The 57,252-nt window shown below is 57.9% G+C and carries 52 protein-coding genes and 1 riboswitch (2 of these 53 only partly in view); of the genes, 36 read left to right on the top strand and 16 right to left on the bottom strand.

Going from position 1 to position 57,252, the window contains the following annotated elements:
* The 3 genes from PJU76_RS07450 to PJU76_RS07440 form a co-directional block, all read left to right on the top strand.
* On the top strand, positions 1–394 hold the 3' end of the coding sequence (locus PJU76_RS07450; RefSeq protein WP_271779009.1) for a cytochrome c biogenesis protein ResB. Its footprint begins 1,457 nt before the window's first position; 394 of the gene's 1,851 nt are visible here — the last part of the coding sequence; the start codon falls outside the window, past its left edge; the stop codon is at positions 392–394.
* A complete protein-coding gene (ccsB, locus tag PJU76_RS07445; protein ID WP_271779008.1) occupies positions 387–1,574 on the top strand; it encodes a c-type cytochrome biogenesis protein CcsB in 1,188 nt (395 codons plus the stop codon). Before PJU76_RS07450 ends, ccsB begins: the two co-directional genes overlap by 8 nt.
* A gap of 148 nt (positions 1,575–1,722) precedes the next feature.
* Positions 1,723–2,088 carry a hypothetical protein gene (locus tag PJU76_RS07440; RefSeq protein ID WP_271779007.1) on the top strand — a complete coding sequence of 122 codons (366 nt, stop codon included), beginning with the start codon at positions 1,723–1,725 and terminating at the stop codon, positions 2,086–2,088.
* A gap of 76 nt (positions 2,089–2,164) precedes the next feature.
* Here the strand turns inward: PJU76_RS07440 and PJU76_RS07435 are convergent, their stop codons facing one another.
* Complete coding sequence (locus PJU76_RS07435) at positions 2,165–2,833, bottom strand: thioredoxin fold domain-containing protein (RefSeq protein WP_271779006.1); 669 nt, start codon at positions 2,831–2,833, stop codon at positions 2,165–2,167.
* Positions 2,834–4,016: 1,183 nt separating this feature from the next.
* On the opposite strand from PJU76_RS07435, the gene PJU76_RS07430 reads away from it, so the two are divergent.
* The 3 genes from PJU76_RS07430 (at position 4,017) to PJU76_RS07420 (ending at position 7,188) form a co-directional block, all read left to right on the top strand.
* Entirely contained in the window at positions 4,017–4,457 is a 441-nt protein-coding gene (locus PJU76_RS07430) for a hypothetical protein (protein ID WP_271779005.1), read from the top strand.
* A gap of 511 nt (positions 4,458–4,968) precedes the next feature.
* Entirely contained in the window at positions 4,969–5,904 is a 936-nt protein-coding gene (locus PJU76_RS07425) for a cytochrome c oxidase assembly protein (protein WP_271779004.1), read from the top strand.
* 264 nt (positions 5,905–6,168) lie between these two features.
* Positions 6,169–7,188: a hypothetical protein gene (locus PJU76_RS07420; protein ID WP_271779003.1), complete on the top strand. Its 1,020-nt coding sequence runs from the start codon at positions 6,169–6,171 to the stop codon at positions 7,186–7,188.
* Positions 7,189–7,213: 25 nt separating this feature from the next.
* Here the strand turns inward: PJU76_RS07420 and hflD are convergent, their stop codons facing one another.
* The 5 genes from hflD to gluQRS all read right to left on the bottom strand — a co-directional run bounded on the left by hflD (position 7,214) and on the right by gluQRS (position 12,987).
* Complete coding sequence (gene hflD, locus PJU76_RS07415) at positions 7,214–7,882, bottom strand: high frequency lysogenization protein HflD (protein ID WP_271779002.1); 669 nt, start codon at positions 7,880–7,882, stop codon at positions 7,214–7,216.
* A gap of 73 nt (positions 7,883–7,955) precedes the next feature.
* Positions 7,956–10,556, bottom strand: a complete 2,601-nt coding sequence (glnD, locus tag PJU76_RS07410; RefSeq protein ID WP_271779001.1) for a [protein-PII] uridylyltransferase — start codon at positions 10,554–10,556, stop codon at positions 7,956–7,958.
* 2 nt (positions 10,557–10,558) lie between these two features.
* The gene (map, locus tag PJU76_RS07405) at positions 10,559–11,368 is read right to left on the bottom strand and encodes a type I methionyl aminopeptidase (protein ID WP_271779000.1); all 810 of its coding nucleotides are present in this window, start codon (positions 11,366–11,368) and stop codon (positions 10,559–10,561) included.
* Between the two features lie 18 nt (positions 11,369–11,386).
* The gene (gene sfsA, locus PJU76_RS07400; RefSeq protein ID WP_271778999.1) at positions 11,387–12,085 is read right to left on the bottom strand and encodes a DNA/RNA nuclease SfsA; all 699 of its coding nucleotides are present in this window, start codon (positions 12,083–12,085) and stop codon (positions 11,387–11,389) included.
* Between the two features lie 26 nt (positions 12,086–12,111).
* Positions 12,112–12,987 (bottom strand): tRNA glutamyl-Q(34) synthetase GluQRS, encoded by an 876-nt coding sequence (gene gluQRS / locus PJU76_RS07395; protein ID WP_271778998.1) that lies wholly within the window; start codon positions 12,985–12,987, stop codon positions 12,112–12,114.
* A 61-nt stretch (positions 12,988–13,048) separates the two neighbouring features.
* Here gluQRS and thiL point away from each other — a divergent pair, with 61 nt between their 5' ends.
* The 6 genes from thiL to alaS all read left to right on the top strand — a co-directional run bounded on the left by thiL (position 13,049) and on the right by alaS (position 19,796).
* Positions 13,049–14,071 carry a thiamine-phosphate kinase gene (gene thiL / locus PJU76_RS07390; protein ID WP_271778997.1) on the top strand — a complete coding sequence of 341 codons (1,023 nt, stop codon included), beginning with the start codon at positions 13,049–13,051 and terminating at the stop codon, positions 14,069–14,071.
* Positions 14,061–14,546 carry a phosphatidylglycerophosphatase A family protein gene (locus PJU76_RS07385; protein ID WP_271778996.1) on the top strand — a complete coding sequence of 162 codons (486 nt, stop codon included), beginning with the start codon at positions 14,061–14,063 and terminating at the stop codon, positions 14,544–14,546. The genes thiL and PJU76_RS07385 overlap by 11 nt, the downstream gene beginning before the upstream one ends.
* Positions 14,543–15,400, top strand: coding sequence for a CinA family protein (locus PJU76_RS07380; RefSeq protein WP_271778995.1), 858 nt, complete (start codon positions 14,543–14,545; stop codon positions 15,398–15,400). Before PJU76_RS07385 ends, PJU76_RS07380 begins: the two co-directional genes overlap by 4 nt.
* A 203-nt stretch (positions 15,401–15,603) precedes the next feature.
* A complete protein-coding gene (recA, locus tag PJU76_RS07375) occupies positions 15,604–16,641 on the top strand; it encodes a recombinase RecA (RefSeq protein WP_271778994.1) in 1,038 nt (345 codons plus the stop codon).
* The gene (locus PJU76_RS07370) at positions 16,642–17,094 is read left to right on the top strand and encodes a regulatory protein RecX (protein ID WP_271778993.1); all 453 of its coding nucleotides are present in this window, start codon (positions 16,642–16,644) and stop codon (positions 17,092–17,094) included.
* 68 nt (positions 17,095–17,162) lie between these two features.
* Positions 17,163–19,796: an alanine--tRNA ligase gene (gene alaS, locus PJU76_RS07365; protein WP_271778992.1), complete on the top strand. Its 2,634-nt coding sequence runs from the start codon at positions 17,163–17,165 to the stop codon at positions 19,794–19,796.
* Positions 19,797–19,819: 23 nt separating this feature from the next.
* On the opposite strand, the gene PJU76_RS07360 is transcribed toward alaS, so the two are convergent.
* The 3 genes from PJU76_RS07360 to PJU76_RS07350 form a co-directional block, all read right to left on the bottom strand.
* Entirely contained in the window at positions 19,820–20,368 is a 549-nt protein-coding gene (locus tag PJU76_RS07360; protein ID WP_271778991.1) for a hypothetical protein, read from the bottom strand.
* A 28-nt stretch (positions 20,369–20,396) separates the two neighbouring features.
* Complete coding sequence (locus tag PJU76_RS07355; protein WP_271778990.1) at positions 20,397–22,322, bottom strand: lytic transglycosylase domain-containing protein; 1,926 nt, start codon at positions 22,320–22,322, stop codon at positions 20,397–20,399.
* Between the two features lie 290 nt (positions 22,323–22,612).
* Positions 22,613–25,951 (bottom strand): DEAD/DEAH box helicase, encoded by a 3,339-nt coding sequence (locus tag PJU76_RS07350; RefSeq protein ID WP_271778989.1) that lies wholly within the window; start codon positions 25,949–25,951, stop codon positions 22,613–22,615.
* 146 nt (positions 25,952–26,097) lie between these two features.
* Here PJU76_RS07350 and PJU76_RS07345 point away from each other — a divergent pair, with 146 nt between their 5' ends.
* Together PJU76_RS07345 and PJU76_RS07340 are read left to right on the top strand one after the other, a co-directional pair.
* Positions 26,098–27,582, top strand: a complete 1,485-nt coding sequence (locus PJU76_RS07345; protein WP_271778988.1) for a phosphomannomutase — start codon at positions 26,098–26,100, stop codon at positions 27,580–27,582.
* Positions 27,566–27,874: a hypothetical protein gene (locus tag PJU76_RS07340; RefSeq protein ID WP_215860456.1), complete on the top strand. Its 309-nt coding sequence runs from the start codon at positions 27,566–27,568 to the stop codon at positions 27,872–27,874. The genes PJU76_RS07345 and PJU76_RS07340 overlap by 17 nt, the downstream gene beginning before the upstream one ends.
* A 12-nt stretch (positions 27,875–27,886) precedes the next feature.
* Here the strand turns inward: PJU76_RS07340 and PJU76_RS07335 are convergent, their stop codons facing one another.
* A complete protein-coding gene (locus tag PJU76_RS07335; RefSeq protein WP_408629732.1) occupies positions 27,887–29,557 on the bottom strand; it encodes an ABC-F family ATPase in 1,671 nt (556 codons plus the stop codon).
* A gap of 72 nt (positions 29,558–29,629) precedes the next feature.
* Positions 29,630–29,723, top strand: a riboswitch (TPP riboswitch).
* Positions 29,724–29,794: 71 nt separating this feature from the next.
* Here PJU76_RS07335 and thiC point away from each other — a divergent pair.
* The 4 genes from thiC (at position 29,795) to PJU76_RS07315 (ending at position 34,306) form a co-directional block, all read left to right on the top strand.
* A complete protein-coding gene (thiC, locus tag PJU76_RS07330; protein WP_271778987.1) occupies positions 29,795–31,678 on the top strand; it encodes a phosphomethylpyrimidine synthase ThiC in 1,884 nt (627 codons plus the stop codon).
* A 126-nt stretch (positions 31,679–31,804) separates the two neighbouring features.
* Positions 31,805–33,163, top strand: a complete 1,359-nt coding sequence (locus PJU76_RS07325; RefSeq protein WP_271778986.1) for a sigma-54 interaction domain-containing protein — start codon at positions 31,805–31,807, stop codon at positions 33,161–33,163.
* Positions 33,147–33,833 carry an alpha/beta hydrolase gene (locus PJU76_RS07320; protein ID WP_271778985.1) on the top strand — a complete coding sequence of 229 codons (687 nt, stop codon included), beginning with the start codon at positions 33,147–33,149 and terminating at the stop codon, positions 33,831–33,833. The genes PJU76_RS07325 and PJU76_RS07320 overlap by 17 nt, the downstream gene beginning before the upstream one ends.
* On the top strand, positions 33,824–34,306 hold the full coding sequence (locus tag PJU76_RS07315) for a CopD family protein (RefSeq protein ID WP_271778984.1): 483 nt from the start codon (positions 33,824–33,826) through the stop codon (positions 34,304–34,306). Before PJU76_RS07320 ends, PJU76_RS07315 begins: the two co-directional genes overlap by 10 nt.
* A gap of 20 nt (positions 34,307–34,326) precedes the next feature.
* On the opposite strand, the gene PJU76_RS07310 is transcribed toward PJU76_RS07315, so the two are convergent.
* Entirely contained in the window at positions 34,327–35,745 is a 1,419-nt protein-coding gene (locus PJU76_RS07310; protein ID WP_271778983.1) for a dihydrolipoyl dehydrogenase family protein, read from the bottom strand.
* A gap of 405 nt (positions 35,746–36,150) precedes the next feature.
* Between PJU76_RS07310 and PJU76_RS07305 the strand changes: the two genes are divergently transcribed.
* Genes PJU76_RS07305 through PJU76_RS07290 form a run of 4 tightly spaced genes read left to right on the top strand, consistent with a single transcriptional unit; the run spans position 36,151 to position 40,710 of the window.
* Positions 36,151–37,686 (top strand): glucan biosynthesis protein, encoded by a 1,536-nt coding sequence (locus PJU76_RS07305; RefSeq protein WP_408629757.1) that lies wholly within the window; start codon positions 36,151–36,153, stop codon positions 37,684–37,686.
* A 5-nt stretch (positions 37,687–37,691) separates the two neighbouring features.
* The gene (locus PJU76_RS07300) at positions 37,692–38,198 is read left to right on the top strand and encodes a hypothetical protein (protein WP_271778981.1); all 507 of its coding nucleotides are present in this window, start codon (positions 37,692–37,694) and stop codon (positions 38,196–38,198) included.
* Positions 38,195–40,276, top strand: a complete 2,082-nt coding sequence (gene mdoH / locus PJU76_RS07295) for a glucans biosynthesis glucosyltransferase MdoH (protein ID WP_271778980.1) — start codon at positions 38,195–38,197, stop codon at positions 40,274–40,276. The genes PJU76_RS07300 and mdoH overlap by 4 nt, the downstream gene beginning before the upstream one ends.
* A 17-nt stretch (positions 40,277–40,293) precedes the next feature.
* Positions 40,294–40,710, top strand: coding sequence for a tetratricopeptide repeat protein (locus PJU76_RS07290; protein ID WP_215860478.1), 417 nt, complete (start codon positions 40,294–40,296; stop codon positions 40,708–40,710).
* Positions 40,711–40,722: 12 nt separating this feature from the next.
* Here PJU76_RS07290 and PJU76_RS07285 read toward each other — a convergent pair whose 3' ends face one another.
* Complete coding sequence (locus PJU76_RS07285) at positions 40,723–41,769, bottom strand: complex I NDUFA9 subunit family protein (protein ID WP_271778979.1); 1,047 nt, start codon at positions 41,767–41,769, stop codon at positions 40,723–40,725.
* A gap of 126 nt (positions 41,770–41,895) precedes the next feature.
* On the opposite strand from PJU76_RS07285, the gene PJU76_RS07280 reads away from it, so the two are divergent.
* Together PJU76_RS07280 and PJU76_RS07275 are read left to right on the top strand one after the other, a co-directional pair.
* Positions 41,896–42,309: a DUF423 domain-containing protein gene (locus PJU76_RS07280; RefSeq protein WP_271778978.1), complete on the top strand. Its 414-nt coding sequence runs from the start codon at positions 41,896–41,898 to the stop codon at positions 42,307–42,309.
* An 11-nt stretch (positions 42,310–42,320) separates the two neighbouring features.
* Positions 42,321–42,716, top strand: coding sequence for a hypothetical protein (locus PJU76_RS07275; RefSeq protein ID WP_271778977.1), 396 nt, complete (start codon positions 42,321–42,323; stop codon positions 42,714–42,716).
* On the opposite strand, the gene sohB is transcribed toward PJU76_RS07275, so the two are convergent.
* The gene (gene sohB / locus PJU76_RS07270) at positions 42,713–43,714 is read right to left on the bottom strand and encodes a protease SohB (RefSeq protein ID WP_271778976.1); all 1,002 of its coding nucleotides are present in this window, start codon (positions 43,712–43,714) and stop codon (positions 42,713–42,715) included. The genes PJU76_RS07275 and sohB overlap by 4 nt on opposite strands.
* 104 nt (positions 43,715–43,818) lie before the next feature.
* Between sohB and PJU76_RS07265 the strand changes: the two genes are divergently transcribed.
* From PJU76_RS07265 to PJU76_RS07220, 10 genes are all read left to right on the top strand, one after another.
* A complete protein-coding gene (locus tag PJU76_RS07265) occupies positions 43,819–44,061 on the top strand; it encodes a MoaD/ThiS family protein (protein ID WP_271778975.1) in 243 nt (80 codons plus the stop codon).
* Between the two features lie 2 nt (positions 44,062–44,063).
* Positions 44,064–44,558 carry a molybdenum cofactor biosynthesis protein MoaE gene (locus PJU76_RS07260; RefSeq protein WP_271778974.1) on the top strand — a complete coding sequence of 165 codons (495 nt, stop codon included), beginning with the start codon at positions 44,064–44,066 and terminating at the stop codon, positions 44,556–44,558.
* Positions 44,559–44,565: 7 nt separating this feature from the next.
* A complete protein-coding gene (locus PJU76_RS07255; protein WP_271778973.1) occupies positions 44,566–45,051 on the top strand; it encodes a YajQ family cyclic di-GMP-binding protein in 486 nt (161 codons plus the stop codon).
* Between the two features lie 86 nt (positions 45,052–45,137).
* Positions 45,138–46,265 (top strand): glycine cleavage system aminomethyltransferase GcvT, encoded by a 1,128-nt coding sequence (gene gcvT / locus PJU76_RS07250; protein ID WP_271778972.1) that lies wholly within the window; start codon positions 45,138–45,140, stop codon positions 46,263–46,265.
* Positions 46,262–46,645, top strand: coding sequence for a glycine cleavage system protein GcvH (gene gcvH / locus PJU76_RS07245; RefSeq protein ID WP_215860471.1), 384 nt, complete (start codon positions 46,262–46,264; stop codon positions 46,643–46,645). The genes gcvT and gcvH overlap by 4 nt, the downstream gene beginning before the upstream one ends.
* A gap of 4 nt (positions 46,646–46,649) precedes the next feature.
* Complete coding sequence (gcvPA, locus tag PJU76_RS07240; RefSeq protein WP_271778971.1) at positions 46,650–48,002, top strand: aminomethyl-transferring glycine dehydrogenase subunit GcvPA; 1,353 nt, start codon at positions 46,650–46,652, stop codon at positions 48,000–48,002.
* Positions 47,999–49,429 carry an aminomethyl-transferring glycine dehydrogenase subunit GcvPB gene (gcvPB, locus tag PJU76_RS07235; protein ID WP_271778970.1) on the top strand — a complete coding sequence of 477 codons (1,431 nt, stop codon included), beginning with the start codon at positions 47,999–48,001 and terminating at the stop codon, positions 49,427–49,429. Before gcvPA ends, gcvPB begins: the two co-directional genes overlap by 4 nt.
* Positions 49,426–50,334, top strand: a complete 909-nt coding sequence (locus tag PJU76_RS07230; RefSeq protein ID WP_271778969.1) for an AAA family ATPase — start codon at positions 49,426–49,428, stop codon at positions 50,332–50,334. Before gcvPB ends, PJU76_RS07230 begins: the two co-directional genes overlap by 4 nt.
* On the top strand, positions 50,331–51,332 hold the full coding sequence (locus PJU76_RS07225) for a hypothetical protein (RefSeq protein WP_271778968.1): 1,002 nt from the start codon (positions 50,331–50,333) through the stop codon (positions 51,330–51,332). Before PJU76_RS07230 ends, PJU76_RS07225 begins: the two co-directional genes overlap by 4 nt.
* Positions 51,333–51,336: 4 nt before the next feature.
* Positions 51,337–53,349: a transglutaminase family protein gene (locus PJU76_RS07220; RefSeq protein ID WP_271778967.1), complete on the top strand. Its 2,013-nt coding sequence runs from the start codon at positions 51,337–51,339 to the stop codon at positions 53,347–53,349.
* A gap of 20 nt (positions 53,350–53,369) precedes the next feature.
* Here PJU76_RS07220 and PJU76_RS07215 read toward each other — a convergent pair whose 3' ends face one another.
* On the bottom strand, positions 53,370–55,058 hold the full coding sequence (locus tag PJU76_RS07215) for an ABC transporter ATP-binding protein (protein WP_271778966.1): 1,689 nt from the start codon (positions 55,056–55,058) through the stop codon (positions 53,370–53,372).
* Positions 55,055–55,378 carry a ferredoxin FdxA gene (gene fdxA, locus PJU76_RS07210; RefSeq protein WP_064219539.1) on the bottom strand — a complete coding sequence of 108 codons (324 nt, stop codon included), beginning with the start codon at positions 55,376–55,378 and terminating at the stop codon, positions 55,055–55,057. Before fdxA ends, PJU76_RS07215 begins: the two co-directional genes overlap by 4 nt.
* Before the next feature lie 215 nt (positions 55,379–55,593).
* Between fdxA and PJU76_RS07205 the strand changes: the two genes are divergently transcribed.
* The gene (locus PJU76_RS07205) at positions 55,594–56,196 is read left to right on the top strand and encodes a peroxiredoxin (protein ID WP_215849528.1); all 603 of its coding nucleotides are present in this window, start codon (positions 55,594–55,596) and stop codon (positions 56,194–56,196) included.
* A 93-nt stretch (positions 56,197–56,289) separates the two neighbouring features.
* Here PJU76_RS07205 and PJU76_RS07200 read toward each other — a convergent pair whose 3' ends face one another.
* On the bottom strand, positions 56,290–57,015 hold the full coding sequence (locus PJU76_RS07200; RefSeq protein WP_271778965.1) for a hypothetical protein: 726 nt from the start codon (positions 57,013–57,015) through the stop codon (positions 56,290–56,292).
* A 103-nt stretch (positions 57,016–57,118) separates the two neighbouring features.
* On the opposite strand from PJU76_RS07200, the gene PJU76_RS07195 reads away from it, so the two are divergent.
* Positions 57,119–57,252, top strand: partial view of a PHP domain-containing protein gene (locus tag PJU76_RS07195; RefSeq protein ID WP_271778964.1) — the 5' portion only. Its footprint extends 727 nt past the window's final position; only the first 134 of its 861 coding nucleotides appear in the window; it begins with the start codon at positions 57,119–57,121; its stop codon lies off the right edge, out of view.

The following is a 57,252-nucleotide window of genomic DNA, read 5'->3' as shown; positions in this document are numbered from 1 at the left end:
CCCTTCCATGACGGCAGATGCCGAGGCCGCCTATTTTCAATCGGCCATCAGCGCCATATTACAACTGAAGGCGTACCCGGTACCCTTCATTGTCACCCTGACCGGATTTGATCACCGCTGGGCGGCTGGGCTGGAAGTAACGAAATGGCCGGCCACCATCGTGATCTACTGGGGCTGCGCCGTACTGGTTCTTGGTATATTTATACTATTCTATTTACCGCAGCGCCGCCTTTCGGTGGTGTTGCGCACACTGACAGAGGGTACAGAAGTGATCATCGGCGGCACCAGCAGCCGAAACCCGTATGAGTTCACCAAAGAGTTTGATGGATTGGTGACCCGTCTCAGAAGCGTCCTGAGGAATCAGGATGACCAGAAGGAGAACAATGATGGCTAGTTCACGAGCAGATGAGTTGGTAGCGCTCACAAAGATTGAAGCAGAAGGTCGCTGGATTAACCGCCTTAGCAGGCTCGACTTGTTATGGTTCGCCGGACTCACGGTTACCGTCGGTGTACTGGTGGACGTTTTTAACAGTCAGTTTTGGTTTTGGCAGTATGTGGTCCTGGCCACCTGGTATGTCACGCTTGTTGCCGTTGGCATCCATTGGCGCGCTTTTCAAGTGGCCTTCCTGACCGTGCTGAGTGCCGCGTTGTTGGGTGTCTGGCTATATAGCATTGGGCAAACGCCCGCCAACGACGTCATCTTGCGCTACGTGCTGCAGGGTTACGCCGGCGTCATGTGGATGGTCGGGTTTTTTTTGGCGGCCACGGCGGCCTACCTGATAAATTTCTTTACCCTCTCGGAAAAGGTGGGGCGTCTGGCAACGGGGCTGACCTGGGTTGGCGTGCTCATGGGTTTCATCGCCCTTGGTGTGCGCTGGCGCGAAACCTACATCGGGCATCCCGACTGGGGGCACGTTCCGGTGACCAATCTTTGGGAGGTGATGGTGGTATTTTGTGCGGCCACTTCCCTCTTCTACCTCTACTATGAATCCCGCTTCAAGTCCAAAGCGCTAGGCGCTTTTGTGATGCCGTTGGTGGCTGTGGCCGCAGTGTTTCTGCTCTGGCTCACGTTTGTCCAGCATATGAATCGCATAGCCCCTATCATTCCGGCATTGCAGAGCTTCTGGATGAAACTGCATGTGCCCATGATGTTTGTGTCTTATGCGAACTTTACCATCGCCAGTCTGGTGGGTCTCGCCTACATTCTCGCTGACCGCTCGCGTAGAAGCGGCGGTGGCGGGATTCTCGCGCGAGCGCTTCCCAGCGGAGAGATTATGGACAACATGATGTCCAAGGCGATAGCCCTTGGCTTTTTATTGTTCACGATTGCCACCATCCTCGGTGCAGTGTGGGCGGCCAAGGCCTGGGGCGGTTTTTGGTCATGGGATCCCAAGGAAACCTGGGCGCTGATCGTGTGGCTGAATTATGCGGGATATCTTCATGCGCGCACCAGCAAGGGATGGCGTGGCAAGCAGATGGCGTGGTGGTCATTTATGAGTCTATGGGTAGTCACCTTCTGCTTTCTTGGCGTCAACCTCTTCCTTTCCGGATTGCATTCCTATGGCAAACTGTAACTAAACTAATATACCTTTGGTACTCTCAACTTCGTGCAGGACGACGAAGACACCAGAGGCCGAAAGTATTTCTGTGAAGGTGTGGCATGCGCTGTTTAAATGCCACACGAATTAGCAGAATATTATTCTCGGTATTAAAGGGTTTCAAATGAAGCAGCTGGTCATATTTGTTACTACGTTAGATATGGAGAATGTGGCCGCCATCGCGGATGTTTTCGATGGCGCCAGGGCTGCCTCTGGTGATTATCATGTTGAAATAATATTGACTGGAGAATCTGGTATTATTGCAACAGTACAGGCGGCGGAAAATGGTCTAGACGTAAAATTAATGTGCTCAATATATGAATCCATGAGATCTGCAAAATCGTCCGGTGTAAAAATTAACATTTGTGAGAGGTCTATCGAGTGGTGCAATTTAAATGATAACGGGCTTATTCCTGAGATCGATGGCATAGTAAGCAGCCAGTATATTATGGAGCGATCCACGCCCGATACCTACGTTGTCTATCTGTGAAAAATGGTATAATTAATATGGTGCTGTAATGTTCTATAAAACGGCTACTCGTTATGACAGGCAATATAACGCTAAGTTATTGTTGCAATTTCGGCAACAGGGCCAAAAGTTGCTTTTGGCTTACAAACCCAGTTATTAGACCCAACTTCCCTTTTTTGGGCAGATAGATGATGTCCGGCAGCTCATTGACGTTGATTTCTTGTAAGAATTTATTGTTTTCTTCTATTTTTTTGATTGTCGCGATGGTTTTCTGAGTTGCCGCTCCGATTGCGTCTGTCGCTTGTGGCAAATTGGCAGGTTTGCCGCTAGTCATGCTGTTGCCAATTTCCTGTTCGGCATGTTGCAATGCTGCTATGGGGTTGCCTTCCTGCAATATGGCAGCGGCTTCCGGCATGCTGCTAGGTTTTATTATGGCAACGGGAACATAACGAACCGTTAATTTGCCTTCACGAATAAGATCTGCTTCAGTAACATATATCAGGTGACAATATGGACAATTTGTATCGGTGAAATCGTATATTATTGGTCCATGGTGCCCTTCCTGAATAAATGTCAGGCGTTTCCCCATCCGGTTCCAAAGCTTGCTCGCGGTCATTTTATTGGGAGTGGTGGTGTCCTCTGCGGCCGTCGTGCTGTTTGGTGGAGTGGATGCGGGAGGTGCTTTTTTTGCGCACGCACTAATAAGTAGAACGGCAATGAATACCAAAAAAAACCGAACTATTAAAACTGTTGAAATGTTTGCCATTTGCCTACCTGTATGTTTTTCATCAATATGCTATCCCCAGCTTAATCATGAGTGCTCGATGAAGGCCTATGGGTGTGGATTATTTTCCTATTGTATCAGGTTACGGGGTATACTTTCGCGGTCTTGTGCTTGCAAAAAGAAGCTGCGCCTATGCAGCTGAAGCTTGAGGATGCAGCGCGTACCGCAGTATGAGTTTCTTTCTTGGCGCAGGCGGAAGAAAAAAAGATGACGCCGACCATGACGGAAATACGTACAAATGTGGAATATTTCAATGACGCTAACAGCATAAATATGATTCCTTGTTCAATGCGTGGTTTTCATGCTAACGCCATGAGGCCGGCGTATCCCAGCTAATCCAGCATCGAGTATTTGGTGAAAAGCTAACAGTTCTAAAAATGTGCATGATGCAGCTGGCCTAAAGCGAGTCCATAATGCTCGACGGAGCCCTCGTGCCCCATGCCGAAGCCATTATACGCTTCTTTTTACAGAATACTGCCTCAGATTATAGCGCCGGGCAAGTGGGTGGCCATCCCGAGTTTTGGGGGCAGCGGCCAAAAGTCCTTTCCCGGAATCAGCCAGGTAGCCCGCCACCGCGCACTGCACTGCACCAGGCCCCAAAATTAATCGCAGCACTCTAGCTGAGCAGTTTACTTGAAATATAACAAGATCTCACTTATACATACGCCATGTGACCAGATTGCGTGGCGATAGATAGGCGTCGCAGTGCTGGGGTGTCCATCAGCGACGGGATGTGGGGGGCAGGCTGTTTTGTGTAAGTTACAGCCATACTGCTGGAAAGCGCCGTTGGTATGGCTTGTCAAGTCCGGGATGAGGATGTTTCATGCCGCTCCGGAGTTGCTATTTGTCCTTTGCGGGACAAGGCAGACGGAAGCCATTATCCTCAACCAAGGCGAAGATGCCGTCTTGAAATGATATTCTGGAAATTTTTACCGGTCCTGGTACAAAGCTTGCTGTTGAGGAAATAAAAAACATAGAGATGCGTACGAGCATGACCAAAACAGGTGGTCTGTGGAATTGGCGAGGGGTCTTGTCTCTTTCGAATCAGGCATTACGTATGGAGGGGCTATGTTTCAACTGATTGTTGTTATAATATAATTTGAACGGTTGCACTCCATGTGATTCGGTTTTTTCCGATACAGTATCGACTACAAAGGAAAGCAAAATGGTAAAAATAGCTAAACTATCTATGGCATTTGTTGTTGTATACATGCTCTCCGGGTGTGCACTGTCTGGAGGTAGAGAACAAGCAAGCGCTTACCAAGGAATAGCATCTCGGCAAGATATCCAAAAAATTTCTGTCATACCACCAAAACAATCATCGAGAGTTGTAAAGCGTCCTAGTAAAATACCCAATCAGCAATATCGAGTAGCTAATACGCCAAAAAACGAAGCACCGAATTTAGATGAAAACCTGTCTGCTGAAACAGTGCGGTTCCGTGAACATATAAAAATTGGCGAGCAGTCCCAATGTGGCATGATTGTGAATATAAGAGGGGCAATCGCCAAGGTGCAGATGACTGATGGAGAAAAGTGGATGAAGATATCTGATTTGTATCCCGCCAATTCTGGGCGCGCATGTCAATTTGGTGCCGACGGTAGATAATCTTGGGGTTGCTCATGTATGCGCGAAGAGGCTATGGAGGCACATAGAGCCTATTCAGTTTGAATGTTCCCGGAATGCGGTTCCAACAATGGATGGTGCTGGTGGTGGCACGGAGGGCCACAGTCCAATTCCCGCCTTGGCACCGCGTGGGTTTCCCATTTTGGCGTAGGGTTGCGGCATGTGAGCGAGGGCAGCTTTGGGCAAATGAGCACGGTCCGCAAGGAGGAGAGATTGACATTTGTAAATATAGTATTATAAGTATCAGGGAGCGAATTTGTGTGTTGCACATTAGCGTATGGGGATGTGCTGATTTTCTAAGGTGTGGAAGCCGTGGCTCAATTACAGCGCATAGGGCTAGCGTTTCATTCCACGCGCTGGCTATTCAATTGCCTGAGAATCTCGTCTGAGATGCGGCAGTGTCGTTACCAAATTAATCCTACCATGCACAGTATCAGCCGAGACATACGAATGGTGGATGCATAATTATTAATTATATAGTGGAGGTGTCAACATGAAGAGATTGTCTGTGAATATGCTTGCATGGATCAAAGGCCTTATGGCACATCAGGCAATCGCTACGACGGCAATATTGGCGGTGTTGTCAATGTACGCTGTTGGATTTTATATGGCCGGAGAAAAACATGATTATGCTACCACATGGTTTTTGTATATAAATCCTATTATATTATTGGCTGCAATAGTAGTTATGGGGCAATATCTCTATCAATATGATAGCCATTTTGCCAACGGACGACCGCATATCGCGTGGCCTCAGTGGAAAATGTGGTCATTTGTCGCCGGGCTTTTTCTGACAATCATTCTATGGAATTCGCCACTAAACTTTTTGGTTCATCGGTCGATGACAATCTATACTATAAAATTAATGGGCGAATTCGAGCTGGCAGCACCTCTTTTGGTACTTGGTATGCCCGTCAATGTGACCATTAATAACAAGCGCTATTTATATGGATTTCTTCGATTCGCTCACAACCCGGCGGTAAGTAGCCTAGCCTTACTGTCACTATTGGTTTTGTGGAGCATGTCCAGCCAAATGTATCTTGGATTAAAATACAGTGTCATATTCACGTTGTTACCAGGGGCGTACCTTGCTCTGGGGACCATTCTGTGGATGCAGTCTCTTAAGGTTTTCCCGTCATTGCCAAATCTTCGAAATCACTTGCAAAAAGCGGGTTACGTATTTGTAACCGAGTTGGTTATGATGGGGATGGGTGGCATGTGGTTCTGGAGTTCCACAAACACCAATCCTATGGGATCCTCACATATACTTTGGGGGATAACCCCGCTATCAGATGAACGTTTTGCCGGGATAGCAATGATGGCGCTATCATTGCCGACAATGTGTCTCGTAAGTTGGCACTTTTGGCGATGGATAGAGGATATTTTATATGACCCGGAAACACTGCTTTTTGTTGATGGCGAAGACTAATGTGTTTTATACAAAGTCAATTCTACAAGAATTAAAGCGGTGCAGGGGACGCTCCCCACTTGATGTGTATTGCTGATCGTAATGCTATGATTGTAAATAATTATATGCATATTCTGCGGTTCTCTACTGTTAAAGTATAACCAGGGTGGAGCCCGCCATGCAGGCAGAAAAAATTCGCCGAAGTGGAGGAGGGGGGAATGGGTGCATATTTGCGCAGGCATTCATCTCATGCATTGCGGTATGCCGACAACAGGAGAAAATCGAGTGTCACGTACTAATACCAGCAATACCATCTCACCGAAAGCCAGCGCACTAACACGTTTAGCCGCTCGCTGCTTTATTGACGGTGATCACGCCCTGCTATCGGCACTGGGCGATGCGATAGATGCGCTTCTGGTAGATGAGGATGACGAAACCCTCCAGGCGGCATCCGATGAACTGGTCGAACAGGATCTTGAGGCAGCGGCGGATTTCTGGGAATTTGCCAAAGAGCGCGCGGAGATGTTCCTGACGGAGACCGGTGAAGTGACCACCCTCTTTGCTATTCCCATTCTGGAGCCGGACAAAATTGCCAGATTTTCTGCTGATCTGACTGCCACCGCGCTGGTCCGCTACGGCCTTGTCTGCGAGCGCGCGACCGTCACTTTTTATCCTGTTCCCGTCGATGGCGGATGTTTACTGAATATGGATCCGGTGGATATTTTTCGCTTGCACCGCCAGATGGGCATGGACCACCACCTGGTAGCGGAAATGCTGGGCAACCCGCAGACGCCACAAAATATACCGTCCTATATCTGTTTTATAGGTACCATCACCTATCCTGCACAACTTCCAGGACCTTGCCTGGCCTGGCAATTGGATGTGGGAGAGTATTTGGATCGGTACGGGAAATGGTCCGAACATGTCGATCAGGAAGCGTTATGGCTGGAGACCCGATGCAATGCGCTAGGTATCCCGGGCCGCTTTGTCTTTGCCGTCCGTGAAGGCGCACAGGAGTACCAAGAGCTGATGCTGGTGGAATTTATCCAGAATGCGGTAAATTTTTCGCAGAAGCCACAGCACATCCTCGCCAAACTCACAGACGGCATAATGGAAGATATGACTCTGGAGTTATACGATGCACAGCAGCATTTTGGTGCATTGCAGATATCATGGCGATCCTTGGGTGAAACGCGCGCGGAAATATTGGAAAAACTCTTTGATGCGTTGCGGGCAGCCGGCATCTCCGGAATGATGTTTGAGACCCACGCAACGTCCACCAAATGCAACAGGGCGATGCATTGAGATGCACTCCCTAAACTCCAGGGGGTTAAAAAGTGCTGTGCTGTGGATGGGTGGCTAGCAGTTCTTCTGCTTCCTGGCAGAGTCCGCGTCGCTCCAGGATAGCGCCGGGCAGGTGACCACCCGCCTGGCGCCATAAGACCGCCGCACGAATACCGCTGAGCAGGAGGGTGCGGATGCGCGCGGCATCGTCAGGGTCGCTCAGAAAGCGGCTTTCACCGCTGACAATGATGCGCGGGCGCAGGGTACCGATGGCCTCGGTGTAGGTCTGAGCGAGTCCGGCAATAATGCTGCGCTGTGTCGGATCGCTAAAATGAACGACTTGGCGCTGTGCTTGTTCGATGCCTTCCTGGACGCGTTGGGTAGCGGACGAATTTTTAAGCAGACGCTTGCCAAGAGTGGTTAGCGCCATGCTGTAGCGTAGCAGTTCGGCCTCTCGGGCATCGCCGGGGCCGCGTTGTAGCAGAGGGCAGAGCAGGGCCAGGGACTGACGCAGGCTGTCGATATCGCCCAAGGCACGCAGGCTGTCCTGGCACTCCAGAGCGAGAATGCTCTGGATACAGATCTGCAGCAGTTCTCCAGGCTGAGTACCATTACGCGCAATGTTCTGCACCAGCAGGGCGCTGCGCAGGACGCCAGCGAGGGCCAGGGCGCGGTCGCGGCGCCGCCGGGCATCAGGAAGAAGGAATGACCACATGGTTTTGAGCCTGTCTGGAGAAAGGGCGGATGTGTTGCTGGAAATGAGCGCGTGCCTGACCAACCTGCATCGCCTACGCGGCCTTGCCGTTCAGGATGTTGCCCAGGGTCTGGGTCAGCGCTTTGGCCTGTGCATCCGTCAGCTTGTGCCCACACTCGTTGAGGATGAAAAAGGTGTCTTCTACCCGTTCGCCAAAAGTGGAGACTTTGGCACCGTGGATATTGAGTTGTAGGGTGCGTAGTGCCTCACCCACCTGATAGAGCAGACCCAGATGATCGGCGGCACGTACCTCCAACAGGGTATAGCGAGGTAGGACGCGGTTGTCTACCCGGATCTCGGCGGGAATATGGGCAAAAAAACGATGACGTGGATCGCGATGACGTAATCCAAAGCGGGGTTTGCTGGTGGTCTCGCCATCGATGACCGCGCGAAGCTCTGCAGCGAGGTCAACGTGGGCCTGATTGCTGTGGGCGAAGGCGTGGCTGTTGTCGATGACTAGAAAGGTGTCGATAGCGCGCCCGTCTTCACTGGTATCGATTCGGGCATCGATAATGTTCAAGGACTGCCGATCCAGCGCACCGATAATCTGCTGAAAAAGCCCCGGACGGTCCGAACCATAAAGCAGAATTTCACTGCCCTCGGGCGCATGGGGCCGTACGACGACGAGGGTTTTGCAGCCTTTGTATGCCAGTATTTCCCGGCAATGCCAGAGCAGTTCGTCCTCGCTGTAACGCAGGAAATAAGGTCCAGAAAGATGTTGCCAGAGCGCGCGTGCCCGCAACTGGTCCATACTGGCGATCCCCTCTAAAACAGCGCGCTGTTTGGCGGCGACGATTTGTGGAAGGTCTTGTATCTGACGATCATCCCGCCGGAGTTCGCTGGCTGTCGTCTGGTACAGTGTGCTGAGCAGCAGTCCCTTCCAGTCATTCCAGAGTTCTGGATTGGTGGCACGCATATCGGCGATGGTGAGGAGCAGAAGATAGGCAAGATGCCGTTCATCCTGGACCAGATGGGCAAAATCGCGGATGACCTGCGGATCTTCGAGATCACGCCGCTGGGAGACGCTGGACATTTGCAGATGTTGTTCCACCAGCCAGACGACCAGTTCCGTATCGCAGGACGACAACTGTAAACGCCGGGCAAAGCGTCGAGCTTCCTGCGCGCCGATTTTGGAGTGATCGCCACCGCGGCCTTTGCCGATATCGTGGAAGAGGCCGGCCAGCACCAGTAATTCCGGTTTTTCGATCTGTTTTCGGGCGGCGTTGGCAATGGGCATCTGTGGCGTCTCGCCGATCCACATCTGACCGAGGTTGCGGAGCAGAAAGAGTGTGTGCTGATCAACGGTATAAACGTGGAAAAGATCGTGCTGGATACGTCCGGTAATCTCTCCGAAAGCGGGGAGTATTCGCGCCAGAATGCCACATTGTTGCATCATTTTAAGGCTGCGATAGGCGCCCTCTGGTTGGGTGAGAATGGCGAGAAATTCCCTCCGTGCAATGGGGTCGCGATCCAGGTCACGCGGCTGAATAGCGCTCCGTAACCCGTAAAGCTGGCGCTGGGTTTGGGCATCGAGGGTGCGCCGCCGGAAGTCCTCCGCCAGGCCGCGGAACAGGCTCAGAACGTGTTGGAGCAATTGCGGATCATCGTGGCGCAGCGTGGGCCGGGGCAGTGTGGCGCGCTGGTCGGTTTCCACTGGTACCGCCTCGCGGGTGGCCAGTTGCTGCGCGATATTTTCCTGCGCAATGGCAGAGACGCGCAGGATGTCGGCGAAGGCGCGGTAGAGCTTTTGCATTAATTGTTCGACGGCGCTGTGCCCGGGGCGGTCAGTGTAGCCCAATTGCCGCGCCAGCGGCACCTGCAGGTCGAGGCGCAGACGGTCTTCGTGGCGTCCAGTGGCATAGTGCAGGGCGATCCGCAGGCGGGAGAGCAGGGCCTGGGCGCGTAGGAGTTGGCGGTATTCCTCACCGGTAATGATGCCCTCATCGCGCAGACGACGTAGGCTGCCCTCCCCAAAAGCACTGGCCGCGAGCCATTGCAGGTGATGGATATCGCGCAGCGCGCCGGGACCTTCCTTGATGTTGGGTTCAAGATGAAAGGCGGTATCACTGCACCGGGCGTGGCGATTTTCCTGTTCCGCCAGTTTGGCGGAGAAAAACAACGGCGGGGGCCATGGGGGGGTATCCTGCAAGGCGCGAATCAGGTCTTGCAGCAAGGGACGTGATCCCACGAGATAGCGGGATTCCAGTAAGGTGGTAGCGATACCCAAATCCTGACGTGCCTCCTGTAAGCATTCGTCCACGCTGCGGACACTGTGTCCCACCTGCATTTGCAGATCCCAGAGGCTGGTCAGGAAGCCTTCGATGAAGTTCTTTTGTATCGCGGTCAGGACGCTGGGGGTCAGGATCAAAAGGTCAATATCAGAACCGGGGAAAAGTGCACCACGCCCGTACCCGCCTACGGCCACCAGGGTGAGTTGTTCAGCGGTTGGCATGTCTGTGCCCGATGGTGCCTGCCAGAGCGTGCACAAGGTGCTGTCCACCAGGCGACAGTGCTGGCGGAGCAAGGTGCTGCTGCTCTGCCGTGGAGAAAAGGCGGCTTGCAGCGAGCCCTGACCCTCGCGCAAGGCTGCATGGGGTATGGGCGTTCGGGAGGCTTGCGCAGCGCGATTCGCCATTCTTAGATGGGGTCGCCGGGTAGTTGAGTCAGTATTTCGTAGCCATCGTCGGTGACCAGAATAGTGTGCTCCCATTGGGCGGAGGCACTGTGATCCTTGGTGACGATGGTCCAGCCGTCGGGCAGGGCCTTGATATGGCGTTTGCCGGCATTGACCATGGGCTCGATGGTGAAAGTCATGCCCGCTATCAATTCAATGCCTTCGCCGGGATTACCATAGTGCAATACCTGCGGTTCGTCGTGGAAAACGCGGCCAATCCCGTGCCCACAGAACTCCCGCACAATGGAGCAATGCTGTGCCTCAGCGTAAACCTGAATGGCGTGGCCGACATCGCCCAGAGTTGCGCCGGGCCGTACTTGCTGAATGCCGCGCACCATGGCTTCGTGGGCGATTTCCATCACCCGCCGCGACCGCAAGGGCACCTCGCCGACAGCGAACATCTTGCTGCTGTCACCGTGATAACCATCTTTGATGACGGTGACGTCAATGTTCAGCATGTCGCCATCCCTGATGACGCGGTCGCCCGGAATGCCGTGGCAGATCACATGGTTGAGGGAGATGCAGACGGACTTGGGGAAGGGTGGATATTCCGGGCTGGGCTGATAGTTGAGCGGCGCTGGAATGCCTTGCAGATCATTGACGATATAATCGTGGCAGATACGGTCCAGTTCACCGGTGGTGACGCCGGCTTTGACATGTGGGCCGATCATCTTCAGCACCATGGCCGTGAGTTGGCCGGCAACCCGCATTTTTTCGATTTCTTCCAGAGTTTTGATGCTGCCTTGGGGTGATTTTTTGCTGCGTTGCAACATACTGCCCTCCTGAAGCGACTAAAAGAGAAGCGTTTCCGCCGCGCTTACGGTTATTTTATCAGGACTGACGTGGGTCCGGTAGGCCAGAATTTCCACACCATCGGCGCGCGCCTGGCGCAAGGCCTTTCCATAGGTTGGATGAACGACGTCTGCTGGGGCAAAACCCTGACCATCTTCCCGCCCAATCAGAAAAAACATCACCGCTCGCCCGCCGCTATGGACCACCTCGGTCAAGGCATTCAGATGGCGCAGGGCACGACTGCTGACCGCATCTGGAAAGCGAATGACGCGGTCGTCCTCCAGCAGCGTGCAGGATTTTACCTCTACATAGCAGGGCGGCTGGCCTTCGGCGCTGAGCAGTATGTCAACGCGCTCATGGTTGCCATAAGGTATCTCTCGACGTAATTGCGTGTAATGTTGCAGGGTGGGTATTTTACCTGCCGCCAGGGCTTCGGCGACCACCGCGTTGGGGCGCTGGGTGTTGATGCAGACCCAACTGGCGCCGCTCCAGTAGAGCTCCCAGGTCCAGGCCAATTTGCGTTTGGGGTTGTCGCTAAGAGAAATCAGAATGGGCTGACCAGATTCGGCACAACTGCGCATGCTTCCGGAGTTGGGACAATGCACAGTGAGTATTTCGCCACTGGCCAACTGGCAATCGGCCAAGAAGCGCTTGTAGCGGCGCAGCAGCGTGGCGGAGGTTAGTGGGGGTAGATCCATCGTGGGTAGCTTAGCGCTACGCTGTGTTACAGGCCAGTGGCGGTCATGCGATAAAGAAGCTTCTCTTCAGTCATCCGTGTCAACGCCCAGTCACGCCATACCGGTGCGTCGGCAGCATGAAGGTCAGGAGGAGTCACCCAGCCCAACAACCGCAACGTCTCCTCCCAGGCCTGACTGGGGTCGCCAGCCCAAGCGGGGCTATCGGTGCTTTTGGAGAGCTTGCTGCCGTCGGCGTTGCAGAGCAGGGGCAAGTGCCCATATTGCGGATGGGGCAGGCCCAGGGCGCTTTGCAGACAACGCTGGGTACCAGTGAGCGTAAGCAGATCGCCACCGCGAATCACTTCGCTGACGCCTTGCTCCCCGTCGTCGACGACACAGGCCAGGATATAGGCGAAGTAGCCGTCGGCACGCAGCAGGATGGGGTCACCCTGTGGTGCGGGCAGTTGTTGCCGGCCATGGAAACGATCCTCCCAGGGGGGCAAGATGTCGGGCACCCGCAGGCGCCAGGAACGGGTCTGCCGTCCGGGTGGCAGACCCGGCCGGCAAATGCCCGGATAACGTTCGCCGAAGCCCCGGATTTCCTGACGGGTGCAGGCACAGGGGTAGATTATGCTCTGTGCCCGCAAAGCCGCCAGCGCTTCCTGGTAGACATCCTTGCGGGCGGCCTGGGTTTGCACCGGTCCGTCCCAGTCCAGCGCCAGTGCCTCCAGTTGTCGGAGAATAATGTCGGCGGCACCGGGACGCACACGGCCCTCATCCACATCCTCCAGACGCAGCAGCCAGCGCCCGCCCTGACTGCGGGCGCTGAGATAGCTGCCAATGGCGGCGATGAGTGATCCTGCATGGAGTGGGCCGCTGGGTGAGGGCGCAAAGCGTCCGGTGACGGTGGGGGTGCTGGGCATGGCTTCCTTCGGGTGATGTCCTTGCTATAGTAGCGCGAGTATCGGCAAAAACGGAGTGAACATGGCGGGCGGAGAGTTTGCGCTCATCGAACAGTTACGGAGCCGTCTGGGCACGGAAGGCAGGGGCGTGCGGCTCGGTATCGGTGATGACGCCGCCTGGCTGGACCCCGCGGGTCGGCAACTGGTGGCGACGATGGATACCCTGGTTGCCGGTCGCCACTTTTTCCCCGATGTCAGCCCGGAAGACCTCGCCTGGAAAGTCCTTGCGGTGAATCTCAGCGACCTGGCTGCCATGGGTGCGGAGGCGCGCTGGTGTCTGCTCAGTTTGGCCCTGCCGCAGCGGGAGAAAGGCTATGGGGCGTGGATTGAAGCATTTGCAACGGGCTGGAGTGCACTCGCCGATCGGTATGGCGTTACCCTGGTCGGCGGCGACACGGTGGCTACGGATGGGCCGTTGACCCTCTCCGTAACCGCGTTGGGGCTTTCGGATCACGGGGTGATGCGCCGTGACGCGGCTCGGCCCGGAGACGTGATCTGGGTCACCGGCAGTCTCGGGGATGCGGCCGCTGCCCTGGACCTGGCTTTGGTGAAGCACGGCCATGACGGGCAGGCCTTTCCCTGTTCAGCACCACAGCGGGACGCATTGGAGGCGCGACGGCTGCGTCCCACGCCCCGTCTCGAATTCGGCGCAACGGCGCTGGCAAGTGGTGTGCTTTGTGCCGTGGATTGTTCCGATGGCTTTCTGGCCGACCTTGGCCATATCCTGAAAGCTTCGGGTGTCCGGGCGCAGGTCGCCCTGGATGCGCTGCCTTTGAGCCCGGAACTCGCGGATCTGGCGCGGACCGACCCGGAACGCCTGCAACGCTGGCCCCTCACCGGCGGCGATGATTATGAACTGATCCTCTGTGCCGCTCCTGTCTTATCGACGGCAATGCAGGAGGCCGCCCGGACGCTCTCCCTGCGCCTGACGGCGGTGGGCAGCATCCTGCCTGCGGCCCCCGATGCCCGGACCGCGGTCACCTTGACCTGGCGGGATGAGCCGCTGCCGCCACCTTCCACCTGGGGGCATGTCCATGCACTCTAGACCCTGGTATCAGTGGCTGGCATTGGGCGGTGGCAGCGGCCTGTCGCCCATCCTGCCCGGCACCATGGGCACCATCGCTGCCATTCCCCTGTATCTGCTGCTGGCCCTCGTGGTGCAGAATAATATGGTTTATACGCTGGTGTTGGTGACGATGATCGCCGTGGGGCCGTGGCTCTGCGGGGAGACCGCGCGGGAGATGCAAAACGGCGGTGGCAAAAGGGCCCTGGATCCCCCGGCTATCGTCTGGGATGAATGGGCGGGCCTGCTGCTCACCCTCTGGCTGCTGCCTTTCGGCTGGTGGACGCTGCTCGTCGGGTTCCTGCTCTTCCGCTTTTTTGACATGCTCAAACCCTGGCCGATTTCCTGGCTGGATAAACATATTCATGGAGGCACGGGTATTATGCTCGACGATATCGCTGCCGCGATCCCGGCGCTGATTATTCTGCGGCTGATGCTGTGGGCGGGCTGGCTGTGACGAATGTCCGTCCTACGGAGTCCGTGCAGATATTTCTGCCCATGCGTCCCGCGGCCCTGCCCGATGCCCAGCGTCTGGCGGCCTGGGCCAGGCTGGCCGGGATGGATGTCCGGGTGGAACTCGTCGCCACTTTGCCCGATTGTTCCGGTATGGCGGTGGCCATTGGCAAGTTTGCGAACGCCGCGGACTGGATAAAATCATCATTTCGTACCCATCTGCCGGCCGGTGACTGGGCCGCGTTGCGTGATTGGGCAAGCACACATCTGCCCGCTTGCGACGTGCCTTTGAGCCTTTTCAGCGATAACGGCACCACGTTGGAAGTTTTGCCGGGCGAGTATTGGGTCGAAGCCGGAACGCCGTGCGCCATATCGCTGGACATGGCACCGCCGGAATGGTCCTTACTCCAGCACGCCCGTGCGCTGGACACCTGCCTCGCCCTGGCGGAGTCTTGTACCGGCGGTGATCTGGCCGCTCGGATCACCGCCCTGCCAGGCTCCTCGGCGTTGCTGCGCCACGGATTTGTCACCTACAGTAATGCCGCGAAAATTCAGTTGCTGAAGGTGCAGGAGGCGACTCTCGCGCGGGTGGGGGCCGTAGCGGAGGAGACCGCCCTGGAAATGCTCGGGGGTGCATTGCACGAAGCGGACATCGCCGCAGCCATCACCGGCATCGCCGGGCCGGGAGGCGCCGTGCCCGGCAAGCCGGTGGGCACCGTCTGTATTGCCTGGGGCGCGCGCGCCGCGGAACCGCAGGTGAGAACCTGTCACTTTCACGGAGACCGTTGGTCGGTGCAGTATGCCGCGGGTTCGGTAGCTTTGGGCGGGTTATTGGGATTATTGCGCGGGGCTGGTTGAACGGCGGCCACCGTGCCGGATCAGAATTATGCTGCAGTGGCTTTCAGTCGTTTGCCCCGCCCGCCCGCTCAGGTAGAATGCCGGAAAAGGTTGTTCCGATGACCTCCGCGGTACCGAGTCATCAGGCCCTGCCGCGCGCCACTACAACAACATGGTGTTTTGCAAGGATGGGTTAACCCTCAATTCAGGAGAAGGAAAGCATTATGGACGAACAGCGTAGCAAGGCCCTTTCGGCGGCCCTCTCACAGATTGATAAGCAATTTGGTAAAGGCGCCGTCATGCGTCTCGGTGATCATAATGCCATCAAGGACATTGAGGTCTATTCCACCGGTTCGCTGGGGTTGGATCTTGCTCTAGGTGTCGGTGGTCTGCCGCGGGGGCGGGTGGTAGAGATTTACGGACCGGAATCTTCCGGTAAAACGACCCTTACCCTGCACGCCATAGCCAGTTGTCAGGCTGCCGGAGGCACGGCGGCTTTCATTGATGCCGAACATGCTCTGGACCCCGGTTATGCCCATAAGCTCGGCGTCGATCTGGAAAATCTCCTGATCTCCCAGCCGGATACCGGCGAGCAGGCGCTGGAAATCGCCGATATGCTGGTGCGCTCCGGGGCTGTCGACCTGATTGTTATCGATTCCGTGGCCGCACTGACCCCCAAGGCGGAAATCGAAGGCGACATGGGTGACTCCCACGTCGGTCTGCAGGCGCGTCTGATGAGCCAGGCCCTGCGCAAGCTTACCGCCAATATCTCCCGGACCAACACCCTGGTTATTTTCATCAACCAGATTCGTATGAAAATCGGGGTGATGTACGGCAGCCCGGAAACCACCACCGGTGGTAACGCCCTCAAATTCTACGCCTCCGTGCGCCTCGATATCCGCCGCATCGGCGCGATCAAAAAGAGCGACGAAGTGGTAGGCAACGATACTCGCGTCAAGGTGGTCAAGAATAAGGTGGCACCGCCTTTCCGCGAAGCCGAATTCGCCATTTACTACGGTGAAGGCATCTCCCGTCTTTCCGAGTTGGTGGACCTCGGCGTGAAGTTCGACATCGTCGAAAAAAGCGGCGCCTGGTACAGTTATCAGGGAGAACGAATCGGCCAGGGCAAGGATAACGCCCGCCAGTATCTCAAGGAACATCCGGAGTTGACGGTCAATATCGAGCAACGGATACGGGCAGCGGCGGCAGGACATCCACTGGCCTTTGCCGAAGACGCGGTAGAGCCCGCAGCGGTCGGGTAGTTGACGGCAGAACGCGACGATCCCACCGCGCTGGCGCTACGATTGCTGGCGCGCCGGGAGTATGGACGTCTGGAGTTGCGTGACAAGCTGCTCCGTGCGGGATGTGACGCAGGGGATGTGGCGCTGGCGCTGGATGCACTCGTCGCTGCCGGCTATCAGGATGACGCGCGTTATGCGGAAATGCTCACCCGTACCCGCCTGCGTCAGGGGCACGGGCCGTTGCGCTTGCGTCAGGACTTGCAGCGGGCGGGGGTCGAAGTTACCGCAGACCTCGAGATTAACTGGCTGGTGCAGGCGCGGGCGGTTTGTCAGAAACGTTTTGGCGAGACAGTGCCAACAGATGCCAAAGATTATGCCCGGCGTGCCCGTTTTCTGGCAGGACGGGGATTTACCGGAGAGACGATTCGCCGGGTGTTGGCCGCGGACAGAGAAAGGGATTTTTCTGCGGATTGACAGGGGTGAGGGGGCGGAAAATCCTCGCCCGGAGACAAAAACACTTTATCTTTAACAACGGAAGACCGATGCACGCGCAAGCCATTCGCCAAGCTTTTCTGGAGTATTTTGTGGAGCAGGGGCACCAGATCGTACCCTCCAGCCCGCTGATTCCCCGTAATGATCCGACCCTGCTGTTCACCAATGCCGGTATGGTGCCCTTCAAGGACGTGTTTCTCGGCCTGGAAACCCGTCCCTACCGGCGCGCCGTCTCCTCACAGCGCTGTATGCGCGCGGGCGGCAAGCACAACGATCTGGAGAATGTCGGCTATACAGCGCGGCACCATACCTTTTTCGAAATGCTGGGCAACTTCTCTTTTGGCGATTATTTCAAGCGTGAAGTGATCGGTTTTGCCTGGCGCTTCCTCACCGAACGTCTGGATCTGCCACCGGAAAAGCTCTGGATTACGGTTTACGAAGAGGATGATGAGGCGGCTGACATCTGGATTAACGGGATCGGCGTTGATCCCGCACGCCTCTCCCGCTGTGGCGAGAAGGATAACTTCTGGAGCATGGGTGACACCGGTCCCTGCGGCCCCTGCTCAGAGATTTTTTACGATCATGGTCCCCATATTCCCGGCGGCCCTCCCGGCAGTCCGGAGGCGGATGGCGATCGCTATATCGAAATCTGGAATCTGGTCTTCATGCAGTTTGACCGGGACAGCAGCGGCACTCTGACTCCTCTGCCAAAACCCTCCGTTGATACCGGCATGGGTCTGGAGCGTCTCGCGGCCGTGCTCCAGGGCGTACATAACAACTATGACACCGATCTCTTCAAGCCGCTGATTGCCGCAGCAGCCGCCATCAGCGGCAAAACGTATGGGAGCGATGCCGCGACGGACATCAGTTTGCGGGTGCTGGCGGATCACATCCGCGCCTGCAGCTTTCTCATCACCGATGGCGTCCTGCCCGCCAACGAAGGCCGCGGCTATGTGCTGCGCCGCATTATTCGTCGCGCCGTGCGGCATGGCCGCAAGCTGGGCATGGAGACCGTATTTTTTCATCAACTGGTGGCGCCACTGGTGGCCGAGATGGGCAGCGCTTTCCCTGAACTCACGCGGGCACAGCGCGAAGTCGAGCGTGCTCTGGAGCGTGAGGAAACCCGCTTCCGGGAAACGCTGGAGCGCGGACTGAGTCTGTTGGAAGAGGCCATTGCGGGCCTGGCAGCGGGTGCAGCCATTCCCGGCGAGATCATTTTCCGGCTCGCGGATACCTTTGGTTTCCCCGTCGATCTGACCGCCGATATCGCCCGCGAGCGCGATCTGATCATGGATATGGGGGGCTACGAGGCGGCCATGGCTACGCAGCGCAGCCGTTCCCGTGCCGCCTGGGCGGGCAGCGGTGAGATCAAAACGGAACGAGTGTATCACGATCTGGCCATGCGTTTGCCGGCTACCGGATTCACCGGCTATACGGCCTGTGCGGGTGAAGGAAAAATACTGGCGCTGATCCGCGATGGCGAAGAGGTGGCTTTCCTCGAAGCAGGGGATGTGGGTGCGGTTATTCTCGACCAGACGCCTTTTTACGGGGAGTCCGGCGGGCAGGCAGGGGATCGTGGCGAACTCCAGTCGGGTGGTGCCCTGTTTGCCGTGACTGATACGCAAAAGCCCATGGGCCACCTGCATGTGCATTTGGGGCGTTTGACATCCGGTCGTTTGCAGGTTGGCGATGCGGTGCTCGCCGGTGTGGACGAAGTGGGGCGTCGGGCGACGGCAGCACATCACTCCGCGACCCATCTGCTCCACGCCGCCCTTCGCAACGTTCTCGGCAGCCACGTGCAGCAGAAGGGTTCGCTGGTCAATTCGGAGCGGCTGCGTTTCGACTTCAGTCAGCCGGATCCGGTGACGGCCGCGCAGTTGCGGGAGATCGAGCGCGTGGTCAACGCCGCCATCCGCAACAATGTCGGCGCAGAAACCCGGGTGCTGCCCATTGCCGAAGCGCAGGCCCTGGGTGCCATGGCCCTCTTCGGCGAGAAGTACGGTGATGAGGTGCGGGTGGTGCGCATGGGAGATTTCTCCATGGAGCTCTGTGGCGGCACCCATGTGGAGTCGCTGGGGGATATGGGCGTTTTCAAGATCCTCAGCGAAAGCGGCGTGGCAGCGGGTATCCGGCGTATTGAAGCCGTCGCCGGCGCGGTGGCGCTAGATGTTATTCAGCGCGATGAAGAACGCTTGCAAGCGGCGGCCGGGCTGTTGAAAGTCGCCCCAGCAGAGCTGGACCAACGTTTGGCACAAACCCTGGAGCGCCTGCGCCAACTGGAAAAAGATCTGGAGAAAGCCAAGCGGGATGAGGCCGCCAGAGCGGGTGCCGATCTTGCCGCAGAAGCCGAGGACGTGGGCGGAGTGCCGGTATTGATCAGGCGCCTGGAGGGGATGGATGGCAAAGCATTGCGCGATGTCCTGGATCGCCTGCGCAGCCAGTTACCTGACGGCGTCATCGTCCTTGCGGGTGTGGAAGGGGAGAAAGTGGCGTTGATTGCCGGAGTCGGTAAAGGATTGACTGGACGTATTCACGCCGGAGAACTGGTAAATACCGTGGCACAACCGTTGGGCGGCAAGGGCGGTGGGCGTCCGGAACTGGCGCAGGCCGGGGCCGGTAATCCGGCGGCCTTAGACGCTGCCCTCAACGCCGCCCGCGACTGGGTCAGAGGTGAACTCGGTTAGTTCCGACTCCGCCGCGATCCTTGTCAGTGAGGACCGTGACCTTGGTCATGACCGTTATGGCCTCGACCCGGTCCACCACGTTCCCCCGGTCTCTGCGCGGGTCCGTGGCCTTCTGGTCCGCGATAGCGCGGCGGTTGTGGACGTTCCGCTGGCCGGAAATGGCGCCATTGCGGATCGCGATAATGGCGGCCGACGTCGCGCTGAATATTCTGCCAGTCGCGGTGATTCCAACGACGGAGCGCGGGCGGAGGCGCGACAATAGGACGCCAGGGCCCACGATAGCCCGGCCCGGCCCACCAGCGATTCCTGTAATAGTAGTAATAAGTTGAGCCCAGATAGAAAATGGGTTGAGGGGTGCCATAGGCCGCATAGACCCCCAGATTGCTCAGCCATATCATCAGAGGTGGTGCGGTGACGGTTGCGGGCGGATAACCCGGCGCTGCATATATGGGTTGCGTTCCAATATTTAACTGAATACCCACAGGGGATGCACTGGCCCCAGTGACTGCTGTTCCGGCATATAGGATGGCGCCGGACACTAACCAGACGAGGTGACGTTGTGGCCATTTCATGATGCTTGCCTCCGCAGGAAATAACGATTCATCGTGTCTGGCTCATTATTGCGCCAAGACGCCATTGCGGCCAGATGGTTTGGGGGGCCTGGTCTAAAATGGCGGCATAGACAACGGTGTTGGTCAGCACGCTCTGCACATAGTGGCGGGTCTGTTGGAAGGGGATATTCGCGGTGAAAATCGGACCGGCCCATGGCCCCGGGGGTGGTGTCCAACGGTTCAGCCAGCGTTGTGGTGCGCTTGGCCCAGCGTTGTAGGCGGCCGCAGCCAGCAACTCGGAGCCGCCAAAATGCTGTTGCTGAAGGCTCAGATAGTGAGAACCCAGGGTCAGGTTGCCGCTGACGCTGTGCAGATCGGCGTTGGCGGCTGCGGCGACATGGGTCTGTAGCCATTGGGCTGTGGCAGGCATCACCTGCATCAACCCCTGTGCGCCGACGTCGGACCGGATACCGAACGCAAAACCGGATTCCTGTCGGATCAGACCGGCCAGGAAGGCGCGGCGCAGGCCGGTCTGGGTGGCGGCAGCGTCGATTTCCTGTGCATAGGGAAGCACGTAGCCTTGTTGCCAGTCTTCCCCCCCGTGAATCAGACTACTCGCATGAATACCCAGCAGCCACGCCTTATGATGTAAAGCCATCCGGGCTGCGGCTTTGATCTCCCCTGTCCCGTTCAACCCTTTCAGAAACTGGTCCCATTCGGCGAGGGCGTCGAAATAGAGTCCGAGATGATAGAGTGTGATCGCGGTCCGCTCGGGAGCGTTATTATCCGATATGGCCTTCGCTTCGCTCGGTGCGGGCGGATCGTCAGGCTTTAAGATCAGCGGCCTGTTGAGGGTCGCCATAGCCAGTTGTCCGTAATAAGTCCAGGGAGATTCCAGGGCCGCCAGCAAAGTGTGGGCAGCCTGCGTATGTCCGCGTTGCAGCAGCGCGACGGCGGACCAGAATTGCCACTGCCGCTGCTGGCGTTGAACGGTGTCCATCTGCCGTGTGGCCTGCTCCACCATGCTCCAGTTGCCATCGCGCAAAGCGGTGCGCACCATCCAGGCCAATAGTTGTGGCCGGGGGCGAAATTGCGGATCGGCGGCGTAGGCTTGGGCATACCAGTGTCCGGATTCGGAACGAAAGGACAGGGTGGCGTGGTAGGCACTGTTATAAAGTACCAGCGACTTATCAGCGGCGGAGAGGACGCCGAGGGTCCGCACAAACTGTACCGCCTGCGCGGGGTGAGTGGCAGCGAGGCGCAGCAGGGCGAGCACCAGTAGATGGGTCTGGCCAGTTGGCCATTTGTGGCTGCCATAATGCTGAATTTGCCGAGATATCCACGCGGCTGGCGCGGTTACCGTCCGCGCCAGCTGACCGGATTGCGCCGCGGGTAAAAATGGCGCAAAGCGCAGCGCAGCGTCAAAAGCGGAGGCCTCGTACATTTGTTGCAGGCGCCGCCACAGTTCTGGCTGCGTGATTTGCCCCTGTTCCAGATAGACACGCGCCATGGCGTTGCAGGCATGATCATTCGCTGCGGCGGCGCTCCAGAGGAAGAATGGGGCAACCACCGTGCTGGTGCTGAGCAGTGGATCGCGCGCCGCGTCACAGCGCAAGCTGATCAGATCGGGGATGCTGCCAGCCTGAAACACCTGGGTAAAATCCGACCAGTCCTCACGGCGCGCGAGTTCTAACAGCCACTGTTGGCGCAACAAATGATGCGCCACCCCGCTCGGATAGTGCTTCGCATAGCGTTGATACTGGTTTTGGGTCATGCTTTTGAGGCGGGGCTGCAGAGACCAGTACCCTACCCATGGCCCCATGTAGGTATTTTCTAATTCAGGCAACGCGTTGGCGGCAGGGCGATAATCACCCTGGGCGAAAGCGCTTGCCGCCGAGTTCAGGAGTCGCTTCTGAACGGTGTTGAGGGTGTCGGTCGCCGCAACTGCCGTACCGTAACTTAATACCAGCGACATCAAGACCGCTACAGGGCGCGGAAGACGAATTTCCAGGATTGTTTTAAACACAGTCATCGACTGTGACGCTTGGGGATGGAGGTAAGCCGCCGAGGATGATCTTTATTGACACCTGCTTGCTGAAGAATGGCGACTATTTTATCTGCTGTCCGTGCTGCTTTCATACGTCTTGATTCCTAGAATTCGCCGACGAAATCAAATGGCTTGCAGGGCTGACCAGTGCATCTCTGGTAACCCTATCTATAATGCCACCAAGCGTGCCATTCAGGAAGCGTCGTGGCTCGTCTGCCTCAGCGCCGGGTTTCGGGCAGCGGCGCGAGAAGAGAAGCAAGATCGTCAGGGCCGAAACGGAGCTTTTCTTTCTGCGCTTTTTCCAGCACGCCGGCGGCGAGGAAGGCCTTTTTCTCCTGCAACGCCAGGATTTTTTCCTCAATACTCCCGGCAATAATAAGTTTGTAAACAAAAACCTGGCGTTTCTGGCCGATGCGGTGGGCACGATCGGTGGCTTGATTTTCGGCGGCGGGATTCCACCATGGATCATAATGGATTACGGTGTCTGCTGCCGTGAGGTTGAGACCGACCCCGCCCGCCTTGAGGCTGATCAGGAAGAGCGGCACTTCACCGCGCTGAAAGCGGTCGATGGGCGTCTTGCGATCCTGGGTGCTGCCGGTGAGCAGCACGTAGGGGATATGCATCTTGTCGAGGCGTGCACTGATCAGGGCGAGCATCTCGGTGAATTGTGAAAACAGCAGAATCTGGCGACCTTCCGCCAGCAACTCCGGAATCATCTCCATGAGCAGCGACAGTTTGGCGCTGTCCTGTACTTTACGCGCCTTCTCGCTCTTGAGCAGGCGCGGGTCACAGCAGACCTGACGCAGCTTGAGCATGGCGTCGAGGATGACGATCTGGCTGCGTTGAAAACCTTTGGCGGCGATTTCCTGGCGGATACGTTCATCCATGGCGCTGCGCACGGTTTCATAGAGGTCACGCTGAGCCCCGTCAATATCCATGGAGCGGATGATGACGGTCTTCTCGGGGAGTTCTTTGGCGACTTCTTCCTTGCGGCGGCGCAGGATGAAGGGACGCACCCGACGGGCCAGTAAATCCAGACGTTCAGCATCTCCATGGCGTTCGATGGGGCCGCGCCAGACGCGCTGGAAGCTGCGCTGGTCGCCGAGAAAGCCGGGCAGGAGGAAGTCGAATTGCGCCCAGAGTTCGCCGAGGTGGTTTTCCAGCGGTGTGCCGGTGAGGGCGAGTCGATGCCGGGTGGGAATCTCGCGAATAGCTTCGGCGGCGCGGCCCTGCGCATTTTTGACCATCTGCGCCTCGTCGAGAATCAGCAGATGAAAACGCTGGTCCTTGAGCGTCTCAATGTCCCGCCAGACCAGCGGATAGGTGGTGAGAATCAGATCATGGTGGGGTATTTCGGCAAAGCGGCTGCTGCGCTCTTTACCGTGCAGGGAGAGTACCCGCAGGTCGGGGGCGAAGCGCTCTGCTTCTTCCCGCCAGTTATGAATCAGGGAGGTGGGCATGATAATCAGGGCGGGATTGGTCAGGCGGCCGCTCTCCTTCTCCAACAGCAGGTGGGCGAGGGTTTGCGCGGTTTTGCCGAGACCCATGTCGTCCGCGAGAATGCCGCCTAGGTGGTGCTCGCGCAGAAATTGCAACCAGGCAAGCCCATCCTGCTGATAAGGGCGCAGAGGGAGGGCGAAACCGGCGGGTGCTGCGACGGGTGTAATCTCCCCATTCTGGGGCAGGCGCTTGGCCAGGGCGCGTACGGCATCCATACCTTCACTACGCCACTGGCTGTTATCCGCCAACTGGGTGAGCCGTGGCGCGTCAAAGGCGGACAAGCGTAGAGGGCCTGGAGCGCCAAGGCTGAACAGGTCGATGAGGGTGCCGACCAGTGGCTTCAGGCGACTCGCCGTGGTCTGGATGGGGACACCGGCCGGGGTGTGCAGGTGAACGTGCTCATCATCCGGGATCGTGCCGAGGCCACCCGGATCCAGCCAGCGCGGATCGCGGGCGAAAAGGGCGCCAAGCAGGGGGGGCAGTGCCAGCCGCTTGCCATCCACCACGATGCCGACATCCAGACCCAGCCAACCCTCTTCTTCGACGCCGTCCACCTGCATATCCCATTCGTCCACTTGCAGGAAGTAATGGCGGAAACCATCGGGCCAGCGCACTTCCCAGCCTTGTTCGCGGAGAGTTTCAACGCTCGTTGTCATGAATCGATCCCAGTCGGCCTCGCTGGTTAGCCCGTAGATGGGCTGCGGCAACAGCGACAAACTGTGGAAGATGCTGGCTTTGACGGGTGCCAGGCCGGTTTTACCCAATTCTTGCAACGCCCGCTTTTCGGCTGCCGTATCGCGTTTTATGCGAACCATTTCGCCATTGTTGAGGGTCTGGATGGCACTGTCGTCGTCTATGGCGATGTGCGCGGGACCATATACAAAAGTGGGTTGCGCATAGTCGAAGCGGCAGCTAGGGCCCCATTGACCGGCATAGTTGCGGTGCGCTTGGATGCCGAGGAGTGCCAGGGTGTCGCACCAAAGCAAGGCTTGCAGCGGCGCAGCAATCTCCCGCAACTCTTGTTCTGGTTCGATCACGGGTGCGGGGAGTCCAGGCGCCGACTGTTCCAGCATCTCACGCAAAAGAGTGGCTTCTTGCGCATTAAGGGGGGGGGCCTGCAACAGATCGCGCAGGACCGTGACCGGCATATCCGTGTCGATCGGGCCGATTTCCTGGCTTTCTCCATCCAGATACCAAGTGATATCCAGTGGCAGGTAACCGCTGGCGGCTGGCGTGGTTTCCAATGCCGGATACTGCTCCCCACCCTTGCTGACTTTCCAGGTCAGCGTGCCGGGCCGGTTGTCGCCCAGGCGCAGGGCTGGGTTGGTCAGTGTGTTGCCGAAGAGTCGCCCTGTATCTGCGAGTAAGACAAGCACTGCGGCGCCGTGGCGGGGGCCGAGATCAAATTCACCGGTTTGGCTGGCATAGGGGTCTTCCAGCAGCAGGCGCCGCAAGGCGCGTTGGTCCGTTTCGTCAATAAAGCTGGGTGGGCGGCGTAGGGCGCCTTCAAAGTTGTACCAAAGGGCGAGATCAGTACATTCCCCCATATTGTTCAGGCGGGCCTTGCGACAGCTGAGTACCGGACCCTGATGGCGTCTGCTGTTTAGTTCCAGCAGCCAGTATAGGGCGTAAGTGGTGGTCGAGGGCTTGCGTTTGGGCGGATCCAGGTGGGAGCGCAGTTCGCGCAGCCATTGCATCACATGCGGGCGTAACACCGGCGTCGGCGCCGTGTGGCTGCGCTGGGCGAGCAGGGCGAGCAGCACTGCTGCGACATGCTTGCAGCGACCACCCACCGGGCAGGTACACAGGGTCACCAGATGCCCCTGGCTGAGGTGAATGTCTACCCGGTACGGTTTGCGTGCCGTGCCCTGAACCAGGGCGCTGAGGTCGGTGCCGCCGCGCTGCTCCAGCTGACTGATGGACTTCTGGTAAGGTTGGGCCTTGCGAATCTCCAGATCACCCAGCCAACTGCGGATGTCTTCATAGCTGTACGTCTCCAGCATGGGCATCGTACTGGCATCGCGGTGCCAGTTCATCCAGTCGTTCTTGGTGGGCATGAGGCTTGCTCGGTGGTGTGGCCATTATCGGAAATGCACTTGGGCGACGCCGCAGCGCAAACCGCATATAGTACACAGTCGACGGGTAAGAGGGGAAGCCGTTCGAACTGGTCTGCTAGTATCCCCGCCAGCGCCTTGCAGTTATCATGGGCGAAACGGCAGACACAGAGGGGCAGGTGATGACGGCTTTTGGGACGAGTGGGTTGCGGGGTCTGGTGGCGGATCTCACGGATCAGGTCGTTTATGCACATACGCGGGCTTTTTTGCGCTATCTTGCGGAAATCGGCGAGTTTCACGCCGGGGATGCGGTGATATTGGGCGGCGACCTGCGTCCCAGCACGCCGCGGATGCTGGCCGCGGCCTGGGCTGCTGTCCTGGCGGAAGACGGGCAACCGGAGTTTGCCGGATACCTCCCCTCACCAGCACTGGCTTTTGCAGGGCTGACGGCGGGGGTGCCATCGCTGATGGTCACCGGCAGTCATATTCCTTTTGATCGCAACGGCATCAAGTTTAACCGCCCGCATGGGGAATTGATGAAAGCCGATGAGGCCGGGATCCTGCGTCAGGATATGACGGTGGATGCGGCGCTTTTCGACGACGCGGGCGCGCTGCGCAAACCACCAGTTTTACCTGATCCCGCCCCGCACTGGCTGGCGCTCTATCAGCAGCGTTACCGGGACTTTTTCGGCGCGGACAGTCTTGCCGGATGGCGACTGGGCGTCTACCAGCACTCCGGCGTCGCCCGTGATCTACTGGTGACGCTGCTGGAGTCGCTGGGCGCCGAGGTGCTGCCCCTGGGCCGCTCTGCGGATTTCGTGGCCCTGGACACCGAGGCACTGCGCCCCGAAGACACGGTTCTGGCGCAGCGTGCGGTGGCTGAGCACCATCTCGATGCGCTCCTGACCACGGACGGCGACGCCGACCGTCCCATGATCGCTGACCATGAAGGCCGCTGGTGGCGCGGTGATGTGCTGGGGATTCTGACGGCCCACGCCCTGGGCGCCCATACGGTAGCCACGCCGGTAAGCAGCAACACGGCGTTGGAGTTGTTCGGCTTTTTCCCGGAAATCCGCCGCACCAGGATTGGTTCTCCTTATGTCATAGCGGCGATGCAGGGCGCTTTGCAGGAGGGACAGATGCCCGTCTGTGGTTATGAGGCGAACGGCGGTTTTCTGCTGGGCAGTCCGCTCACCCGTGATGGCCGCACCCTGGCGCCGCTTCCCACCCGCGACGCGATTCTGCCCATGTTGACGGTGCTGACGGCGGCGCAGGAGCGGCGTACCCCCCTGGCCGCCTTGCTGGCCGATCTGCCGCCCCGTTTTACCGCCAGTGACCGTTTGCAGGACTTTCCCACGGCGCTGAGTCAGCGCTATCTGGATGCTTTTCGCGGCAAGGACAAGGTGGCCAATCTCGCGGCTTTCAACGCTGCCTTCGGAGAAATCGCGGGTGACGCGCAGCACATGGATCTGACGGACGGCATCCGGGTGACCCTCGCGCCGGGTGGCATCATTCATCTGCGACCTTCCGGCAACGCGCCGGAACTGCGCTGCTATACGGAGGCCGATAGCCCGGAGCAAGCCGAGGCCATGCTGCGGAAGGCCTTACAGATCATGAATGGCTGGCGGGCCTGAGCGGCGGATGCGGCGCATCGCTTTTTCGCGCATCTGGTGGGTGTACATCGGCGCCGGGCTGCTTATTGCGGACCTGCTGCTCATGGTGCTGCGCTATCTGGGCGTGGTGTTCAAAACCAACGCCGTGGCGGAACTGGCGGTCCATCATGGCGTCGATGCCGAGGCGCAAAGCCTGTTGCATCTGGCGAACGTGTTGAATGTTGTCCACTGGAAATGGATCGGCGAAATTTTTTTGGTCGGTGTTGTTTTACTTTTTATCGGAATGTGGAAACCCTTTTACCGGAAAAAATAATTCAGCCCATCTTCAGCTCGTGCCCTGACTGCGCAGATAGTCCTCATAGGTGCCTTTGAAGTCCTGGATGCCCCGTGGGGTGAATTCGATAATGCGGGTGGCCAGTGACGACACAAATTCCCGGTCATGACTGACAAAAAGCAAGGTTCCGTCGTATTTTTCCAGGGCCGAGTTGAGAGACTCGATGGATTCCATATCCAGATGGTTGGTCGGCTCATCGAGAATCAGCACGTTCGCTTTCTGCAGGGTGAGCTTGCCGAAGAGCATCCGGCCCTTTTCGCCACCGGAGAGCACCTTGACCGAACGGTTGACCTGATCCTGCCCGAAGAGCAGGCGGCCCAGCACGCCGCGGATCACCTGGTCATCATCGCGCTCACCACGCCACTGGCGCATCCAGTCGAAAAGCGTCATATCCTCCGCAAATTCCGGGGCATAATCCTGGGCGAAGTAGCCGATCCGCGCGTTTTCCGCCCATTTTATTTCACCGGCATCCGGCGTTAATTCACCTACCAGACAGCGCAGCAAGGTGGTTTTCCCCAAGCCGTTGGAGCCGATAATGGCAAGCCGCTCGCCCGCTTCCACATGCAGGCGCATTTTATGAAACAGACGCAGATCGCCAAAGGATTTGCTCAGGTCCTTCCCATCCAGGGCATTGCGATAGAGTTTGCGTTCCTGATTAAAGACCAGATAGGGATTTTGCCGACTGGAAGGCTTCACTTCTTCAAGCTGGATTTTCTCTAACTGACGGGCGCGGGAAGTCGCCTGCTTGGCCTTGGAGGCATTGGCGGAGAAGCGGCTCACAAAGCCCTGCAACTCGGCTATCTTCTCCTTTTTCTTGTCATTATCGGCGAGCAACTGATCCCGCACCAGGGTTGAAGCCTGCATATATTCATCATAATTGCCGGGATAAATGCGTAACTCGCCGTAATCCAGGTCAGCCATGTGGGTACAGACGCTATTCAGAAAATGACGGTCATGGGAAATGATGATGATGGTACTGTTGAGGTTGTTGATGAGATCTTCCAACCATTGAATGGTATGAATATCGAGGTTGTTGGTCGGTTCATCCAGCAGCAGAATGTCCGGGTCGGCAAAAAGCGCCTGCGCCAGCAATACCCGTAGTTTCCAGCCCGGCGATACCGCCGCCATCAATCCGCCGTGCTGCTCCAGCGGAATACCCACGCCACTCAACAATTCACCGGCGCGGGACTCGGCCGCATAGCCGCCCAACTCGGCGAACTCACCCTCTAAATGCGCCACTTCCATCCCTTCTTCGTCGGTCATCTCGGGCAGGGCATAAAGGCGATCGCGTTCCTGCTTGACCCGCCAGAGTTCGGCATGGCCCATGATCACCGTGTCCAGCACGGTGCATTCTTCAAAGGCAAACTGATCCTGCCGCAGCTTGCCGAGACGCTCGCCGCTGCTCAAGCTGACGTGTCCGGAGCTGGGCTCCAGATCGCCACCGAGAATCTTCATCAGCGTCGTCTTGCCGCTGCCATTGGCCCCGATGAGGCCATAGCGGTTGCCATTGCCAAATTCGACGGAGACGTTTTCAAAGAGGGCCTTGGCCCCGAATTGCATGGTGAGGTTGGCGGTGCTGAGCAAGATCGACTCCGAAAGGGCGGCAAACAAGGGCTGATGGACGGGCGCGATGATAGCACTGATTCGCTTCGCGCGTCTCACCTTCGTGGCGCTCAGGCGCGAGACTCACTTGACAGATTCGCTCAGCTTCCCGTACCTTGCCCAGTGAATCGTTATAAACGCTAGGGGCGTCCACGTCGTGGGCTGAGAGGTACCCTTGGAACCTGATCCGGGTCATGCCGGCGTAGGGAAGCGCGACCGCAGCACGCCTGTCCGCATCTTCCTCCCGCATCCTGATTTTGTTCCGCAGTAATCGGATATTTTTAGGAGGAATGACTGATGGCTACCCGTCCCACGGATATGGTGAACACTATGCAGGACGCAGCGGTAACCTGCGGCCCGATTCCCGGCTCACACAAGCGTTACCTCAGTGGCGAGCGTTTCCCGGAATTGCGCATCCCCTTGCGGGAGATTCGGCAGAGCGACTCCCGGAAGCGGGACGGCAGCCTCGAAGTCAATCCTGCCATCCCGGTTTACGATTGCAGCGGTCCCTACACGGACCCGGATGCGGTCATCGATATTCATGCGGGTTTGCCCGCTCTGCGCTGGCAATGGCCGTCGACGGATACCGCCATCGAAAGCCGCCCCGAGCCCAGTTCCGCCTATGGTCGCGCCCGTCTGGCGGATGTTCGCACGGCCGATCTGCGGTTTCATCATCGCCGCGAAATTCGCCGGGCGGCCAACGGCGGCAATGTCTCCCAGATGCACTATGCGCGGCGCGGTATCATCACTCCCGAGATGGAGTTCGTCGCCATTCGCGAAAACCAGGGTTTGGATCGTCTGCGCGCCAGCCATCCGGCGCTGTTCCGCGCCCATCGCGGCGAGTCCTTCGGCGCGCAGATCCCCGACACCATTACCCCGGAATTTGTGCGCGACGAAATCGCCCGGGGCCGCGCCATCATCCCCGCCAATATCAATCACCCGGAACTGGAGCCGATGATTATCGGCCGCAATTTCCTAGTGAAGATCAACGCCAATATCGGCAACTCCGCAGTCAGCTCGTCCATCGCCGAAGAAGTGGAAAAAATGGTCTGGTCGACCCGTTGGGGTGCCGACACGGTCATGGATTTGTCCACCGGCAGGCACATTCACGAAACCCGCGAATGGATTATCCGCAACAGCCCCGTACCCATCGGTACCGTGCCGATTTACCAAGCCTTGGAAAAGGTCGATGGGAAGGCCGAAGACCTCACTTGGGACTTGTTCCGGGATACGCTCATTGAGCAGGCGGAGCAGGGTGTCGATTATTTTACCATTCATGCCGGCGTCCTGCTGCGTTACGTCCCGCTGACGGCGAATCGTCTTACCGGCATCGTCTCGCGCGGTGGTTCCATCATGGCCAAATGGTGTCTCGCTCACCATCAGGAGAGCTTCCTCTATACCCATTTTGACGAAATCTGCGAGATTATGAAGGCCTATGACGTGAGCTTCTCCCTCGGGGATGGGTTGCGTCCCGGCTCCCTGGCCGACGCCAATGACGAAGCGCAGTTTGCCGAGCTGCATACCCTGGGTGAACTCACCCGGATCGCCTGGAGGCACGATGTGCAGGTCATGATCGAAGGCCCCGGCCATGTCCCCATGCAACTCATCAAGGCCAATATGGAGGAGGAGCTACAGCACTGTTTAGAGGCCCCGTTCTACACCCTGGGACCGCTGACCACGGACATCGCCCCCGGCTACGACCACATTACCAGCGCCATTGGCGCCGCGCAGATCGGCTGGTACGGCACCGCCATGCTCTGTTATGTCACGCCCAAGGAGCATCTCGGCCTGCCGGACAAAAATGATGTGCGGGAAGGGGCCATCACTTACAAGATAGCCGCCCATGCCGCCGACCTGGCCAAGGGGCATCCCGGTGCGCAGGTACGGGATAATGCGCTTTCCAAGGCGCGTTTTGAATTCCGCTGGGAGGACCAGTTTCATCTCGGGCTGGATCCGGAAAAGGCGCGGGAATATCACGACGAGACCTTGCCGCAGGAAGGTGCCAAGGCGGCGCACTTCTGCTCTATGTGCGGACCTCATTTCTGTTCCATGAAAATCTCTCAGGATTTGCAGGAATACGCCCAGTCTAAAGGCGAAGACATTGAGACCGCGCGCTTAGAAGGACTGCAGGAAAAGGCTGAGGACTTCAAACGGCTGGGGAAAAACATCTATCTACGTTAACAATATGACTGTCAGATATGGCATACGGGAATTGGCAGAAGCTGTTATAGTTGGCATGCCTGCCGGGGGAGAGTGCTCGTCGTGCGGGTAGCGCGATCTGGTGTGTGAGTTACGATGGGGAGGGTCATGACGGATTTACTCAAGCAGTTACGACCGGAAATGACGTCGCTGTTAAACTGTTTTAGCGTTCCAGCGGTATTGCTTTGTTCGGATTACACGGTCCTTGCCGCCAATCAGGCTTATCGGCGAGTTTTCGGTGATGGTAAGCCTTTACAGGGGCGGCGCTGTTACGAGATCATGGCGGAAGCAGGCTACACCTGTCGTCAGGGGGGCAACCACTGCCCCCTCGATTCGTGCCAGCGTTCTGGTACCGATCAGCATGTGGTGCATAGCGGTACCTCCGGAAATGCTCAGATTGATCTGTACCCCATTCGCAACGATAACGCTGAAATCGTCTATTTTCTCGAACTTCTGATTCTTGTCCCGCAGTCGGTTGCGCAATCTGCCCCGGCTATGGTCGGCAACTCCCCCGCCTGGCAGGACGTTACCGCGCTTATCCGACGAGCGGCCCCCAGTGAGGCCGTCGTATTGCTGCTGGGAGAGTCCGGTACGGGCAAAGAGCTGGCCGCCGCAGCCATACATCAGGGTAGCCGGGTTCGCAACGGGCCCTTCGTGGCGGTGGATTGCTCGGGATTGCCAGAAACCCTCTTCGAGAGTGAGCTCTTCGGCCATGAGAAAGGGGCATTTACCGGCGCGCATTCGCGCAAAATTGGCTTGGTAGAAGCAGCTGATAGTGGCACCCTTTTTCTGGATGAAATCGGCGATGTCCCCCTCAGCTTGCAGGTAAAACTCCTGCGCCTGCTGGAAACGGGTTATTTCCGGCGAGTGGGGGGCGTGGAGCCGATCCGTTCGCAGTTCCGCCTGATCTCGGCTACGCACCGTCCGCTGGAAAGAATGGTCGAGGAGGAGCGGTTCCGGCAGGATCTGTATTACCGTTTGAATACCTTTCCTATCGTGTTGCCCGCGCTGCGTGAGCGCCTGGAGGATATCCCCCCGCTGGCGGAAGCCATTCTGCAGCGATTGCCCGTGGCCAAGGGCCTCCAGCTTCATGCGGACACGCTGGATATTCTGCAACTTTATGATTATCCTGGTAATATTCGTGAGTTACGCAACATCCTTGAGCGTGCCGCACTGTTGGCTGATGATGTCTGGATTCTTCCCGAGCATTTGCCCACAAACCTTCAGCATCTGCCGGGGCAAAAACCCGGTACGGCAAACGTAGTGTCTGCCAGGCGGTCGTCCGTGCCAGGCGTGGCAGAAATCATTCCTCTGGCGGAGCTGGAAGAGCAATATCTACGCTGGGCGCGGGGAAGTTACGGCGGGGATCGTCGCAGTCTGGCGCAACGTCTGGGCGTAAGTGAACGCACCTTATATCGTAAGTTGGATGCATTGAGGAGTCATACCGAACATGTCGTTGAGCCATGATGTTTGGCCGGAGGGTCTGCTGACGCGCCCCGGTCGCGATGCGGACGCCCTTTGCGTTGTGCTGCTGCACGGCCTCGGCGCCTCTATGGAAGACCTCGCAGGGATGGCGGATGTTGTAGACCCGGAAGGCCGCTACCGCTGGGCATTTCCCAATGCGCCTGTGCGTCCGGTCCGCATCAACGGCGGCAGACCGATGCGGGCCTGGTATGACATTTATGGTTCAGACAGCCATTCCGCGGAAGATGCGGAAGGATTACAGGACATGGCCAGGCGGCTCGGTGTTCTACTGGATCATGAGGCGGGTAAGGGGGGGTCGTCTATCATTCTCGGTGGATTCTCGCAGGGCGGCGCCATGTCGCTCTATACCGCGTTGCATACCGGTTATGTGACCAAGGCGGTGCTTGCCTTGAGTGCCTACCTGCCGTTGCGCAGCCATCTGTCGGCGGCTACGGCCAAGTCGCCGCCGATATTTTGGGCGCACGGGCAACAGGATGCCGTCCTACCCATTTCTTATATGGAGATTGCCCAGCAGATGATGGAAGTATTGGGTTATAAGATAAGCGCACACCGCTATCCCATGGACCATACCCTTTGTGAGGACGAACTGCTGGATTTGCGCACCTTTCTCCATACAATTGCCGATTCTCAGGAGACGATACCATGCCGGTGAATCTGCTATGGATTGAACAATCCGTACATATTGTCGCCGTAGTGATCTGGATTGGCGGCCTTTTTTTCGCCACGGTCGTGCTGGTGCCCGTTCTGCAGGCAGAAATCGCTCAGGTCGGTACCCGAATTCCTTTGCTGCACGCCATCCTGCGCCGTTTTTTTCTGTGGATCTTTATATCCGGTGCAGTATTGCTCAGCAGTGGTTACACCATGGTACCGCTGTTCTACGGGGGCTTTGCCACCCTCAGTGCGCCGATCTCCATTATGATGTTGTTGGGCACGGTCATGGTGATGCTGTCGCTGCATGTCTACTTTGCGCCGCTCAAACGGCTACGGCGTGCCGTCCGCGATCAGGACTGGAAGGCGGGCGCACGGGCTTTGGGTCAAGTCCGCCTGATTTCTGGCGTCAACCTGCTCTTATCGTTGGTGGTGATTCTGATGGGGGTGTGGGGGATGGTTGGCACCCCCTGGTAGCCTTCAGTCCGGGTCAGTCGTTAATCTGTTGTTCCAAAAATCCGCTCTTCCAGACCCCATCGTGCCGCCAGCGTTTCGGCGGCATTCACGAGTTCCTCCGCGCGCGAGGGGTGGTTGACGCGCGTTTCGACGATCTTGCGCAAGGCCTCATCGCGGTTGCCATTGCTGGCGAGCAGGTGGATCAGTTCGCCAGCATCGCGGCCGACAATTTCACCGCCGAGCAGCTCGCCGCTATCCATGTCCGCCAACAAACGGACGAAGCCCACACTATCATCCTGCCCCAATGCCCGCGGTGAGGTTTCAAAAGCGGCAAAACCCACCGCTGGTTCAAAGCCCAGGTCTTCGGCCGCATCATCATCCATACCGATACGCGCCAGTTCCACTGCCGAATAAACCAGTTCCGGTACCCAGAGCGGATCGCGTTCCTGTTTTTCGGCGCTGAGCAGATTATGGATGACTATCTGGGCATCGCTGAGGGCCTGATTGGCATTCATGATCGGGCCGACCGCATCGCCAATGGCATAGATGCCGGGCTCCTCCGTCTCCAGCATGGTATTAGTCCGTACAAATCCGCGATCATCCAGGGTGACATTGGTGTTTTCCAGCCCCAGTCCCTCCGTAAAAGCATGGCGCCCGGTAGCGAGCAGCAGCCAATCGCCCTGAACCGACTTCCCCCGGTCATCGAAGACCGTCACTCCAGCGGCCGTCGTTTCAATGCGGGCGATCTTGAATCCTGTCTGTGGATGGATATTCAACGCCGCCAGCGCCGCTTTGAGCGTATCCTTGGCCTGCGGTGAATACCGGGTATGGGCGAGGGGAGGGGCGTGCGTCAGCCATTCCACCTGTTTGCCGAGTTGGGTGAAAATATACGCGAACTCGGTGCCGATGACCCCGCCGCCAACCATAATTACCCGATCCCCACTGGGGACGCCGTCGTCATAAAGCATATCGCTCGTCAGCGCCTTACCGGGTACCGTGATGATTCCCAGGGGTAGGGATGGCACCGATCCGGTGGCAATGACGCTGGTTTCCGTATGGATTTCCGCCAAGCCCGCAACGCCCTGGATTTGAATGTGCCGCGGATCGAGGAAGCAGCCGGTGCCATTATAAAGATGCACGCCAAGACGCTTCAGATAATCGACATAGCTGGCGCGCACCGTCTCGACCACTTTATGCTGGTGCTGCCAGGCTTGCGTCATATCTCCTGTGAGCGCCATACCCACAACGCCCCGTTTTTCGAAATGACGACTTTGCTCGATCCACTTTGCCGTCTCATGCCAGTCCTTTTTGGGCACGCAGCCGCGATTCAGGCAGGTGCCACCCCAGGTCTGCTTCTCGATGATCGCGGCTTTTTTACCACGCAGAGTGGCCAGCACCGCCGCGCGATAGCCGCCTGGGCCACTGCCAATAATCGTGATGTCATAATTTTTTGTTTTCATGATTCCATCTTTTTCAATAAAATAAGAAATATTCGTAAAGTCATTTGCCATGTTCATGGCGAGTTGCTGCTTGCCAGGCTGGTAGGCTCCCTGCAGATCAAGCAGCGGATAAATAAATTGTATTGTTGTTTGGCAGCGACGCCCACCCCTCGCGATTCTCAATGGCTGAAGCGCATTGTTTATGGGAACAATATATTAACGCTTTTTGATAATATAATGTTTTCAGTGAGCTATAAAGCTTGCCTGAAATCTGTCTGCAAGAACAGACCCGCCGACGTGGTTGATTCATGGCCAAATCCCTTCCAAAAGCGTCGGGTGCAAGCGACAATTCCAGCTTTGGAATAATGACAATGATTACAAAATTAAATAGTTATGATCTGGCACATGTTTTGCTTTATTGCTGCCATGCGTGTTTATCCTCTTAATCGCCCGTTACTAACGCTGCTTGCCGCCGCCCTGTTGGGGTTCGCCGGGTGGGCTATGACGCCGACTACGTATGCTGCTGATTTTAATATGACCGACGTGGAGGCCAGGGCCAAAACGCTGGTGAACAGCGCTTATGATGCGAAGCCGTTACCCATCCCAGCCTTCCTGAAAGGCCTCAGCCCTGAGCAATATGCGCAGATTCAGGATGTTATGCCACTCTGGCGTGGCGACCATTTGCCCTTTCAGGCACAGTTTTATCTGCCCGGCTCCTGGTTTCAACGCCCGGTGGTTATCCGCAGCGTCGTGGATGGTGTGGTGCAGCCGATCCGTTTTACGCTTAAACATTTCAGTTTCGGTGATCTACACGTACCCAAAGATATGCCCGGCGAACTCGGTTACGCAGGTTTCCGGCTGCTCGCGCCGTTGAATACACCGCCTCGTTATAACGAATTCATCTCCTTCCTCGGTGCGACTTATTTCCGCGCCGTGGGGAAAAATGCCATCTACGGGACGTCGACACGTGGCCTCGGGATCGACACGGCCCAACCTTCCGGTGAAATCTTCCCCTACTTCAAACAATTCTGGCTGGTGCGGCCCAAGGCGGGCGCTACCCGGATGGTGGTCTACGCGCTTATGGACAGTCCGGTGGCGACGGGTGCCTATCGCTTCACCATCCAGCAGGGTGATAGCAGCACGGTACATGTCGATGCCACCATTTACCTGCGCAAGCCGGTACAGGTGCTCGAGCTTGCGCCACTGACCAGCATGTACTGGCATGGACATGGACGTGGTATCACCGCCGGTGACTGGCACCCGGCACAGCATGATGCCAGTGACTTGGTCATGGCCAACGGCAACGGCGAATGGATCACCCGGCCCATAGACAACCCTTTGTACACCCAGACCACCACTTACGACATGGATCACCCTGAGGGCTTCGGTCTGATTCAGGAGGATCGCCAGTTCTCCGCGTATGAAGGGATTGCGACCAACTACCAACGGCGCCCCAGCGTCTGGGTCCAGCCCGATGGCGACTGGGGCAAGGGGCAGGTGCGTCTGGTAGAACTCCCCACCAACAACCGCGATATGGATAATGTTGTTGCGTTTTGGGTGCCAGGGCATGAGCCCGCGCCCAAAACGCCCCTGCATTTTGCGTATACTGTACGCTTTTTCCTCGATAACCACGGTCTGATACCGCTGGCTCATCCGGTGGGCACTTATTTGGGCAATGACATGAAAGTGCCTGGTGCGCGGACGGTGGTAATTGATTTCGCGGGCGGCGCCCTCACGAATCTGCCGGGGACTGCACCCATGCAGATCCACCTCAATGCCGCAGACAATGCCAAAGTGCTCAGCCAAAAGTTGGAATGGAATAAAGAAGAGCATGTCTGGCGGGTGCTTGCGGTTATTCAGCCGCAACCGGATTCGCCCAGCAACGTGCGGTGTTTTTTAACCTTGGACAACCAGGTGATGAGTGATACCTGGACATATCTCTTACATGCGGCAAAGGAGTAGGCGTAATGTTTAAGGATGAATCAAGCTACAGCGTCAATCCTGCGGGTGAGCTACTGGTGGGTTGGACAGAGGAAGCCGTGGTCGTCGCAAACAATGCCCTGGTGCTGGCCCGTGTGGAGCAGTATATGGCTCGCCTGTCCTTAAGCGAGGCTCAGCGGCTGTGGCTTCGCGGGGAAGTGGTGGTGCAGTTGCGTGGCACGGACATGGAAGGCGAAGCACTTTATGCGCAAGCCTTTGCGAGTCTGCACATGGCCTTGGCGACTCTGACGGATGGCGACGAAGTGGATGCGCGCCTGGATCTGTCTCTCAACCTGCCCGTGGGCGGAACCCATGACGGTAAATCCTGTCGCTGGTTGCAGCGCCAAATGGCTCCGGCTATTGTGCGGTCCAGCATGATAGCGCGACCTTTGAATCGCTCCTGGGGTGCGGCCTTGTTGCGTCTTGTCCAGTCTGTACTGCGGGACCGCGGCGCGATCAGTGCGATTCGGCGCGTCTTGCCCGGAGAAGCATGAATATGGGCCGTAGCAGCGCCCGGCCATGGGAAGCCATCGGCCGGTACCGGCGCTACTGGCTCAGCACCCTCATCATTCTGCCCGCGTGCGGCGCAGGCCTGATGCTCGTTCAGGTGCTGGCAGACCGTCTGCCTCTGTGGCTGGAAATCCCGACACTGCTGATTTTCGTATTATTGTTCGCCTGGATATCTGCGGGCTTTTGGACCGCAGTGGTGGGATTTATTCTGCTCATGCGCGGACGAACAGATACCGTACCGGGTAACCCCGAGTTGCGTCTCGCGGAGCCGCGTCCGCAGAGCCGCGTAGCCATAGTCATGCCCATCTATAACGAAGAGGTAGAGCGGGTCGCAGCGGGGCTCCAGGCGACTTATAAATCTCTGCAACACGCCGGAGCGCTCGCGCACTTCGAGTTTTTTTTGCTGAGTGACACTCGTGATCCCGCGATCTGGCTGCGCGAAGAACTGGTGTGGTCAGCCCTCTGCCAGTCTTTAGATGCTTTTGGCCGTATTCATTACCGGCGGCGGCCCGTCAACAACAAGGCCAAGAGTGGCAATGTGGCGGATTTCTGTCGTCGCTGGGGTAAGAATTATGAATATATGGTTGTGCTCGACGCCGACAGTGTGATGAACGGCGAGACGCTCTACCGGATGTTGGAGATGATGGAGGGCAATCCGCAGGTCGGCATCATCCAGACCCAGCCGCTGGCCGTTAACCGCGAAACTCTCTATGCCCGCCTGCAACAATTTGCACAGTATTTGTACGGACCGGTTTTTAGTGCCGGTCTGCGCTTCTGGCAACTGGGTGATGGCCATTATATCGGCCACAACGCCATTCTGCGTACCGTACCCTTCACCCAATATTGTGCCTTGCCCGTGTTGCCGGGGCGTGCGCCCCTAGGCGGCCCGCTACTGAGCCATGATTTTGTTGAAGCGGCGCTCATGGCCAAAAGTGGTTGGGAGGTATGGTTTGTGCCCAGCCTGTCGGGGAGCTATGAAGAAGTACCACCGACACTGATCGATGATCTCAAACGGGACCGTCGCTGGGCGCAAGGCAATCTTCAACATCTGCGCCTGCTAGCGGGGGAGGGACTGCGCCCGGCGCATCGTTTTCTCTTTATCAACGGTGCCATGTCATTTTTGGCGGCGCCATTGTGGGGAATATTTTTAATCCTTGGAGCACTGGGCTCGCTGCACTGGGCCAATACAGCCAATAACGGTAGCACAACGCTCTTTGACTGGAGTTGGCTGGCCGATCCCATGCCCTTCTGGCTGTTTGGAGTAACGGTTATTTTGCTGCTATCACCCAAATTTATGGCGGTGTTCTGGGTGATGCATCAGCGCGGTCAAAAAGACCATTTCGGTGGCTTATTCAACCTGCTGGCCAGCATGTTTTTCGAGAGTCTTTTTTCGATCCTCATGGCACCTATCCGCATGGCCTTTCATAGCCAGTTTGTGATACAGACATTGATGGGGCGAGGTGTGCATTGGGGCGGCCAGGTGCGCGGTGATCAGGAAACCTCCTGGGCCGATGCCTTCCGGTATTTCGGCTGGTATTCTGCGCTGGGCCTGAGCTTGGCAGCGCTTTTGTACCCTTTTCTGGGCCTCTGGCATTTTGTCTGGCTGGTACCCATACTTGGGGGGTTGACGGCAGCGGTGCCTATTGCAGCTTGGACGAGTCGGCCAGCACTGGGACGCTGGGCGCGGCGTCATCGTCTCTTCGTTATCCCCGAAGAAGTACGTGTCCCACCAGAGTTGCAGGCACTCAGCGTGGATAGCGTGGCCTGCCTGCCCCACATTGAAGGAGATCCCTTCATACAGGTTGTGGTGGATCCCCGCTTCAACGCCATCCATACCGCCCTGCAGCGAAACCGCACGGGGGCCTGGCCGCGCGCGGCGAGTCTCTGTCACAAAGCATTGGAGCAGGGGCCGCAGGAACTCAACAGCCGCGAACGCAACATACTGCTCAGTGATCGTAATTCCATGCTCGCATTGCATCGTGCGGTCTGGTCCACTGCCGATCGGGCACGCTTGGCCGCTTGGGGCTTGCAAAGCGACGAGCGGAAATTGACGGATGTGTAACTTATCGGAGGTAAGTGATGACTAAGGGCGGCGAATCCCTGGATCTGATGGCCCTGGCGGGTATCCGCAGCTTGCGCGACTTGCAGGAACGGGCACAAGCGGGTGACCCAGTGGCGCAATTCAATATGGGCGTGAAATATGCCGAAGGCATTGAAGTTCAACAGGACTATCTGGAAGCCGCCAAGTGGTACGGGGCAGCAGCAGATCAGGGTGATGCGCCCGCCCAGTTTAATTTAGGATTGATGTTTTATCAGGGGACAGGGCTGCGCAGGGATCTGCACTATGCCTACGAATTGTTCAGTCTGGCAGCAAGTCAAGGGGACGCCCGTGCCCTGGCCGGAATGACGGCTGTCCTCGGTGAAGTGCCCGGAGACGTCGCTGCAGAGCTTCTGAACACCTTTGGGCGGGGAGGTACCGGCTCACCCACCCATTAATTGGCTTGGTACTTAGGGGCGCCGATTGCGGAGTTCGGCCAGACGCTCCGCACGGCCCCCTTTTTTCCTCAGGTAACCAGGTACCACGCTTTCAATGGCGGTGGCCTGGATATGAAATACATCAGCCAGATCCTTCCGGGTGCAAATATTGTCTACGGACAGGGAAAGCAAATTATCGCGCGTGAGCAATTTACCAGGCAGTTTTTCCATGATACCGGCCTGCAGGTTGCCGACGAGGTTACCGAGGGGCACGATGGCACGATGGGTGCCGATCAGGCTCTGGGCGTAAGCCATCAGTTCGCCGAGGGTGTACACCTTGGGACCGCACAAGTCATAGGCCTTGCCATAGGTTTTTTCATCGTCGATGGACTGCACGTAGGCACTGACCACATCCTCTACCCAGACCGGCTGCATTTTGGCGTCTGTGCCGGCCATGGGAATGAAAAAAGGGATGCCGCGCAGCAATTGCGCGAAGCGGTTAAAAAAGTGGTCTCCTTCCCCAAAAATCACTGAAGGGCGGAAGGAAGTTACCTTCAGACCGCGACCCCAGAGCAGTTTTGGGCCAGTCAGGTAATTAAAGTGACCCATTTCCGCGCTGTTCTCACCAGATTGGCGGATGATCTCCTCACCGATCCCCTTAGAGCGCAGGTAGGCACTGGGACCAATGGGACTGGCCCCCAAAGCGCTCATGTGGAGCAGGCGCGGAATGCCCAGATGTCCGCAGGTATTCGCCACCAAGCGTGGTAGCTCTATGTGATTTTTCTCGAAATCACCATGTCGCCCGGGCGGATGATCTTCGCGGCCGGGCTTGTTTTCATTGAGGATACCAACGAGGTTGATGACCACGTCGCATCCTTCGAGTTGCTTTTCTAAGGCGATGGGGTCATGGATATCCGCCTCAATCACTTCCACGCCGGGGAGCACCAGCAGGTTTTCGCGGTTGCGTTCGCGATTACGCGTCAGGATGCGTACCGAGTGCCCGCCCTGACTTAAACGCTCGGCCAGATGACGCCCGACAAAACCGCTGCCGCCGAGAATGCAAATCTTATGTGTTGCCATGATGCCTCCTGAAATTGCGTTGCCAAGCATAGCACAGGCTTATGAACGGTGTGGATGGATATACCCGTATTTGAACCTGGTCCCGCACATGGGATATAAACGCAGAGTGCTGGCAAGGGGAATACTATGGCGGAATTGACAGGGAATGCGGCGACGCGGTTGGGCGGGCGTTTTGTAGCACTGGGCGCATTGGTGATGGCCCTGGCGGTGATTTTCAGCGCGGCAGGTGATCATCTGGTGGCCAGCCGGGTGAGTGCCGAGGACTTGCATATTTACGATATTGCGAATCGCTTTCAGATTTATCATGGGCTCGGTCTGTTGTTCATCGGCGTGTTGATCCGCCAGTATGGCAAACGGCGTTTGCTTTATGCGGCAGGAGGATTGATGACCTTGGGTACGCTACTGTTCTGTGGCGGACTCTATCTGTTGACGCTGACCGGTGACGTATCTTGGGCTTTTTTTGCGCCCGTGGGTGGGATAACGCTGGTTCTTTCCTGGCTGTTGCTCGCACTGAGCATGTGGCGGGCATCCGCAATGTAGAAGGGATAATTATGTTAATTGCAACGGGAAATGCATACGGTAAATATCTGGATTTCGCCGATGCCGAAGTGGGGGATGAGTTTTGGGTTGTGGAGCATGTGCCCTACAGCGGGACTATAACGGCACTACGGGCGTATTCCGTAGTAGAAATTACTTCAAAAACCGTACTGTGCCATGCTGAAGAAGGTAAGCCACTCAAATTGAAGCGTGCCTTAGCTCAAGAAAATTGCTATCTGGATACCGACCCCTATTTCCAGAATATTTCGCGAACCTGGCGGATTAATACGCAGGTGCAGGCGGCGAAACAACTGGTCAAGGAGCATGAAATCATGGACTTTGATCAGGAAGTTGTCGACGCGATAATGGCGTGGCAGAAGCGGGTATCGGTACGGAAGAGCAACGGTTAATGTGGTGTTTGCCAGAGCTTGTCCCAGCTTTGCTGGGCGGCGAGGCCGAGACGTTGGGGAAGTGTCCTTTGGCGCTGGTAATGGAGGGTGAGTACTTTGCCCCTTTGTGCCGCTTCCAGGATAATTTCGTCGCTGGTGGCGAGCTGATCTACCAGTCCTAGTTGCAAGGCCTTGCTCCCCAGCCAGGCCTCGCCGGTGGCCACCTGCTCTAAATCCAGTTGCGGACGGTACTGCTGTACAAATTCGCGGAACAGGGCATGGGTTTCTTCCAGCTCTTCGCGTAGCTTGGCTCGGCCGCTGTCGGTATTCTCGCCGAACAGGGTGACCGTGCGTTTGAATTTGCCTGCGGTGAACTGTTCCCAGTCGATGTTGCGGTCTTGCAGCCAGCGGTGGAAGTTGGGAATCTGTGCGACCACGCCTATGGAGCCGATGAGGGCAAAGGGGCTGGCGACAATGCGGTCGGCAGTGACCGCCATCAGGTAGCCGCCACTCGCGGCGACAGTGTCGACCAGTGCCGTGACATGGATTTTGGCGGCACGCAGGCGCAATATCTGGGCCGCTGCGAGACCGTAGGTATTGACCATGCCACCGCCGCTTTCTAAGCGGAGCAGGACGGTATCGCCGGGTTTGGTGGCCTGAATAATGGCGGAGATTTCTTCACGAAGGGCGTTGACGGCAGAGGCGCGGATGTCGCCCTTAAAATCGAGCAGATAAGTACAGCTTTCGGTAATGAGGTCTCTAGCCTTGTCTTTGCGGTCTTTTTTGAGGGCCTTTTGATGGACTTTCAGGGCTTTTTTATCCAGCCGGTATTGCTGGACGTTTTCGCTGGATTGTTCTAGTTGTTTGCGCAGGTCGCTGACTTGCACCTGCCCTGATGTGGGATTTTTACGTCTGCTCATGGCGATAGCGGCGATGCCGCCCGCAACGATAAGTAAGGCGACCACGATGGTGGCGGTGTCGGCGAGGAAAAGCAGATAGTGACTGAAGAAGGTTTCCATGGCGCAAAGATAGGCGGAAAGACGATGACTGTAAAGATTCGGATATGGTTGCTGGCTGGCGCGTGCAGGCTTATCATTTTGCTTCTTGCTGAGGTGTTTTTTTCATGATCTATGTGAAGTTTTTTGCCAGCGTACGCGAGCGTGTCGGGGTGGGGGAGATATCCTTGCTGATGCCGGAGGGGGGCGTAACGGTGGAGGAGGTGTTGTCGCTGGCGGAAGACGAGACCGGTGTGCTTCTGCAAAACACGCATTTGCTGGCGGCGGTGAATTTGCAGCATGTGCCTTTCTCTGGGATGGTACATGATGGCGATGAGGTGGCGTTTTTCCCGCCAGTAACAGGTGGTTAGTTGTGATTATTAAAGTTCAGAGGGAAGATTTTGAGCCCATGGCGGAGATGGCGGCTTATCCAGTGGATGCCATTGCCGGAGCGGGTGGCTCGGTTACTTTTACCGGGACGGTGCGCGATTATAGTGAGGCGGCGGATATTTTGGCCATGGAGATCGAGCATTATCCGGGGATGACGGAGCGCGAGCTGGAGCGCATCAGTGCCGAGGCAGCCCGGCGCTATGATATTCTCGATAGTCTGATTATTCATCGTTATGGGTATCTGGTGCCCCAGGACAACATTGTGATGGTGGCGGTATGGTCGCGGCACCGGGCGGCGGCCTTTGATGCCTGCCGTTTTTTGATTGATGTCCTGAAAACCAGCGCGCCTTTCTGGAAAAAAGAGGTCACCCTTGCGGGCGTGCGCTGGGTGACCGATTGCCCGGGCTGTCGTGCCGGGGGGCGCGAGGGTCACACCCATGCGCCTTATACCCATTATTCCCACACACAGTTGAAGTGAGATTGCTATGCCAAGTTTTGATGTGCTGTCTGAAGTGGATATGCAGGAAGTGGATAATGCCCTGCATACAACGGTTAAGGAAATAAACACCCGCTATGACTTTAAGGGCAGCAAGGCGTCGATGGAGCGCAAGGAGAAGGAGATCATCCTGATCGCTGAAGATGAATACAAGCTGGGACAGATGATCGATTTGCTCTCGATGCGCATGGTGAAGCGCGGGGTGGATTTGAAGGCCCTGGATGTGGGTAAAGTGGTGTCTGCGGCGGGTGGGATGGAGCGGCAGGTGTTGGGCCTGAAAGTCGGGCTGGAGACAGAAGTGTCCAAGCGCATGATCAAGTTCTTGAAGGACGGCAAGTTCAAGGCACAGGGCAGTATTCAGGGAGACCAGTTGCGGGTGTCCGGCAAGAGCCGGGACGAGCTGCAGGCCGCTATTGCCGCGCTGCGGGGGCATGACTTTGGTCTGCCAATACAATTCAACAACTTCCGGGACTAATCGCAAGCATCAAAGAGGGATGGCATGAATAAGACAAAGTGGGCAGCGCTCATTGCAGAGGTGTCGGGCGTGAGGGTGGCCGCTTTATGAGCACGATCTCAGCACGGCGCACGGTGCTTTATGACTGGCATGTCGCGCATGGCGCGCGCATGGTGAATTTTGCGGGTTGGGAAATGCCTCTGAACTACGGTTCGCAATTGGCGGAGCATGAGGCGGTGCGGCAGGCGGCGGGGCTTTTTGACGTGTCGCACATGCGGCCTTTGGACCTGAGCGGAGCAGATGCGCGGACGTTGCTGCGCTATGCCTTGGCCAACGATGTGGCGAAGCTGGATGCGGTGCCGGGCAAGGCGCTGTACAGCACGATGCTGCAAGGCGATGGCGGGATTATTGACGATCTGATCGTCACCCATCGTGGAGATGGTAGGTATCGGATTGTGCTGAATGCAGGGGGGGCGGAGGCGGACACGGCGCACCTGCAGGCCCTGGTGGATGCCCACCGCTGGCGGGTGACCCTGCAGAAGCGGCCGGATCTGGGGATTCTGGCGGTACAGGGTCCCACAGCGCGAGTCATGGCGGCGGCGGCCTTGGGCATGTCCGCATTGGCGGAGTTGCCGGTTTTTCACGCGCTGGAGCAGGGTGATTTCTTCGTCGGGCGCACAGGTTATACCGGTGAAGATGGGGTCGAAGTTATCGCTGCGAATACTTTGTTGCCGGGCCTGGCGAATCGGCTGGTGGCCGCTGGGGCGCGTCCAGCCGGGTTGGCGGCACGGGATAGCCTGCGTCTGGAAGCGGGACTGGATCTTTACGGCCAGGATATGACGACGGCGGTTTCGCCTTACGCGAGTAATTTGGCCTGGACGGTGGATTTACGTGCCGCAGGGCGGGATTTTCTGGGGCGAACAGCACTGGAGGCTCAGTTGGCCGCTGGGGGGGGCGCCAAATTGATCGGTTTGGCGATGCGTGAGGGGATTCCCCGTCATGGTTATGTGGTGGAAGATGCGGCGGGGCAGCCTTGTGGGGTGGTCACCAGCGGTATTTTCTCGCCCAGCCTGCAGTGCGGCATCGCGCTGGCTCGCGTGGATGCGGCGCTGGAGCCGGGGGCCGCATGCGCCGTTTTGGTGCGTGGGGCGCGGCGTCCGGCTCTGGTGGTAAAGCCGCCTTTCTGGCGGCAAGGCGTGGCAACTTTTTCTTTTCCTGAGGAGCATGCGGCATGAACAAAATTCCGGAGACGTTGCGTTACAGCGATACCCATGAGTGGGTCGAAGATCTGGGGAGCGGGCGCTACCGGGTGGGGATTACCGATCATGCCCAGGAATTGCTGGGGGATCTGGTGTATGTGGAAGTGCCTGGTGTCGGCAAGGCGATTCATAGTGGTGAAGTCTGCGGCGTGCTGGAGTCGGTCAAGGCGGCGGCGGATTTGTATGCGCCCGTCAATGGCACGGTGGTGGAGCGTAATGACGGACTGGGGGATAACCCACAGTGGCTCAATGAAGACCCTTATGGTCAGGGCTGGATTATGGTGGTCGAGGCCGACGCCGCAGCCTGGGCCGGACTTTTGGATGCGGCAGCTTATGCTAAATTAACGGAGTCTTGAGTAAATGCCCTATATTCCCCACGATGGGTTGGAGACGGCGGCCATGTTGGCCGCCGTCGGCGTTGAGCGCCTCGACCAGCTATTTGATGAAATCCCGCCCAATTTGCAAGTGCAGGATATGGCCTTGCCCGAAGGGCTGTCGGAGATGGCTCTGCGCCGCGAACTGGAGGGGCGAGCCCTGAGCAACGCGCCGTTGCGCTGCTTTGCGGGGGGGGGCGCTTATGCCCACCACATCCCAGCCATCGTCTGGGAGATTGCCGGACGCGGCGAATTTTATTCCGCCTATACGCCGTATCAGCCGGAAGCCAGCCAGGGTACGCTGCAGGTCGTTTATGAATACCAAAGCTTTATCACGCGGCTGACCGGATTGGAGGTGAGCAATGCCTCACTTTACGACGGGGCCTCGGGGCTGGCGGAGGCTTGCCTGATGGCGTTGCGCATTCAGGGTGGTCAGGGCGATGATAAATCTATCCTGGTGCCGGAGAACCTGCTGCCGAGTTGGCGGCGGGTTTTGGATAGCATTCTCGGCCTGCAACAGATCCGTTTGGTGACGGTGCCTTATGACCGCGTTGCCGGCACTCTGGTATTACCTGCGGAGGCGGGGGGTGCGGCGGCACTGATCATCCCCCAGAGTAACGCCCTGGGTTTACTGGAGTCCGTGGATGCGTTGACCGACTGGGCTCATGGCCATGGCCTGTTGGCTATTGCCGTGGTCAATCCCCTGGCTTTGGCTCTGCTGAAGGCGCCGGGGGATTGGGGCACACAGGGCGCGGATATAGCGGTGGGCGAAGGGCAGCCGTTGGGCATTCCCCTGACCGGCGGTGGGCCGTACTTTGGTTTTCTCGCCTGCCGCAAGGCCTACGTGCGGCAGTTACCGGGACGGCTGGTCGCCAAAACCGTGGACGGACAGGGCCGGACGGGCTTTTGTCTGACCTTGCAGGCGCGGGAGCAGCATATTCGCCGCGGTAAGGCGACGAGCAACATCTGCACCAATCAGGGCCTGATGGTGACGGCGGCTACCATTCACATGGCAACGCTGGGCGGGCGCGGGTTGCAGCAAACGGCGATACTTTGCCATGAACGGGCTATTTTGTTGCGGGAACTGTTGGCGGTCGTGCCGGGTGTGCGCTTGCCTTATGGCGGATCCTTCTTCCATGAGTTTGTGCTGCGTCTGCCACAGTCTGCCGCGGTGGTGCGGGATGCGTTGCTGGGCCATGGTCTGCTGGCGGGACTGCCGCTGACAGACTGGGGGATGGGAGAGGCGGGCGATCTACTGGTTTGCACCACGGAGCTGCTGGAAGAAGCCGATCTGCTGGCGTATCGCGATGCCCTGACAGCTGTGCTGGAGACCTTATGAGCGATTCCATTTTCGATCACGATCACCATTTTCCAGCGGCGGAGTTGCCGTCCGATATCCCGGCGGATCTGCTCCGGAAGGCACCCCTGGATCTGCCCAACCCGGCGGAGCTGGAGGTGCTGCGCCACTATACCCGCCTGTCGCAGAAGAATTTCTCCATCGACACCCAGTTTTATCCACTGGGCTCCTGCACCATGAAGTATAATCCGCGGATTGCCCATACCATGGCCTCGCTGCCGGGCTTCGCGCGCCTGCATCCGGATACGCCGGCGCCAGCCATGCAGGGACTTTTGCGGGTGCTCTGGGAGTTGCAGGAATGGCTGGCGGCGGTAACCGGCATGGCGGCGGTGAGTTTGACCCCGGCGGCGGGCGCCCAGGGCGAGTTGGCCGGTGTTGCGATGATCCGCGCCTATCATGCGGCGCGCGGAGACCATGAACGGCGGAAAATCCTGATTCCTGCGGCGGCACATGGCACTAATCCGGCCAGTGCCCAGATGGCGGGGTTTGCGGTGGTGGAAATTCCCAATCTGGTTGACGGTGATCTGGATATGGCCTTTTTAGATCAGCATCTTGGGCCGGATGTGGCAGGAATTATGCTGACCAATCCTTCCACTTTGGGGGTGTTTGAGCGACGGATTGCGGATATTGCCGCACGCGTTCATGGAGTGGGGGGGCTGCTCTATTATGACGGCGCCAATCTGAATGCCATTCTCGGGCGGGTGCAGCCGGGCCGGATGGGCTTTGATGTAATGCATCTGAATCTGCATAAGACTTTTGCTACGCCCCATGGCGGCGGTGGGCCGGGTGCGGGTGCTGTAGCGGTGCAGGAACGCCTGCGGCCTTTCTTGCCGCTGCCCACGGTTCTGTGCGAAGGCGAGGGTGCCCTGCACTGGATGACCGAGCAGGAGGCGCCCCGGAGTATCGGTCGGCTCAGTGCCTATGGTGGTAATATCGGCGTGTTACTGCGTGCCCATGCCTATCTACGCCGTCTGGGTCGGGTAGGGGTAGGTCGGGTATCGGCTTATGCCGCGCTCAATGCCAACTACCTGCTCAAGGAATTGCAGCGGGTGGGTTATCAGGCGGCTTTTCCGGAGCGGCGAGCCAGCCACGAGTTCATCCTGACGGTCAGTGACTTGCAGAAAGCGACGGGCATCCGGGCGCTGGATGTAGCCAAGCGTTTGCTGGATTTCGGGATTCATGCGCCGACCATCTACTTCCCGCAACTGGTGCCTGAGTGTTTGCTGATTGAGCCGACGGAGACGGAAAGCAAGGCAACCCTGGATCGTTTTGTGGCGATCATGGCACAGATTCGTCAGGAGGCACTGGCGCAACCGGAACTTTTGCGTGAAGCACCCCACCATCTGCCGGTGGGGCGGCTGGATGAGGCGCTGGCGGCGCGGCACCTGGATGTGGCGGCAGCACAATGACGGTATCTCCGGCGAGTCTGCTGGACGCGCTCGGTGAGGTATTGCTCGATAAAGAACGGGCGCTGCGCCTGATTCTGTCCGGCTTTCTGGCCGGCGGGCATGTGCTGGTGGAAGATGTTCCGGGGGTGGGCAAGACGACTTTGTCGCTGGGATTGGCGCGTCTGCTGGGTCTGGATTTTATGCGGGTGCAGATGACGGCGGACATGCTGCCGGGGGATATCTTGGGGAGTAGTCTCTTCGATCCACGCGAGCAACGCTTCGCCTTTCATCGGGGTCCGATTTTTCATGCCGTAGTACTGATGGATGAAATCAACCGGGCTTCGCCACGCAGTCAGTCGGCCCTGCTGGAAGCCATGGCAGAAGGACAGGTTTCGGCGGATGGGCAGAGCTTTCCGCTGCCCAAGCCCTTTTTTGTGATCGCCACCCAGAATCCGCAGGAGCACGCTGGGGTCTTCCCGCTGCCAGAGAGTCAACTGGACCGCTTTACGCTGCGTCTGGCGCTGGGCTATCCGAGTCGCGAGGCGGAGCGGCGGTTGTTGGCCGGGGAAAATCGACGGCCCGCCGATCTGCAAGCCTTGGCCGATGCCGCGCTGCTGCGCCAGTGGCAGGCAGCGGTTGCGGCGGTATTCCTGAGTCCGGAACTACAGGAAATGCTTTTGGCCCTGGCGCAACGCAGTCGTGAGGACGCGCGGGTGCGGACTGGGTTGTCGCCACGAGGTTTGCTGGCGCTCAAGGCGAGCGCACAGGCCTGGGCTTTTCTGGCGGGCCGGGATTTTGTGACACCCGATGATCTGCGCGCTGTGACGGTACCGGTGCTGGGTCATCGTTTGCTGTCCAGCGCATCGCTGGGCGGCGATGAACTGACGGCACTGCTGATGCAGGATACCTGGGGCTTTGGTCCGTGAGTCGCAAACGGCGGGAGGTACGTCTTTCCCGTCCTGGTAAGGTCTTTGTCGGGCTGACTCTGGCCCTCGGTTTTTCTGCCGTGAACACCGGTAATAATGTCTTGTTCTTGCTGGTTTCCATGATGCTGGCCATCATGGTGCTTTCCGGTTTTGTCGCCATCGGCAACCTCTGGCGGGTGCGTGCCGCTGTGCTGCCCGGCCAGATTTTTACCGCAGGAGAGCAGGGCGATCTGCTCCTGCGCATTTATAATCCACGCCCCTGGCCCCTGTGGCTGTTGGAACTGCGTCTGGGTGATGCGCAACGTACTCTGACTCGGGTGGGCGCGCGTCAGCAAGCCTTGGTTGCGCTGCCCTGGCACCCGCCGCTACGCGGTCAGCCGCCCTTACCCCCTCTACGGATGGGTTCCGCCTTTCCCTTTGCTTTTGTCTGGCGAGGTCTGCACCTGACGGTGGAGTCAGCGGACCAGCCCTGGGTGGCTCCCACCGCGGGCGAGCCATCGTTGCTGTCGGCAGATCTGGGTCAGCAGGAGGCTGAAGGGGGTGAGCCCGGTGGCAGCGGTGATCTGCTCTGGGTGCGGGAGCGTCTGCCCGGAGAAGGGCTGGGTGCTGTAGTCTGGCGTCGGGTGGACTGGTCTTTAGGCGCGCAGGGGGAGTTGCGCTTGCCTACCCGGGAGCGGGAGCAGGCAGGGCAGCGTCGGATGTTGCTCGACTGGGAAGATGCGGCGCTGCAACGCTGGCTAGTGGAGCAGCGCCTGCAAATACTCCGCGCGGCGCTGGACATCGCGTTGGAACGGGGCTGGGCGTGGCAACTACGGATGCCTGGCGGGATGATTACGGGTCGCGGAAGCTCGGGCCTGGATCAAGCCTTGTTGCTGCTGGCGCAACAGCCGCCTTTCCCGATGCTCCGGGAGGTTGAGCAGCGTGCTCCCCTGCCTCTGGGCTTGCGCATGGCCGGACAGTGGTTGCGGCGCTTGCCGCATCCGGGAAGGGGGGGCTGATGTGATGCCTGGGCTGCGGTTTCCCGCGCGTAGTGTGGGCCCCTTACTGGCGGCGTTGATGGGTGTCTTTTTGCTCCTCGCGCTGGGTTCGGAGGCGGCGCTCTGGGCCACAGTGGTTTGGGTCGCGGCGACTGGTTTAGGGCTGTATGGGGCCTGGCATGGGCGCCTGCCCTGGTTCAGTGCGGCGCAACGCTGGATGCTGGGCCTTTTTCTGCTGACGCTGGCGTTGCTGCTGGCCGGATGGGGCAACTGGCTGGCGATGGCCAGTCAGGCAGTGCTGGTGCTGCTGGCGGTGAAGGCACTGGAAATACGCAGCCAGCGCGACTTTTATCAGGTGGCGGCGCTGGTGCTGCTGGGGATGGGGGTGGCTGCGTGGCTGCGCGTGGATGTTCTGCTCGGTATTTTTCTGTTGGCAGCCTTATATCTGTCCTTGCTGGGATTACTTTGGCAGCCCTTGGCCGATGCAGCGGTAGCGCGCGCATTAGAAGGGCCGCACTGGCGGGATTTCCGCTACATGCTGGCCTTCAGTCTGATCTTTCTGCTGATGCTGTTGCCAGTGACGGCCATTTTTTTTCTGATGTTGCCGCGCACGCCGACGCCGCTCTGGGCCTGGACACCACCACAGGGGGCGGCGCATTCGGGTTTCAGCGCGGATTTGTCGCCTGACGGTATTACCCGCTTGGCCCTCGACTCCACCACGGCTTTCCGGGCACAGATCATTCCGCAGTCGGCTGATCCGGAGGATTTATATTGGGTGGGAGCGATCCTTTGGCGTGATGAAGGCCGGACGTGGATAGCGGATTCACCTGTCACCAGGGTGCGAGGTGCTGCATCTACAGGTGTCGGCACCGAAACCACGGGCGTTCGCCAGGAAATCGTTCTAAGCCCGGATAATAGTGATTATCTGTTTGCCTTAGCTAGGCCTTATCGTCTGAATATTCCAGTTACCTACCGGCAGCAGGCAGGTGGTGTCTTGCGTCTGAACAAGGCCTCCGGATTGCCCATACGCTATATGGTCTGGTCTGCACCTGCCGCACCACGTGTGCTCTCTGCGGCGGAGCGCACCGCAGCGTTGCAGGTGCCTGACACGACGAGTCCGAAACTACGGGCACTGGCGGCGCATTTTGCGGGTGGCAGCGATGCTGTGGTGGTGCAGCGCCTGCTGCACTGGTTTCATGGATCTTCTTTCCGGTACAGCCTGCAGGGGCCAGCAGGTTATCCCCATGGGCAAAGCATGGCGGATTTTTTGCTCCATACCCATACGGGTTTTTGCGAATACTACGCCGGGGGATTGGCTCTGCTGCTCCGCCTGGACGGAATTCCGGCACGGGTGGTGATGGGGTATCATGGTGGCGAGTATAACCCGGCGGGTAACTATTGGATTGTGCGGCAGAACATGGCCCATGCCTGGGTGCAGGCTTGGCTACCGGGACAAGGCTGGGTACGCCTGGATGCGACGCCGGCGACGATATCTGGTCAGGGTGGCAGCAAGACCGGTATATTAGCCCCCGCGGTAGTGCCTGGGGCGCTACAACTCTGGGACTGGATGCAATGGCAGTGGCTTAATATGGTTATCGACCTGACGCCGGCCAAACAGCGCGCTCTCTGGACGTCGGCGGGTACGCGAATCATGCAAATTGCGCGGTCGTCTGCCTATACGCCACACTGGCCGAAAGCACCGGGGTGGTATCGACACGCGACGCTGACTTACTGGTCGGTGGGCGTGGTCAGTGCTTCGCTGCTGATGGCATGGATATTGTGGCGCCGCTATCGGGCGGGTAGGGATGTCGGATATTGGCGCCAGCGTGCGGTGCGCGCTTTGCGGACTGTGGGATTAAAAGATGGCCGACCGGGAGTGGAGGGTTTGTTTTGGCAGAGGTTGCCAGAGGATCAGCGGGAATCTGTGCGCGAAATCTATCTGGCCCAGCGTTATGGTCCGACACCGGATGCCGATGGTGATCGGCGTCTGTCTGTGGCCTTGGCCGCTCTGCGGCAATCGTTGCGCGAGACTTTCTGACTGATACGTCTGGAGCCCTCTTATGTTGTCCCTTGTCCCTGTCCTCCCGCCACGATCTGCCCGCGCTCCAGGTGGATGATCTGGTCAGCGAGGCGGGTGGTGCGCGGGCGGTGCGCCACGATGATGATGGTTTTTCGGCCATGAAGGGCGCTGAGGGTTTCCGCGATGCGTTCTTCACTTTCGCTGTCGAGGTTGCTGGTGGCTTCGTCAAGGACCAGCACTGGGCGATCCAGGTAGAGCGCCCGGGCGATGGCGAGCCGCTGGCGCTGCCCACCGGAAAGATTGCCGCCGTTGCCTTTGATCATCGTTTCCAGTCCCCCTATGGGGGCTAAAAAATCCCAGGCGTGCGCTTGCCGCGCGGACGCCTCGGCGCGCTCGTGATCGGGTTGCGCATCGGCATAGGCGATATTGCTCAGGGCGGTCCCGGTGAACAGTACCGGCTCTTGGGCGACAAAGCTGAAATAGCCGCGATAGTCGCCGGCGGGGAGATCGCGGATGGACTGTCCGGCTACCGTAATCTCTCCCCCGCTGGGCGGCAACAAGCCGAGTAGCACCCGTACCAGGCTGGTTTTGCCGCCGCCACTGGGGCCAACGATGGCCGTCGTCGTGAGCGGGGGGAGCGTGATATGAAGGCCGCGTAAAATCGCTTCGCCCCCCAACTGTAACTTGAGATCGTGGCATTGCCAGATGCCCCAGGGACGTGGCCTTGGGGAGCGCTGGCTGGCTTCTGCCGGTTGATCCAGCCAGGCGAATAGCCGGTCCGCGGCAGAAAGACCTTGTTGTAGTTGATTGTTGGCCGAGGAAAGCTGGCGCAGGGGCTCATAAATCATCCCCAGCGCCGTCAGAAAGCTGAAAAAGGCCCCCGTCGTCATCCCGCCATTCACCACCTGACTGCCTCCCAGATAGATGATGACCGCAATACCCAGCGCCGCGATCATCTCCATAATCGGGACCGTCGCCTTCTGGATGCGGGCAATCTGCATCATCAGATCGAAGTAGTGGCGCGCCTGAACGCTGAAGCGCTTCGCCTCAAAGTCTTCACCACCCTGACTTTTGATCACTTCGGCGCCGCGCAGACTTTGAGAAAACTGCTCCATGATCTGGCCCATCTGCTCTTGTTGACGCTCGCCGCGCTGGCGTAATTTCTGGCCGAAACGAATCAGGGGATAAAATGCGATGGGTAAGGTGATAAAACTGATCAGCGCCAGCTTCCAGCTCATGTAAAACACTACCGCCATGAGCGCGACAATCTGGAAGGTGGAAAGGAAGAAGCGCGCCAGCACCGAAAGGCCCTGCTGTAATAAAGTCAGGTCCAGACTCATTCGCGACAGAGTGCTGCCGTGGCTGCTGTCGATAAGGATGCCTAGGGGTAGGCGCAGAGTGTGGGCGAAAAGGCGTTCACGCAGACCGCGCAATACATCTTCTTCGGTGCGCACGAGGGTGATGGCTTGTACGTAATCGGCGCCACCTTTAACGGCGTAGATCATTATGACGCCCAAGGGCAGCCAGATGAGCATGCTGGCGCTGCGGTCGATGAATATCCGGTCAAGGACCGGCTTGATCATATAAGCCACCCCACCGGTGGCTGCGCCAGAAATCACCATGAAGAGCATAGCGAGGAATATGCGGCCCCGGTACGCGCTGATCAGGCCGAGGAGCCGGCGAAAGCTGGGAGAACGCAACGCGGCGGGCGCGTCAGCGTTACTCACTCTTCGAGCAGGCCCCGTTTATCTTTTACTTCCAGCCAGGCGTCAGCATCTTCGGGCGCCGCTTTCTTGTGAATAATGGCTGGCCAGATCTTGGCGAGGCGGGCATTGATTTCCTCAAATTCTTCCTGACCCGCGGGCAGGTCATCATCGCGGAAAATGGCGCCGGCAGGGCATTCTGGCTCGCAGAGCGTGCAGTCTATGCACTCATCCGGGTCAATGACCAGAAAATTAGGCCCTTCGCGGAAACAGTCCACTGGGCAGACATCCACACAGTCTGTGTATTTGCATTTGATACAAGATTCAGTCACCACGTATGTCATGGGGGCCGGGCTCCTCACATTTTAGTCAAAGGGTTACGGGGTTACGGCCGGAATCATCCGGCGGGCTGGGCGCCTATTCTAGCCTAAGGCGGGCGTGCTGCCCACAGGGGGCTTGCATGCATCCGAATCGATCAGAATGTTTGGCGAAATCAGGAAAAGTTCGCTATAGTAAAAATCTGGACTTTATCCCGTTAGCTCAACAAAGGAGAATTACGATGGCCGTATTAGTAGGCAAAGCTGCTCCCGATTTCGTGGCCCCCGCAGTCATGGCTGATAATAGTATCAACGAGAATTTTCAACTTTCTCAGTATATTAAAGGGAAATATGCGGTTCTGTTCTTTTACCCGCTCGACTTTACCTTCGTATGTCCGTCTGAAATTCTCGCCTTTAATCATCGCCTGAATGATTTCAAGTCCCGCAATACTGAGGTCATCGCCTGCAGCGTAGACTCCCAGTTTACCCATCTGGCCTGGAAGAACACGCCGGAAGAGAAGGGCGGCATTGGTCACATCAAACTCCCTATGGTGGCGGATCTCTCTAAGAGCATCGCACGCAATTATGACGTTCTGCTCAATGATGAAGTGGCGCTGCGCGGCTCTTTCCTGATCGACCGCGAAGGCGTGGTGCGGCACGAGGTAATCAACGATTTACCCTTGGGCCGCAACATTGACGAAATGCTCCGTATGGTGGACGCATTGCAATTCTCTGAAGAACACGGAGAAGTTTGCCCGGCACAGTGGGAGAAGGGCAAAGCCGGTATGAAGCCAACCAGTGAGGGAGTTGCCGACTTTCTGGCGCATCACGGCAAAGAACTCTGAGCACAGCGCCCATCGTGGGAGCCTGCGTGGGCGATATAGATATATTATATTAATGGCCGGGGCTGACCGATGTCCTGGCCATTTTATGGCGACTTAGTGCAGACTTCGTCCGGCACCTTCTGCCGCTTCCTCCATGACCGCCCTCACCTCATCCGGAAAATCACCCTGAGCCACCTGCTGGCGTCCTTCCTGAAAGAAAAGCGCCGCGTCAGCAGGCAGGTGACGGAGGAGTGCGGCAAAAGCGCTGCGCATTTCTGCAGGATCCTGGGCACGGGTTGCCGTGATGCCCCAGTTCAGCAGCAGAATACGCCAGGGACGGCGCGGGTCGGCGCCATCCAGGTCAGTGGCATAGTCTGCGGATGCGGCTTCTTTCACTTGGCCCATCAATTGGGCCAGGGAGCGCAGTTCGTCGGTCTCAACGCGACTATTGGCCAGAATGGCCAGACCGTTGACGATAGGCTCCAGCGTGTGGATGGCGCCGTGTTGATTACATACCCATGCGGCGATACTGACGGTGACCATTTCCAGGGCGATTTTCGCCTGACGCTCCCCGAGGCGGTCAGCCCAGGTAGCGAGATCCATCAGTAGGCCGATGGTCAGATCGCCGATACGCTCCGGCTCGTCGTCGGGCAATGCGGGGTCCCAGGACGCAACTTCTGTTGCCAGCAGCGTGAAAAGCTGGCGCAGGGCGTCCACAATCATTGGCGGGGTGATCTGCTCTCCGGTGGCAATGCCGCTCTCGGCAAAGGCACTGAGGATGGGGTTGGCGTATTGTTCAAGGCGCTTCTGTGCGCCTGGGATGTCCAGGATAAGAGCCACTGCTGCCTCCGATATGCCCGATGAAGTCGAGCGTGTTATGCTAACATGGAATGGTGTCGGATTCCGCAGCAAGCGGTATCCTCTTTATTCAGGAATCTTCCCTATGTCGCACCAATACCCCGTTTCTCTTATTGATTTGCATATGCACTCGCTGGCCTCCGATGGCACCATGACGCCCACCGATCTGGTGCGGCGGGTGCATGCGGCTGGGGTGCGCGTCATGGCGCTGACTGACCA

This window comes from Acidithiobacillus ferriphilus, from assembly GCF_028215975.1.
GTDB lineage: Bacteria > Pseudomonadota > Gammaproteobacteria > Acidithiobacillales > Acidithiobacillaceae > Acidithiobacillus > Acidithiobacillus ferriphilus.
This window is presented reverse-complemented; position numbering and strand designations above follow the sequence as displayed.

Bases quoted from the DNA above. Each gene is read 5' to 3' on its own strand.
- PJU76_RS07350 (WP_271778989.1), bottom strand. From the start codon at position 25,951: ATGCCCACCAAGAACGACTGGATGAACTGGCACCGCGATGCCAGTACG.
- PJU76_RS07430 (WP_271779005.1), top strand. From the start codon at position 4,017: ATGGTAAAAATAGCTAAACTATCTATGGCATTTGTTGTTGTATACATG.
- map (WP_271779000.1), bottom strand. From the start codon at position 11,368: ATGTTGCAACGCAGCAAAAAATCACCCCAAGGCAGCATCAAAACTCTG.
- PJU76_RS07205 (WP_215849528.1), top strand. From the start codon at position 55,594: ATGGCCGTATTAGTAGGCAAAGCTGCTCCCGATTTCGTGGCCCCCGCA.
- fdxA (WP_064219539.1), bottom strand. From the start codon at position 55,378: ATGACATACGTGGTGACTGAATCTTGTATCAAATGCAAATACACAGAC.
- ccsB (WP_271779008.1), top strand. From the start codon at position 387: ATGGCTAGTTCACGAGCAGATGAGTTGGTAGCGCTCACAAAGATTGAA.
- thiL (WP_271778997.1), top strand. From the start codon at position 13,049: ATGGCGGGCGGAGAGTTTGCGCTCATCGAACAGTTACGGAGCCGTCTG.
- PJU76_RS07265 (WP_271778975.1), top strand. From the start codon at position 43,819: ATGATCTATGTGAAGTTTTTTGCCAGCGTACGCGAGCGTGTCGGGGTG.
- PJU76_RS07385 (WP_271778996.1), top strand. From the start codon at position 14,061: ATGCACTCTAGACCCTGGTATCAGTGGCTGGCATTGGGCGGTGGCAGC.
- PJU76_RS07255 (WP_271778973.1), top strand. From the start codon at position 44,566: ATGCCAAGTTTTGATGTGCTGTCTGAAGTGGATATGCAGGAAGTGGAT.
- PJU76_RS07355 (WP_271778990.1), bottom strand. From the start codon at position 22,322: ATGTCGCTGGTATTAAGTTACGGTACGGCAGTTGCGGCGACCGACACC.
- gcvPA (WP_271778971.1), top strand. From the start codon at position 46,650: ATGCCCTATATTCCCCACGATGGGTTGGAGACGGCGGCCATGTTGGCC.
- PJU76_RS07440 (WP_271779007.1), top strand. From the start codon at position 1,723: ATGAAGCAGCTGGTCATATTTGTTACTACGTTAGATATGGAGAATGTG.
- PJU76_RS07300 (WP_271778981.1), top strand. From the start codon at position 37,692: ATGTTTAAGGATGAATCAAGCTACAGCGTCAATCCTGCGGGTGAGCTA.
- alaS (WP_271778992.1), top strand. From the start codon at position 17,163: ATGCACGCGCAAGCCATTCGCCAAGCTTTTCTGGAGTATTTTGTGGAG.
- glnD (WP_271779001.1), bottom strand. From the start codon at position 10,556: ATGGCGAATCGCGCTGCGCAAGCCTCCCGAACGCCCATACCCCATGCA.
- gcvPB (WP_271778970.1), top strand. From the start codon at position 47,999: ATGAGCGATTCCATTTTCGATCACGATCACCATTTTCCAGCGGCGGAG.
- PJU76_RS07230 (WP_271778969.1), top strand. From the start codon at position 49,426: ATGACGGTATCTCCGGCGAGTCTGCTGGACGCGCTCGGTGAGGTATTG.
- PJU76_RS07345 (WP_271778988.1), top strand. From the start codon at position 26,098: ATGGGCGAAACGGCAGACACAGAGGGGCAGGTGATGACGGCTTTTGGG.
- PJU76_RS07290 (WP_215860478.1), top strand. From the start codon at position 40,294: ATGACTAAGGGCGGCGAATCCCTGGATCTGATGGCCCTGGCGGGTATC.
- PJU76_RS07425 (WP_271779004.1), top strand. From the start codon at position 4,969: ATGAAGAGATTGTCTGTGAATATGCTTGCATGGATCAAAGGCCTTATG.
- PJU76_RS07360 (WP_271778991.1), bottom strand. From the start codon at position 20,368: ATGAAATGGCCACAACGTCACCTCGTCTGGTTAGTGTCCGGCGCCATC.
- PJU76_RS07220 (WP_271778967.1), top strand. From the start codon at position 51,337: ATGCCTGGGCTGCGGTTTCCCGCGCGTAGTGTGGGCCCCTTACTGGCG.
- gcvH (WP_215860471.1), top strand. From the start codon at position 46,262: ATGAACAAAATTCCGGAGACGTTGCGTTACAGCGATACCCATGAGTGG.
- sfsA (WP_271778999.1), bottom strand. From the start codon at position 12,085: ATGGATCTACCCCCACTAACCTCCGCCACGCTGCTGCGCCGCTACAAG.
- mdoH (WP_271778980.1), top strand. From the start codon at position 38,195: ATGAATATGGGCCGTAGCAGCGCCCGGCCATGGGAAGCCATCGGCCGG.
- PJU76_RS07310 (WP_271778983.1), bottom strand. From the start codon at position 35,745: ATGAAAACAAAAAATTATGACATCACGATTATTGGCAGTGGCCCAGGC.
- PJU76_RS07285 (WP_271778979.1), bottom strand. From the start codon at position 41,769: ATGGCAACACATAAGATTTGCATTCTCGGCGGCAGCGGTTTTGTCGGG.
- sohB (WP_271778976.1), bottom strand. From the start codon at position 43,714: ATGGAAACCTTCTTCAGTCACTATCTGCTTTTCCTCGCCGACACCGCC.
- hflD (WP_271779002.1), bottom strand. From the start codon at position 7,882: ATGTGGTCATTCCTTCTTCCTGATGCCCGGCGGCGCCGCGACCGCGCC.
- gluQRS (WP_271778998.1), bottom strand. From the start codon at position 12,987: ATGCCCAGCACCCCCACCGTCACCGGACGCTTTGCGCCCTCACCCAGC.
- PJU76_RS07315 (WP_271778984.1), top strand. From the start codon at position 33,824: ATGCCGGTGAATCTGCTATGGATTGAACAATCCGTACATATTGTCGCC.
- PJU76_RS07275 (WP_271778977.1), top strand. From the start codon at position 42,321: ATGTTAATTGCAACGGGAAATGCATACGGTAAATATCTGGATTTCGCC.
- PJU76_RS07320 (WP_271778985.1), top strand. From the start codon at position 33,147: ATGTCGTTGAGCCATGATGTTTGGCCGGAGGGTCTGCTGACGCGCCCC.
- PJU76_RS07340 (WP_215860456.1), top strand. From the start codon at position 27,566: ATGGCTGGCGGGCCTGAGCGGCGGATGCGGCGCATCGCTTTTTCGCGC.
- recA (WP_271778994.1), top strand. From the start codon at position 15,604: ATGGACGAACAGCGTAGCAAGGCCCTTTCGGCGGCCCTCTCACAGATT.
- PJU76_RS07305 (WP_408629757.1), top strand. From the start codon at position 36,151: ATGCGTGTTTATCCTCTTAATCGCCCGTTACTAACGCTGCTTGCCGCC.
- PJU76_RS07435 (WP_271779006.1), bottom strand. From the start codon at position 2,833: ATGGCAAACATTTCAACAGTTTTAATAGTTCGGTTTTTTTTGGTATTC.
- gcvT (WP_271778972.1), top strand. From the start codon at position 45,138: ATGAGCACGATCTCAGCACGGCGCACGGTGCTTTATGACTGGCATGTC.
- PJU76_RS07280 (WP_271778978.1), top strand. From the start codon at position 41,896: ATGGCGGAATTGACAGGGAATGCGGCGACGCGGTTGGGCGGGCGTTTT.
- thiC (WP_271778987.1), top strand. From the start codon at position 29,795: ATGGCTACCCGTCCCACGGATATGGTGAACACTATGCAGGACGCAGCG.
- PJU76_RS07325 (WP_271778986.1), top strand. From the start codon at position 31,805: ATGACGGATTTACTCAAGCAGTTACGACCGGAAATGACGTCGCTGTTA.